Genomic DNA, 47,985 nt, shown 5'->3' with positions numbered 1-47,985 from the left:
CCCCTCGGGAGAAGGTGCCCCAAAGAGGCGGATGAGGGTACGGTGCGCCAGAATGCGAGCCATGCAAACCGACAACCCCTACGCCGCCCCGGTCGCCGCGCTGCCTGACACCGCGGCCGCTGCGGCACCCGCCGACCCGCTGTTCACGCTGTTCGCGCCCTCGACGGCCAAACTGGCGCTGCTGTGCGCGACCAGCTTCGGCTGGTATGCGCTGTACTGGTTCTACCGCAACTGGCGCGCCTTGCGCCTGCTGTCCGGGCGACGACGCATCTCGCCGGTGTGGCGCTCGGTGTTCTCGCTGCTTTGGGTATTCGCCTGCTTTCGCGGGCTGGAACGCATCATCGGCGCGCAGCGTGGCGCACTGGTCGGCTGGCTGGGGCCGGCGTTGGCCTATGTCTGCCTGAGCCTGCTGGGCGCGTGGCCCTCCGCGTTGTCGCTGTTGACGCTGCTGACGTGGACGCCGGTCGTGCTGGTCAACCAGCGCCTGGCGCGGTTCAAGCAGGCGCGCGGGCTGCCGCGCAGCGCGGCGGAGCGGTTCAACGCCTGGACGTGGACGTGGCTGGCCATCGCCGGGCCGGTGGTGCTGCTGGTGGTGATCTCGATGGTGAGGGCGGTGACCGTCGGCCTCCCCGTCCACATCGCTCTGCCGCAGCGATAGGTCACGAACGCCAGGCGGAATCGGGGAGGCCACAGGGGCGGCATCCGGCATCGACACGCGGCAGGGGCGATCCGCTGCGAGTCTTCAAAGTTTCATATGCAACCACCCCTCGCCTGGTGTCTAATACCGCCCCCCACGCTGTGCCCCCTCCCGTGAGCCTTCCCGATTCCGATCTGCGTCCGGACCTGGACCCATTGCCCGACGACGGCACCGTCGTCACCGCCGGACCGCTGACCCCGCCGCCGGATTCGGCCGGCACCGTGCAGGATGCGCGCGCGCTGCGCCACAGCGTGGCCGAGGACGTGCAGGGCATGCTGCTGGCGACCCTGGTGGCCTCGCTGGGGCTGGCGGTGTTCGCCCATGGCGGGCTGATGATCGGCGGCATGGCCGGCGTGGCCTTCCTGTTGCACTACGCGCTGGGCTGGAACTTCGGCCTGATGTTCGTGCTGGTCAACCTGCCGTTCTACTGGCTGGCGGTGCGGCGCATGGGCTGGGAATTCACGCTCAAGACGTTCGTCGCGGTCGCCGCCTGCGGCCTGCTGACCGATCTGCTGCCGCGCTGGGCGCAGTGGGCGACGATGACGCCGCTGTTCTCGGCGCTGGTCGGCGGCGCGCTGGTCGGCCTGGGCATCCTGTTCTTCATCCGCCACCGCGCCAGCCTCGGTGGCGTCGGCATCCTCGCGGTCTACCTGCAGCGCAGCCGCGGCTGGAGCGCGGGCAAGGTGCAGATGAGCTTCGACGCGGCGCTGATGGCGGTGGCGTTCTGGCTGCTGGCGCCGCAGCAGGTGCTGTACTCGGCGATCGGCGCGGTGGTGCTGAGTCTGGTGCTGATGTTCAACCATCGCGCCGGGCGCTACATGGGCGTGTGAGTCCACGGCCGGTCGCCGTCGCGCGATCGGCAACCCGCGCATCGCAGCACGCGGGGTTCCTTGCGGGGGCGCGAACGTCGCGCGATCTGCCCGTGTTGCGCTTGGTCATGCAGGACATGCACGCAATGCCCGCCGTCCATCGGCGTGCCGCTGCACTGTGCTGGGCACGGCATCGCCCGTGCATGACGGCAACTGTCTACGGAATCTCCGCGGTGTCTACGAAACAGCCTTGCTGTCCAAGTGTGACGCAGCGCATGCTGCTGTCGAAGAAAGGATGAGTGCGCACGGACGGCGCAACGCGATCGCGGGGAGCGCGATCCCACCTGCATGACGTTCACCACGATGTTCGACGCCGCGCCTGCGCGGCGGCGCGGCGCTGCCTGTCCGGCGCGCCGCGACGGCTGCCGGCGCTTACAGCTTTTCCACGGAACGAGGGGCAGTGCGATGAAACGTGCGATGGGATTCGCAGCATTGGTCTGTGTGGTGGTCGCGGCGTGCTCTGCCGTGAATCCTGGGTCGGGATCGAAGCCCGGCAGCAGTGGCGGGACGGTCACGCCGACACCCACGCCCGTGGCGGGATCCGGATCGGGGCCCGCGCCAGGCGCAGCGGCCTGCACGCCGCCGGGGCCACCGGCGCCGTCGTGGTTCCCGCATGCGCAAACGCCGGCGCCGGATTCGGCGGGCTTCGCGTCCAGCAGCAATTGCGAGTTCCATCAGTGGTCGTGGAATACGTTCCTGTGGCTGACCCAGGACGTGGGCGGGCAGCCGCGCTTCCTGAGCATGTCCAGCGATGGCATCGGCGGCGTGGCCGACGGCGTCCTCGATCCGTTGATCGGCCGCTCGCAGCAGGCGCGCACCGTCGAACTGATCGATCAGGCGGGCCCGGACGGCGTGCTGGTGGATCGGCATGGGCGCGCGGTCTATTACTCGATCCATTCCAACGACGTGTTCGGCCAATTCATCGCCAGCAATCACCTGCAGGATCCGAAGGCGTTGCGTGCCTTCGATCCGAAGGCGGCATTTCCGGTCGGCAGCATGACCCTGAAGGCGGCGTGGAAAGTGGTGCAGCTGGGCGAGGACGTATCCACGTTCTATACCCGCCAGGCGCAGATCGCCAAGCTGGGCATGCGCAAGGGCAAGATCATCGCCACCGGCGACACCGAAACCCAGACCGTGGCGCTGGTCGGCTTCCACATCGGCGGCACGGTCGCCGGCCATCCGGAGATGATCTGGGCCACGTTCGAGCACCGCGACAATGCACCGGATGTGGACACGTCGCTCAATCCGGGCCAGCCCGTCTCCGACAAGGACTGGACCTTCTACAAGGCCGGTACCCCGATCGAACAGTGCAACGTCAACGCCGCCGGTGCCGGTGCGCTGACCTTGAACGCGCAGACCCAGACCCTGAGCCCGGTGACCCAGGTCTGCCGCATGGTGCCGTACGGCGGGCAGAAGCCGTGCCCGAGCGGCCAGGACTGCAACATCGCCAACATCCAGTCGATGAACACCTCGGTGCAGAGCCAGTTGAACGACGTGTGGAAGAACTACTTCGAGGTCGGCGCGATCTGGTTCGTGGCCAAGGATGCGTTGGCGCCCAACTGCACGTTCCAGCCGGGTTCGGCCCTGGAATGCATTCCCTCGCCGACACCCGAAGGTGCGCCGCCGCTGCTCACCGGCTCGATCAAGCTGTCCAATTCCACCATCGAGACCTTCACCCAGGTGCAGAGCACGCAGAACAACTGCTTCGCCTGCCACAACACCACCCAGGTGATTTCGCCCGATCCGCGCGCGCAGTCGTTGCCGGGGCTGAACGTCAACATCAGCCATGTGGTGATCAACGACTACTTCCAGGCGCAGTTGCCGCAGAAGGCCCCGCCGGCGGCGCGGCCGTCCACGCCGCGCTGAGGCGCGCCCCTCTCATCCGGATCAGGAGCAAGTCACCATGACCAGCAACGTGTTTCGCGTGCATCCGGCAATCGGCATCGGCCGCGTTGGCGACAGCCAGGAGTTCTATCTCGCTCCGGTGACCGCGGCCGGCACCCGCGGTGCCGACGGGCTGATGGGCGGGCTGCCGGTGCAGCCCGGCACCGAGTCCACGCCGATCACCGCCGAGCAGTTCCGCGACGCCGCCGGCAACGTCAAGCGCCAGGCCGCGCGCTTCCACATCTACGCCTATCCCAGCGGCAGTTCCGGCAGCTATCCCAATGGCGGCGGCGTGCGCGTGGACGTCGGCAGCACGATCGACGGCAAGACGGTCAAGGACATCGTGTGGACCGTGCATCTGGCCAACAAGAAGCTCAACAACTATTCGACGGTGAGCCAGGGCGGCCAGTTTCGCGGCATCGGCGCCTACGAGGAGCCCGGGCTGCTGGAACTGCGCAACCCGAACTATCCCGATGCCGCAAATCCCAGCGATCCCAACGATCCGACACGGTTGCGGCAGTTGGTGATCGATGCAGGCCCGCGCGCGCTCAGCGCCGCCGCGGCGGGCAGCGCCGTGGTTGGCTTCGACATGACCAGCACCGCCAGCTACGCCGATGCCAGCGGCACGATCCACCCGCAGCCGGCCTATCCGGTCAGCTTTCCCTCGATGTTCCATACGCTGCACGAACCGCTCGGCAAGCTCGATTCGTTGGGCGACATGCGCGTGGAGGCCAACGGCGCGCTGATCGTGGCCGGCGGCTTCGCCCGCACCTCGGCGGTGATCGGGGCCGATGGCAGCTATCCGCCGCTGGAGGACGCGACCGAGAACGGCCTGTGGTACGACGACGCGGCCGATGGCCCGGTCAATGCCGTGCTGATCTTCAACGACGGATCCACCGCCAGCGTGCAGGGTGCCTGGTACGTCACCGGCGATCCGGGCTATGCGCCGCAGACCCGCAACGTGGTGTCCACCTGGGACGACGTCTACGACGTGTGGGTGCGCGCACTGGGTCTTGTGCCGTCGCTGTACGCCAACAACGCATTCGTCGCCACCTACCAGCCGTCCTTCAGCGACGACATCCAGCCGATCTTCCACGCGGCGATGCTGCAGCGCTGGAACACCAATCTGCCGTCGGGAGCGGTCAAGGGCCACGACATGATCGGGCAGATCCAGCCCACCGACGATCCGAGCGCGAAGATTCCCAACCTGAAGACGCTGATCCGCGACCCGGCCTCCGCCGCCGACACCGAGACCGGGTCGCCGATGATGCCGCTGTCGCTGGGCGATGCGCAGAAGAGCTTTCTCAGCGTCAGTTCCACGCAGTACTTCCTGTTGAGCCAGTGGCACGGCAAGAACTACGTGCAGGGCGGCGCACCTGTGTTGGGCCCTGGCGAAGCGCTGGACCGCGTCACCCTGCAGAACTGCCTGGGCGGGCGCTACAGCCCGGGCATCGAGGTGTCGTTCCCGATCCGCGACGTCAATCTCTACGTGCAGGACTGGAAGGCCCAGGATTGCGGCCCGTTCCGCATCAACCAGGCCGCGCTGGACTACAGCAAGGCGAGCAAGGGCAGCGCGTTCCTGAGCTTCGGCTATGTGCCGCTGCAAACGCATCCGGTGGAGCCGGGCGACCTGTCCAAGTTCATGTCGGTGCCCTGGCATACCGACTACAACTCCTGCGCCACCCATCTGCCCGATCCCAATCCCGGGCAGCAGACGGTCAATCCGAACAACACCCTGTTCTGGTCGTGGCCGGCCGAGCGGCCGTTCGCGGTCTACCCGGCGGCGCTGTGCCAGGTCGATCCGGACGACAACACCTGGTACCTGGGGCCGCAGGTGTACTCGGTCCGCGGCGTCGGCACCGACAGCCCGTATCCGACCAGAGCCGGACGCTTCCAGGCGTACGCGGACTTCGTCGCCAACTGGGCCAAGGTCGGCTTCGTCGTCAGCGGCTCGCAGATCGCGCCGCCCACCGGGAAGCCCGACTATCCCGCCGACATGCTGCTGGAAGTGGCCAGCCAGTTCGATCCCGGCAAAGAGTTCGTGGCGCCCTGGCCGATGGCGAACATGCCGGTGGATCCGAATCCGTGACCAACGGACGGGGCGGGCTCGCCGGGTCTTGCCCGACGCGGCGGTGGCGATGAACGCAGACATCCGCTGCGCCGTCGCCATCGTCGGCGGCGGCGCGGCCGGCTGCGCCACGGCGCTGGCGCTGGCCGCGCGCGGGGTCGGGGACGTGGTCGTGGTCGACATGGGCCGCGCCGCAGGCTGGCGGCTGGGCGAGGCGCTGGCGCCGACCGCCAGTGCGGCGCTGCAGCGGCTGGGCGTGTGGGAGGCGTTCCTGGCGCAGCGGCCGCTGGCCTCGGCCGGCAGTTGCGCCAGCTGGGGCCGGCCGGAGCTGGGCTACAACGATTTCATCGTCGCCGGCCACGGCAAGGGCTGGCACGTGGACCGCGCCGCCTTCGACGCGATGCTGGCCGCGGCGGTGCCGGCGCAGGGCGGTACGCTGCTGCGCGGCCTGCGCCTGGGCGCGGTCGGCCGCGCCGCCGATGGCGATCACGTGCTGGAACTGCACGAAGAGCAGGGCGGCGTGCGCCGGCTGCGCGCCGGGTTCCTGGTGGACGCCAGCGGCATCGCCGCCGCGGCGGTGCGGCGGCTGGGCGTTGCCCGCAACGAGGTGGATTGCCTGGCCTTCGTCGCCGGTGTGTTCGCGCTGGAGCAGGCCGAGGCGATTCCGTCGCAGGCCTTGCTGGAGGCCTGCGCCGACGGCTGGTGGTATGCGGCGAAGTTGCCGCATGAGCGCTTGATGCTGGCCCTGGCGCTGGAGCCGCGCCGGCAACGGCAGTACCTGGACCGCGACGTGTGGCTGGCGGCGGCGCACCAGACCCGGCACGTCGCGCAATGGTTGGCGCAGGGCGCGGCCCGCGCGCCGGAGGCCGATGGCCTGATCGCCGCACTGGGGCCGTCGGCGATTCTCAGCCGCGTGGTGGGCGCCGACTGGTTGGCAGTGGGCGACGCGGCCAGCGCCTACGATCCGCTGACCGCGCACGGCATCGTCAAGGCCCTGCAGGACGGCGAGGCCGCCGCGCACGCACTGGCAGCGCATCTGCAGGGTGCCGGCCCGGCACCGCTGGCGGCGTACCAGGAGGACGTGTTCGCGCGCTTCCGCGCCTACCTGCGCGAACGCGGGGCGCTGTACGCGCGCGAGCGGCGTTGGGCGCAGGCGCCGTTCTGGCAGGCGCGGCTGGCGGGGTGATGCCGACCGCCACGCCGTGCGCGAGCGGTAGAGGACGCCGGCGCTCAGATTCCTTCAACGCCAACCACTTGCCGGCGGTATGGGGCTGCCCCCGCACTATCCGTGCTCGCGTGCCAACGCCGCCGTTTCCGGCGTGACCCAGCGGGGGCGCATTTCCGCTGCATCGCGCGCGAGCCGGTGGCGACCGATCCGCGGTGATCCGCCCACGTTCACTGCGCGGGCGGTGCCGCTGCGGTCAGCCTGACGCTGCTGCGCTCGCGCTTGGACAGCAGCGGCAAGGTCACCGCCTGCTCGCCGGGCGCGGCGTACAGCCACAGCGCACAGCAGGCAGCGTAGGAGGTCAGGTTGCTGCTGCGGAAGGCGACGATGCTGGCGCTGTAGCAATCCGATCCGTGCCGCAGGCGTATGTCGGCGACGTAGTCGAACGTATAGTGACCGGGCCCGTGCCACGGCCATTGCGCGCGTTCTTCGGGGTCGCTGGTCGCTGCTGGAACCGGGCAGCGCGCGTCCGGGTTCGGCCGGCGTTGCCGGCCCTGTGCGTCGAAGCCGAGGCGCTGCAACTCCCGGTCCGCGACCGCGCGCAGTTGCGGGTGCTGCGTCAGCCAGCGTGCGGCGTCCTGCTCCTCGGTCGTGGCGTTCGCAGTATCTGGCGCAGGCGCCAGCGTATGCCGGTAGCGGTAGCGCACCTGCAGCACGCGGGAGCTGCTGTGCTCTTGTGGCAGCGGCGATAGCGGGCGCGACAGCGTCAGCGTGTCCTGGAAGTAGTCGCCGTCGCGATAGGCGGCATAGCTGCGGCCGTCGATGCGCAGCCAGTACAGGGTCTGATCGCTGCCGCGGCCGTTGATGCTGAAGGTGCCTGTCGCCGGCGCTGTGTCGGGTGCGGTGTTGGGCAGGGCAAGGAAGCCGTGTACGGGGTCGCGGCGCAGCACCGTGATCTCGGTGAACAGGCCAGTGCCGCCGACATAGGATGTGATCACCAGATCGCGTTGCCCGTCTTCGTCCAGATCGAGCAGGGTGTAGTGGTCGTCGCCGTTTTCGGAAACGTCGTCCTGCGCGGTGCCGGCGTCACCCAGGTATGTGCGCACCGCTTGCCATTCGTCTGCGGTGACGCCGGCCGGTTGCACGAGTGGCGCGGCTGCGGCGCCCGCTGCGGCGAGGTCGAAGCTCACGCCAGTGGTGTCCTCATGGTGCTGTAGCACCGTGTCGATCGGCGTGGGGTTGCTGGCCGGTTCGGCCTCGATCTCGCGGCGCAGTTGCTCGAGTACCTGCGGCAGCGTCGCCGTCCCGGGGGCGCCCGCATGCGCGGGCGCCGGGCATGCGGCCAGTGCGAGCAGCGCCGCCGTCGCCCACGATGTCGGCCGTATCCGTGGCATCCACCGTGGTGCGGCGGCGAAGCGCGCAGGCGCAGCAGGCGCTGCTGCGCCGTTCATGCGCTGCGCATCCACGGCGGATCCAGCTGCGCGATGCGCGCGAACGCCGGGCAGTCTTCGCGGTGCGCGCCGGGCAGGTAGCCCAGGCTCATCAGGAACTCGCCGGTGATCTCGCCGCCGGTGAAGCGGAAGGTGCGCTTGAACAGCTTGATCCACTCGGCCTTGCTGCGCGGATGCTGCGCGTCCAGCCAGGTGGCGAAGCTGCCGTGGCTGGCGCGCAGGCGCTGGATCACCTGCGCGTTGTGGATCGCCGCCTGCACCTTGAGCCGGTTGCGGATGATCCCGGCATCGCCGAGCAGGCGCAGCACGTCGGCCTCGCCGAAGGCCGCCACCGTGTCCACGTCGAAGCCGGCGTAGGCGGCGCGGAAGCCGGCGCGCTTCTTCAGCATCAGCTCCCAGCTCAGACCGGCCTGGTTGATCTCCAGCACCAGCCGCTCGAACAGGTCGGCTTCGGCGCGTTGCGGCACGCCGTATTCGTGGTCGTGGTAGTGGCCGTGCACCGGGTGCCCGGGGGCGATATCGCAGTAGCTGCTCATGCGGCGGGTATCCGTCAGTCGATCTGGTCGTTGGGGTCGGCGGGGTACAGCTCGGTCCGCTGGGTGCCGGGCAGTTGCAGGTCGGGCCAGCGCCGCGGCAGCACCTGCAGCTTGCCGTCGCGCAGTGCCTGGTACAGCGCCTCGGCGTTGTCGCCGTGGCGCGGGAAGAAATGCGTCCGCGCCACGTCGCGCCAGCCGCTGCCCGGGTCGGTGTGGATCCGGCATTCGACGCCGTAGCCGGCGCTGGCATTGCACAGCAGCACGTCGTCGTGGCCATCGCCATCCAGGTCGCGGCGCAGCGCCACGCACTGCGCGCCCTCGCGCCGGCAATTGCCGTCCTCGATCTTGCCGGCCAGCAGCGCTTGCCACCAGGCGGCGTCGGGCTCGGCGCTGCCGGCGGCCGGCACGATGCGTTGGCGCACCTGCAGCGGATCGGTGCTGCGCGGCGCATCCTCGTTGTCGCCGCCCCAGCGCTGCTGGCGCTGCAGCACCTGCTGCAGGCGCTCGCGCTGCACCGGATCGTCGGCGAACGCGGGCACCTCGCGCAGCGCCTGTACCGCCCGATAGCCACGGCGGCCGCTGTCGAAGCGCAGGTAGGCCAGGTCCAGTTGCGCGGCGCTGGTGCGGCCATCGGCCAGGCGCTGCAGTTGGTCGCCGACGACCAGGCGGTAGGGGTCCAGCAGCGGCGAGCTGGCCGCCAGCGCCAGGCCGATCACCACCCACGACAACACCCGGTTCACCGGCGCTAGCGGCTGCAGCCAGCGCGCGCCCGGGCGCAGCACCGCCCAGGCATAACCGCATGCGTAGCCGCAGGCGACCACCGCGACCAGCACGCCGGCAAAGCGCTCGGTACTCCAGCCGTACTGCCCGATGCGCAGCCACAGCGCGTACAGCGCCAGCCCTGCGTACAGCGGCAGGCTCAGCAGTCCGGCGTCGATCACCCGTTGCAGCCAGGCCGGGTAGGGCGCGTCGGCGGTGCCGTCCTGGTACACCGCATTGACGAAGACCACCAGCGTGGCCACCACCGCGATCAGGATGCTGGCCGCGGCCCGGGTCTCCCACAGCGGCTGCAGGCCGGTGAACGGCAGGCTCAGCGCGAACAGCACCGCCACGAACGCCAGCAGCGGCAGCAGCCCGGTGCAGATCGCGAACAGGATCTGCCGCATCACCTGCACCGCGCGCTGCTGGGTGCGGCCGATCAGGATGCCCAGGCCGAACATGGTGCCGGTGGCCAAGTAGACGAAGGCGGTCTGCCGGAACAGGTCGCGGAACAGGGTCAGCTTGACCAGCGCGAACAGCGCACCCCACAGCCACAGCACCAGCCAGCAGATCCCCACGAACAGCAGCGCCAGCGCCAGGGTCAGCGCGTTCTGCCAGGCATGCTCGAACAGGTCGCGGTACGGCGCCTGCCAGCGCCCGTGCTGCAGCCGGCACTGCAGCCACGGCAGCAGCACGAACATCGCCAGCGCCACGGTCGCAGCGAACGGGCCCAGCACCTGGCCGGCGCGCAGGCCGGGCGCGCCGGTGGCGTTCCACACCGCCCAGGCGGACAGGGCCGCCACCAGCACCGCCACCGCGACGGTGTGCTGCCACAGGCGCAGCGCGCCCAGGTGCCGCACCGACAGCAGGGTCATGGTCGGCACGGTCAGCACCAGGGTGTACCAGCACACCTGGCCGCCCAGGGAGCCGAACGGCCACAGGCCGCGCTCGGCGCCGCGCTGCGCCAGGTACAGCAGCGCGCCCTGCAGCAGGGCCACCAGCACAATGAAGGCGCGGGTCTGGCGTGGCAGATCGGGGGGCGTGTCCATGCGTGCGTGCTCCTGGGCGACCGGTCGCGGCCGCGGTCGGGCGGATTATGGCAGCCCGCCGCAGCCCGGGCAGCGCGCACGCGGGAGGGACGATAGAATGGGGCCATGTCCGCTTTGCCCACGCCTCTGGCCAACCAACTGCTGATCGCGCTGCCGGCGCTGTCCGATCCCAACTTCGCCCGCAGCGTGGCGCTGATCTGCCAGCACGACGAGAACGGCGCGATGGGCGTGGTGGTCAACCGCGCCTCCGAATACACCCTGGGCGAAGTGCTGGAGCAGATGGGCATCGAGACCATCGACGCCACGCTGCGCGAGCAGGTGGTGCTCAGCGGCGGGCCGGTGCATCCGGAGCGCGGCTTCGTCATCCACGACGGCGCGCATGGCTGGGATTCCAGCCTGGCGTTCGCCGACGGCCTGTACCTGACCACCTCGCGCGACGTGCTCGAGGCGATGGCGCGCGGCGAGGGGCCGCGCAACGCGGTGGTCGCGCTGGGCTGCGCCGGCTGGGGCGCCGGCCAACTGGAATACGAACTGGGCGAGAACAGCTGGCTGACCGCACCGGCCGATGCCGAACTGCTGTTCGAGCTGCCGCTGGAGCGGCGCTGGCAGACCGCGGCCGGGCGCATCGGCGTGGACCTGTTCCGCCTCACCGACTACAGCGGGCATGCCTGAGTCCGGCCTGCCTGCGCCTGGCGCACCCGCGCCCACCAGCGCCGCGCCCGCGACGATCCGCCGCGACGGCACCGTGCTCGGTTTCGACGTCGGTCACCGCCGCATCGGCGTGGCCGTCGGCAGTTGTTTCGGCAACGGCGCGCGCGCGCTGGCGGTGATCGACGTGCATGCGCAGGGGCCGGACTGGCCGGCGCTGGACCGCCTGCACGCCGAATGGCGGCCGCACGGCCTGGTGGTCGGCGATCCGCTCACCCTCGACGGCGCCGACCAGCCCAATCGCAAGCGCGCGCACGCCTTCGCCCGCGAACTCGGCGCGCGCTACCGCCTGCCGGTGGTGCTGGTCGACGAACGCTCCAGTTCGGTCGAGGCCGCGCAACGCTTCGCGGTGGACCGTGCCGCCGGCCGCAAGCGCCGCCGCGACGCCGCCGCGCTGGACGCGGTGGCCGCCGCGGTGATCGTGGAGCGCTGGCTGGCCGCGCCCGACGACGCCATTCCCCCTCCCTGATCCACTGCCCGGACCCGCCATGACTGATCCGCAACTCGATTCGAACGGGCGCCTGCGCCACCTGCTGACCCTGGAAGGGCTGCCGCGCGCGACCCTGCTGCAACTGCTGGACCGCGCCGGGCAGATCCGCGACGCGGCGGTGGGTCGGGTCGGCAAGCGCAACGTGCTGGCCGGCACCGCGGTGTGCACGCTGTTCTTCGAACCGTCCACGCGCACCCGCAGTTCGTTCCAGCTGGCCGCGCAGCGGCTCGGCGCCGACGTGCTGAACTTCGACGCCTCCACCTCGTCCACGCGCAAGGGCGAGACCGCGCGCGACACGCTGAAGAACCTGGAAGCGATGGGCGTGCGCGGCTTCGTCGTGCGCCACCCCGAGGATGGCGCAGTGGAGCGTCTGGCCGAGGCGGCGGGCGAGGGCACCGCGCTGATCAACGCCGGCGACGGCCGCAGCGCGCATCCCACCCAGGGCCTGCTCGACATGCTGACCCTGCGCCACGCCAAGGGTGGCGATTTCTCCAAGCTCAAGCTGGTCATCGTCGGCGACGTCAAGCATTCGCGGGTGGCGCGCTCGGACCTGCACGCGCTGCGCACCCTCGGCGCCGGCGAAGTGCGCGTCTGCGGTCCGCGCGCGCTGCTGCCCGACGACGACACCCTGGACGGCTGCGTGGTCGGCGAGGATTTCGACGCCATGCTCGACGGCGTGGACGCGGTGATGATGTTGCGCCTGCAGCGCGAGCGCATGGAGGAAGGCCTGGTGACCTCGCTGGAGGACTACCACGGCCAGTACGGCCTCACCGCCGAGCGGCTGCGCCGCGCGTCCAAGGACGCGGTGGTGCTGCATCCGGGCCCGATCAACCGCGGCGTGGAGATCACCGACGAGGTCGCCGACGGCGCGCAGTCGTGCATCCTGCGCCAGGTCGCCAACGGCGTGGCGGTGCGCATGGCGGTGCTGGAGACCTTGCTGGGCTGAGCCCGGCGCGCGTCACCCTGCCGTCGTAGGAGCGGCGCTTGTCCCCTTCGGGGATCAGCCGCGACGGGCCTTCCCGGTAGCGCCCATCGCGGCTGAAGCCGCTGCTACTCCGTCTTGCCGAGCATCCGCTGCCGAAGGTGGCGAACGGCACATTCGCGCCACCCCCAATCGGCCTACCATCGGCGGCGATCCTCCCCACGGACGCCACCATGATCCTTGTCCTGCGCCGCGCTGCGTTCGCCGCGGCTTGTGTTTCCCTTGTCGCCGCCGCCCAGGCCGATGCCGCCACTGCCGCCGCCGCGGATGGCGCCGGTACCTACGATCCGCAGGCGCTGTTCGCACCGCTGCAGTTGCCGCAGCCGGCCAACGCCTACCGCAGCGGCGGCGGCGTGCCCGGCCCGCAGTACTGGCAGAACCGCGCCGACTACGACCTGCACGCCACCCTGGAACCGGCCACGCACACGCTGCGCGGCCAGGAGACCATCACCTACAGCAACCGCAGCCCGGACACGCTGGACGTGCTGTGGCTGCAGCTGGACCAGAACCTGTACCGCGTCGATGCCCGCGCCCGCACCCTGCGCGCCGCGCGTGCCGACCGGCCCGCGCCGCAGAGCACCGAGGGCTACCGCATCGCCAAGGTGGAACTGGAGCAGGGCGGCAAGCGCGTGGCGGCCACCTTCCTGATCGACGACACGCGCATGCGCGTGGATCTGCCGCAGCCGCTGGCCAGCGGCAAGGCGCTCAAGCTGCACATCGACTACGCCTACACCGTGCCCGGCACCTGGGGCGGCCGCACCGCGGTCACGCCCACCGCCGACGGCGACATCTACGAGATTGCGCAGTGGTATCCGCGCATGGCGGTGTACGACGACCTGCGCGGCTGGGACACCCAGCCCTACCTGGGCGCGGAGTTCTACCTGGAGTACGGCGATTTCGACTACGCGGTGACGGTGCCGTGGGACTACCTGGTGGCCGGGTCCGGCGAGCTGGTGAACCCCGCGCAGGTGCTGACCGCCACCCAGCGCCAGCGCCTCGCGCAAGCCGCCGCCAGCGACAGCACGGTGACCATCCGCGGCGCCGATGAGGTGGGCACGCCGGCCAGCCGGCCCAGCGCCAGCGGCACCCAGACCTGGCGCTTCCACATGGACCACACCCGCGACGTCGCCTTCGCCGCCTCGCCAGCGTTCGTGTGGGATGCGGCGCGGATCAACCTGCCCGAAGGCAAGCATGCGCTGGCAATGTCGGTGTATCCGCGCAGCGCGGTCGGCAGCGACAAGTGGGGCCGCTCCACCGAGTTCGTCAAAGCCTCGATCGAACACTTCTCGCAGTGGTATCCGTACCCGTGGCCGGCGGCGGTGAACCTGGGCGGCCACGGCGCCGGCATGGAGTACCCCGGCATCGTCTTCGACGACATGGAGGACGGCGGCAAGCAACTGTTCTGGATCACCGCGCACGAACTCGGCCACGGCTGGTTCCCGATGATCGTCGGCTCCAACGAGCGCCGCCACGCCTTCATGGACGAGGGCTTCAATACCTTCATCGACGTCTACGCCTCCGACGCGATCAACCATGGCGAATTCGCGCCCAAGCGCGATGGCGAGTACGCGCCCGGCGGCGGCAACCCGGTGGACGAGATCCTGCCACTGCTGGCCGACGCGCAGGCGCCGACCCTGCTCGATCGCGCCGACGCCACCAGCGAGAAATACCGGCATCCGCTGACCTACTTCAAGGGCGCGCTGGGCCTGGTGCTGCTGCGCGAGCAGATCCTCGGCCCGGCGCGCTTCGATCCGGCGTTCCGCAAGTACATCGCCAGTTGGGCCTACAAGCACCCGACGCCGTCGGATTTCTTCCGGCTGATGGAGAGCGAGGCCGGCGAGGACCTGAGCTGGTGGTGGCGCGGCTGGTATTTCAACAACTGGCAGCTGGACATGGGCGTGCGCGCGGCCGCTTACGTCGATCATGATCCGGCCAAGGGCCTGCTGGTGACCTTGGGCAGCCGGCAGAAGCTGGTGATGCCGGCGACCCTGCGCATCGACTTCGCCGACGGCAGCCATCTCGATCAGCGCGTGCCGGTGGAGACCTGGATGCAGCAGACCCAGCCGCAGATCCGGGTGCCGAGTACGCAGAAGGTGCTGCACGTGACCCTGGATCCGGACCATGTGCTGCCCGACGCCGACCGCAGCGACAACCGCCTGGACACGGTGAGCTGAGCGTGTCGCGGCCATCCGGCGCCTGTTCGGCGTCGGATGGTCCGCGCAAACGTGCTGCGGCCGCAACATTCGCGGCCGCGCAGCGCCGGCGTGCGCTTGTCCCCCGCGCGGTGCGCCGACGGCGATGGCGATGCGTGCGATGCACGGCCGTTCGCCGTCGTTGCCGGCGAGGTGCGTCCAACGCAGCGTGCGTGCGGGAAGCCTGTCCCCGGCTGTCGCTGTCTGTCTCCTGCGGACCGTGCGTGTCCGCTTGTCCTGTCCCGCGCGGCGAACGGAGCGCAGGGTTCCAGTTCTGCGTCGCGGCGATTGCACCGGCCGCCGCGCGCATTCCAAGAATGCCGCCGGCCCCCACGCCCCGTGCCGGCGCATGCATGCACTGTCATGCGTCCTGCACTCATCGCGACAGATGGGAGAGACATCATGCAGCAGCAGTTCCGCAGGGGCGCACTGGCGCTCGCTCTGGCCGTCGGCGCCGCCCCGGCCTTCGCCGGCCCGGTCGGCTACGGCGCCAACACCACCGGTGGCGGCAACGCCATTCCGGTCAACGTCGCCACGATGGAGGCGATGCAGGCGGCGATCGACAACTACGCCGGCTCCGGCGGCCTGGTGCTCAACTACACCGGCAGCTTCAACTACGCCAGCATCACCGACGTATGCACGCAATGGAAGCTGCCGGCCAAGACCGTGCAGATCAAGAACAAGCGCGACATCACCATCAAGGGGGCGAACGGCTCCTCGGCCAACTTCGGCGTGCGCGTGGTCGGCAATGCGCACAACGTCATCATCCGCAACATGACCATCGGCCTGCTGCCCGGCGGCGAGGACGCCGATTCGATCTCGCTGGAAGGCAATTCCAGCGGCCAGCCGTCCAACATCTGGGTGGACCACAACACCATCTTCGCCTCGCTGACCAAATGCCCCGGCGCCGGCGACGCGTCCTTCGACGGCGGCATCGACATGAAGAAGGGCGTCAACCACGTCACCGTGTCGTACAACTACATCCACGACTACCAGAAGGTCGCGCTCAACGGCTACAGCGACAGCGATACCCAGAACGCCGCGGCGCGCACCACCTACCATCACAACCGCTTCGAGAACGTGGAATCGCGCCTGCCACTGCAGCGGCGCGGGTTGAGCCACATCTACAACAACTACTTCAACAACGTCTTCACCTCCGGCATCAACGTGCGCATGGGCGGGGTGGCGCTGATCGAAGCCAACTACTTCGAGAACATCAAGAACCCGGTGACCTCGCGCGACAGCAGCGAGATCGGCTACTGGGACCTGATCAACAACTACGTCGGCAGCGGCATCACCTGGACGGTGCCGGAGAGCACCAGCAAGCCCTACGCCAACGCCACCACCTGGATCTCGTCCAAGACCTATCCCGAGTCGCTGGGTTACATGTACACGGCGATCCCTGCCGCGCAGGTCAAGGCCAAGGTCATCGCCACCGCCGGTGCCGGCACCAACCTGGCCGAGTAAGGCACGCCGCCTCCGCGCCCGACGGCGCGGAGGCCGGTCGCCCGGGCGGTCGCGGATATATGCCGTTTACGACATTCTTGGTGTGCGCGTGGCGACGCCTGCGGCGGTAAGTGTGACGTGCGCCGGCGCCGATAGGGCGCCTTCTAATCCTTGTTTCACATGGAATTTACGAGTGCGCAACGGTGGCGTGAGGGAGACGCGCAACGTGTACATCGTAGTCACGATGCTGAGGGAATTTAGAAAACTGTGCGCAGTTGCGCATCAAGATTCTTTGCGGGTCGCCGTTACCTAGTACGAGTACCCGCATGGGACACCCCGATGCGGCCGGTGCTGGAAGTGTCTTTTCCTTCTTCTCCGTCGCATCGCGCCCAGGCCGTTGGCCCGAGGGTGTCCTGCGCGATCCAGGTCGTGGCGCGGGCTGCTCTCCTTTTCTTACTTGGTGGCCCCTCATGATCGGAATCCTGCAACGCTACAACGTCGGGACGCGGCTCGCGTCCGCCTTCGGCGTCCTCATCCTGCTCTCCTGTGCGCTCGTCGTCGCCGGGCTGCTGACGCTGAAACAGGCGCGCGAGATGATGGACACCATCGTCAACCGGCGCATGCAGATCCTCGATTACACCGGCGAAATGCGCAATGCCAGCGCACAGGTGGCGGTCAATCTGCGCAACATCGTGCTGCCGACCACGCAGGAAGAGAACGAGCGATTCGCCAAGGCCGTCGACCAGCAGCGCCGCTACTACGGTGAGGTCCACGACAAGCTCTATGCGATCCCGGTCAGCGATGCCACCGGCGCGCAGATGCGCAAGGCCATCGACGACGCCTACGATCGGACCCGTCTCGCCAACCAGAAGGTCCTGGACCTGGGCATGGCCAACAAGGCCGATGAGGCATTGAAAGTCCTGATGGCGGAGGCCGGACCGGCGACGCAGCAATGGCAGGAGGCGATCAATACCTATGCCAACCGGCAGCGCACGCGCGGTGCCGAGGCCTACGCCGGCGCCAACGTCGCGATGGACCGCGGCCGCAGCCTGCTGGTGGCCGGTGGCGTGCTCGTGGTGCTGGTCAGCGGCCTGCTGGCCTGGCTGATCACCCGCAGCCTGACCGTGCCGCTGACCCGCGCCACGCGTGTCGCCGAGGCCATCGCCAGCGGCAAGCTCGACAACGACGTACGCACCGACGCCCGCGACGAAACCGGACGTCTGCTGGTTGCGATGCAGGGCATGCAGCAGCAGGTCAGCAACCTGATCGGCGCGCAGTTGGAAATGGCCAAGCGCCATGACGCGGGCGAAGTCAGCCATCGCATCGAAGCGCAGGCCTTCCCGGGCGACTACGGGCGCATGGCGGCCGAGACCAATGCGCTGGTGGCCTCGCACCTGGCGGTGAAGACGCGCCTGGCGCAGATCATGGGCCGCTACGCGATCGGCGACCTGTCGCAGGACATGGACCGCCTGCCTGGCGAGGAGGCGGTGCTGAGCCAGACCATGGACGAGGTCAAGGCCAACCTGTCGGCGATGAACGGGCAGATCAAGCAACTGGCGACGTCCGCCGCCGACGGCGACTTCAGCGCGCGCGGCGACGCCGAGCGCTTCCAGTACGACTTCCGGGTGATGGTGGACAGCCTCAACCAGTTGATGGCCACCGCCGATGGCAACCTGCAGGCGCTGTCGACCCTGCTGCAGGCGATCGCCGCGGGCGATCTGACCGCGCGCATGCACGGCGACTTCCGCGGCGTGTTCGCGCAGATGCGCGACGACGCCAACGCCACCGCCGAACAACTAGCCGGCATCGTCGGCCGCATCAAGCATTCGGCGGTGTCGATCAATGCCGCGGCCAGCGAGATCGCCGCCGGCAACGACGATCTGTCGCGCCGCACCGAGCAGCAGGCCGCCAGCCTGGAAGAAACCGCAGCCTCGATGGAGGAACTGACCTCCACCGTTCGCCAGAACGCCGAGCACGCGCGCCAGGCCAATCAGCTCGCCGCCGGCGCGGCCTCGGTCGCCTCGCAGGGCGGCGACGTGGTCGGCCAGGTGGTGACCACCATGAGCGGCATCGAGGATGCGTCGCGGCGCATCGCCGACATCATCTCGGTGATCGACGGCATCGCCTTCCAGACCAACATCCTGGCACTCAATGCGGCGGTGGAAGCCGCGCGTGCCGGCGACCAGGGGCGCGGTTTCGCCGTGGTCGCCAGCGAGGTGCGCACGCTGGCGCAGCGCTCGGCCAGCGCGGCCAAGGAGATCAAGAGCCTGATCGACGATTCGGTGAGCCGCGTCGCCGAAGGTTCGGTCCTGGTCGACCGGGCCGGCAAGACCATGACCGAGATCGTGACCTCGGTGCAGCGTGTCACCGACATCATGGGGGAAATCTCCGCCGCCTCGCAGGAGCAGTCGGCCGGCATCGAGCAGGTCAACCAGACCGTGACGCAGATGGACGAGAGCACCCAGCAGAACGCGGCCTTGGTGGAAGAGGCCAGTGCGGCGGCGCGCTCGATGGAGCAGCAGGCGGTGGAACTGAGCCAGGCGGTGGCGCTGTTCAAGCTCGACGCATCCGCGGCCACGCCGGTAGCGCAGGCACCGCGGCACCAGGCCACCGCGACGCCCGCGGGCAAGCGCAACGTCCTTCCGGCAGCGGCCAAGGCCGCACCTGCGCGGCGTGCGGCGCAGCCGGCGGCGGCGATGGCGCTGGACAAGGATTGGCAGGAGTTCTGAGCCGCACGGCGCCTGTCATCGGCGAGCGGCGCAATGCGCGTCGCTCGCCTGTCGCGTGGCGGTTGCCTTGCGGCTGCGGGTGCCGCATCCCGCAGATCCGAGGATGTTCCACTGCGGTCGCGATGCCGTGCCTGCCTTGGCGCGGCACGCTGTTTCTGACCGACGCCCAGGCCGCGCGCGTGGGCGTCCTGCTGCGTCCTCACGCCTGCGTGGGGCTTACGCGCGTGTTGCCCGCGTGAGCATCCAGCACGTCGTCACGTGCGCCGCTGCCGTGCAGCAGACGCCGTGCGCGTGATGCGACGCGTCCCTTGTCCGACAGCATCGCTGCCGCCGTGGCTGCGGCCGCGGGTTCCCGGCCGACGCTGCGAAGTGACCGCGATCGCGTTCCTGGCCTTCGCATCGCGTGTCGAGGTCTCCGTTGTGCGGCCAATCGGAAAACTTTTTCCTCGCTGCGACCTCGCGCCGCAAGCAAGCGTCGTGCCGGCCGTTGCAACATCACGTGCACGCGGCATTCACGCGAAAACGCCGATCCGGACGCAGTGCGAATGGCCTCTCCACATCCCTGTGATGTGCCTGAGGACGTTCAATAAATTCCGTGCAATCGCCTCTCAAGTCCCCGCGCGGGGCGCCGTTACATCGCCCGCACATCGAGCGGGATGCGTCATCAAGCGTCTGATTCAAAACGCTTTTTCACGACTCATTCATCTCGTTCGATGCGGGCGCGCACAACGGCGGCTGGTCGGCGTGCGTGGTCCGGGGCGTTCCATCGCCCCTCTCATTCCCCCAAAGGCCATTCCATGATTGCATTCCTTCAGCGCTACAACGTCGGTGCCCGGCTCGCCACCGCGTTCGGCATCCTCATCCTGTTGTCCTCGGCGCTGGTCGTCGCCGGGCTGCTGACCCTGTTCCAGGCGCGCGAGCGACTGGACGGCATCGTCAACCGCAACATCGCCGCCATCCGCGCGTCCAGCGACATGCTCAACGCCAGTTCGGTCGTGGCCATCAATGTCCGCAACATCGTGTTGCCGACCTCCCAGGAAGACAACATCCGCTTCGCCAAGGTCGTCGTCGAGCAGCGCGCACGCTACCAGGAGGCGCGCAAGCGGGCGGGCGCCATCCCCAGCGGTGCGCAGAGCCAGGCCGTGCTGGAGGACGTCGATCGCGCCCGGCAGATGACCGTGGACGTCAACAACCGGGTGATGGATCTGGGCATGCACGACAAGCCGGACGAGGCCCTGGCCCTGCTGATGCGGGAGTCCGCGCCGCTGACGCAGAAATGGCAGGACGCCATCGCCCGCTATGCCGATCTGCAGGCCACCCGCAGCAACGAGGCCTATGCGGAAGCGACGGCGGCGATGGCGCGTGGGCGCGCCATGCTCATCGCCGGCGGACTGGCGGTGGTGCTGGTCAGCAGCCTGCTGGCGTGGCTGATCACCCGCAGCCTCACCGTGCCGCTGGCCCGCGCCACCCGCGCCGCCGAGGCCATCGCCGACGGCCGCCTGGACAACGACGTGGCCACCGACGCGCGCGACGAGCCCGGCCGCCTGCTGCTGGCGATGGGCCGCATGCAGAACCAGCTGCAACGCTTCTCCCGCGAGACCGTGCTGATGATCGAGCTGCACGCCGACAAGGACATCAGCCACCGCATGCCGCAGGACTTCCCCGGCGTGTACGGCGAACTGAGCAAGGGCATCAACACCATGATGTTCGAGCACCTGGACGCCATCGTCGAGGCGGTCGAGATCCTCAACGAATACGCCAACGGCGATCTGCGCCGCGACGCGCGCCGCCTGCCCGGCAGCCGTGCGGTGCTGCACGAGTCGATGGATGCGGCCAAGGCCAGCCTGCTGGCGATCAATACCGAGATCAAGCGCCTGGCCGCGGCGGCCGCCGCCGGCGACTTCAGTGCCCGCGGCGATGCGGCCAGTTTCCAGCACGACTTTCGGCTGATGGTGCAGGACCTCAACGCGATGATGGAGGTCAGCGACCGCAACCTGGGCAAGCTGTCCGCCCTGCTGCAGGCGATCGCCGCCGGCGACCTCACCGCACGCATGCACGGCGACTTCCACGGCGTGTTCGCGCGGATGCGCGACGATGCCAACGCCACCGCCGACCAGTTGACCGGCATCGTCGGCCGCATCCAGACCGCCGCGGTCAGCATCAATGCCGCCGCCAGCGAAATCGCCACCGGCAACGACGACCTGTCGCGCCGCACCGAGCAGCAGGCCGCCAGTCTGGAAGAAACCGCCGCGTCGATGGAGGAACTGACCTCCACGGTCAAGCAGAACGCCGAGCACGCGCGCCAGGCCAACCAACTCGCCAGCGGCGCGGCGTCGGTCGCGTCCCAGGGCGGTGCCGTGGTCGGTCAGGTGGTCGAGACCATGAGCGGCATCGAGGCCTCGTCGAAGAAGATCGCCGACATCATCGGCGTGATCGACGGCATCGCCTTCCAGACCAATATCCTGGCGCTCAACGCGGCGGTGGAAGCGGCGCGTGCCGGCGAGCAGGGCCGCGGGTTCGCGGTGGTCGCCAGCGAAGTGCGCACCCTGGCGCAGCGTTCGGCCAATGCCGCCAAGGAGATCAAGACGCTGATCGACGATTCGGTGACCCGCGTCGCCGAAGGCTCGGCGCTGGTCGACCGGGCCGGCAGCACCATGCAGGAGATCGTGGCGTCGGTGCAGCGGGTGACCGACATCATGGGCGAGATCTCGGCGGCGTCGCAGGAGCAGTCGGCGGGCATCGAGCAGGTCAACCAGACCGTCACCCAGATGGACGAAAGCACGCAGCAGAACGCGGCGCTGGTGGAAGAAGCCACGGCGGCGGCGCGCTCGATGGAGCAGCAGTCGGTGGAGCTGACCCAGGCCGTGGCACTGTTCAAGCTGGACGGCGCGCCGGCTGCGGCGCCGATGCCGGCTCCGTTGCCGCGCGGCAGGCACGCGACGCAGACGATGACGCGCAGTCCGCGCCCGCAGGCCGCGGTCGCACCGGCACGCCGCGCGCCGTCGTTCGCGGCGGCGGTGGCGCTGGACAAGGACTGGCAGGAGTTCTGAGTCGTTGCGGTCCGGTCGCCGGACTGTCGTTGGTGCGGCCGCCTTCCTCGGAAGGCGGCCGCACGCGTTTGCCGATCGCTCGCCGGGCGACGGGGCCGATCAGGGCACCCGCGTCCGCCGATCGACGGCGCTGGGTCACGCTGCGGCCGCCGAGCGCGGCCGCAGCGCGGTCGGCACTTACTGCGGCGGCTTGGTCTGCGGGCTCTTGATCACGTACGAGGTGATGTACTCGCCGTTGGAGCCGTAGACCACCACGATGGTGGTGTTGGCGTCGCGGTAGACCACGGTGGCGTTGCACGGGCAACTCGCTGCGGCGGTGACCATGCCCAGCGGCTGGTTCTTCGCGTCGTTGACCGCGATCATCTGCTCCTCGGCGGCACTGCCGATCGGCAGCCGTGCCTCGGTGCCCGGCGTGGCGGTGAGCACGGTGATGACCTCGTCCCGCAACGAGTTGATCTGCACGAAGCGCAGGCCGGCCTTCTCGAACGTGTAGACCTTGAACAGCGGCGACAGGCTGACGTTCTTCTTGCCGATGGGCAGGCGTTCGCCCATGCCCTGGATGGCATCGGCGGCGTTGAGCGGTGCGCGCTCGGCGGCCTGCAGGCAGGGCGCGGCCAGCGCGGCCGCCAGCACCGTCAGGGTCAGCAACGGTTTGATCATGGTGTCTCTCCTTGTCTGGATGGTACGGACCTGTACGCCATGGGACGAGCGGCAGCCGTGGTCCTTTCCGGCCTGAGCGCCCGCAACGGGCCGTCTCCCGGTCCGTCGTCGCCTGCCGTCCTCCTGGCTCCGCGTGCCCTCATCGGCTGGTACGGAGACAGGAGATTCGGCGGGCGTCGAGTTCAGTATTTCTGACGTTAGTATCGCTGTCAATATGCAAAATCAACGAGATGGAGCGAAAGCTCGTGATGGCTGCAGGTAAGGCAATTCCGTACCTGTCGGGCATCGAACGGTGCCGTCGTCTTGCCGGACGTGGGAGGGCCGCCAGCAAGGTGCTCGCCGTCCGCCGCGGCGGTGTGCATCGTGGCCGCGTGCGCGGATCCGCGCTGCGTTGCAGCAGCCATGCCGCCGCTGTGCGCCGATCCGCGCTCGCAGGCGGCCAAACGCGCGCGTAGCCGCACGGCATCGTCGCCAGCCTGTATCGTGTCGCGTTTTCCGCACCCGACCGAGCCGATGCCGCATCCGTCCGCGCCTGTCCCGCCTGCCGCCGCACCCGCCTTGCGCCATGCGCTGAAACCGCGGCAACTGATCATGATGGGATTGGGCAGCGCGATCGGCGCCGGCTTGTTCCTGGGCTCCGGCGTCGGCGTGCACGCGGCAGGGCCCGCGGTGCTGATTTCCTACCTGGTCGCCGGCGCGCTGGTGATCATCGTGATGAACGCGCTGGGCGAGATGGCGGCGGCCAAGCCGGCCAGCGGCGCGTTCTCGGTGTACGCCGCCGACGCGATGGGTCCGACTGCCGGCGCCACCGTGGGCTGGCTGTGGTGGCTGCAGTTGGTGATCGTGATCGCCGCCGAGGCCGTGGGCGCCGCCGGCCTGCTGGCGACGGTGTGGCCGGGCTTGCCGGTGCCGGCGGCCGCGATCGCGTTCATGGCCGCGTTCACCGCGATCAACCTGCTGGGCGTGCGCAATTTCGGCGAGTTCGAATTCTGGTTCGCCATCCTCAAGGTCGCGGCGATCGTCGGCTTCATCCTGGTCGGCATCGCCTTGCTGGCCGGCTGGCTGCCCGGGGTGGCCTCGCCGGGCCTGTCCAACGTCACCGGCAACGGCGGCTTCGCGCCGAAGGGCCTGGCTGGCATCGGTGCCGCGCTGCTGGTGGTGGTGTTCGCGTTCGGCGGCACCGAGATCGTGGCGGTCGCCGCGGCCGAGACCGCCGATCCGGAGCGCAGCATCGCCCGCGCCATCCGCACCGTCGCCTGGCGCATCCTGGTGTTCTACATCGGCTCGCTGAGCGTGATCATCGCGGTGGTGCCGTGGCAGAGCGAGGCGCTGAGTTCGCCGTTCGCCGCGGTGCTGCAGGTGGCCCGGATTCCCGGCGCCGCCACCGGCATCACCCTGATCGCGGTGATCGCGCTGCTGTCGGCGCTCAACGCCAATCTCTACGGTGCCTCGCGGATGATCTTCTCGCTGGCCCAGCGCGGCGAAGCGCCGCGCGCGCTGGCCGCGTCCAGCCGCCAGCAGGTGCCGTGGCTGGCGGTGCTGGCCAGCGTGCTGTTCGGCTTCGTCGCCGCGGTGCTGGAACTGCTGTATCCGAACCGTGTGCTGCCGGTGCTGCTGAACATCGTCGGCGCCACCTGCCTGCTGGTGTGGACGATCTCGCTGCTGTCGCAGCTGATCCTGCGTGCGCGCGCCGACCGTGCCGGCACCCGCCTGCCGTTCCGCATGCGCGGCTATCCGGTGCTCACCGTGCTGGCGCTGGCGATCCTGGCGCTGATCTTCGGCCTGCTGGTGGCCTCGCCGGATACCCGCACGCAGTTCCTGTCGATGGCGGCGCTGACCGCGGTCATTGCCGTGGTCAGCGGCGTGGCGCGGCGGCTGCGCGCGGGGTAGGGCGCGCGCTCCAGCGGTGGCGGCATGCCGTGGTGGGAGGGACTTCCGTCCCGACGCGCGAGGGTGTCGGACGGCGTCGGGCTTCGCTCGTCGCGACTGAGGTCGCTCCCACAGGCGGGGGCTCCGCACGCGTCATGTCTGCTGCCGTAACAGCGGCGCTCGTTGCTTTTCATGGATCAACCGCGGCAGTTGCCGTGGTAAGCCTGTCGCGGCTGAAGCCGCTCCTATGACGGCACCGACAGCTCGCAGACTTCCTCGTAGCAGCGGCTTCGGCCGCGACGCGGTGGGGTAGAAGCCGCCGCGGCCGACCCGCGGTCGCTGCAGGCCGGGCCTGGGTGCCCATCCCGCGGGCTTGGCCGCCATGGGCAATCCGCGAAGTGGGCGCGCGCGACTCAGCCCAGCAGCAGGCGCGCACCCAGCGCGCACAGCAGCGCCGGCGGCATCACCAGCGCGCCGACCTTGAGGAAGCGCCAGAAGCCTACGTCCTCGCCTTCGCGGCGGATCGCGGTGAGCCACAGGATGGTCGCCAGCGAGCCGGTGATCGACAGGTTCGGGCCCAGGTCCACGCCGATCAGCAGCGCGTCCACCACCAGTTGCGGCGGCTGCGCCTGGGCCACGGTGGTGCTGGCGATCAGGCCGGCGGGCAGGTTGTTCATCAGGTTGGAGCCGAACGCCAGCAGGGTGCCGGCGATGCCGGCGGTGGCCTGCGGCGAGTGCGCAGCGGCGTCGGCCAGGGTACGCGCGAGCAGGCCGATCACGCCGGTGCGCGACAGCGCCTCCACCAGCACGAACAGGCCGGCGACCAGCGGCAGCACCGACCACGACACCGCCTTGGCCATCGGCAGCGGCGACTGGCGGCCACCCAGGCACACCACGCCCAGCGTCGCCAGGCCGGCCAGACAGGTCGGCAGGCCCAGGTCCAGGCCGAGCGCGGAGACGCCGACCAGCAGCGCGGCGGTGGCGAGGATGCCGACCAGGGCGAAGGTGCCGCCGCGGGTCAGCGGCACCGTGTCCACGCGCGTGGCGCAATGGCCGGTCAGGTCCTTGCGCTCGGCCCAGCGCAGCATCACGAAGGTCACCCCGATCGCCAGCAGCGACGGCAGCGCGAACGCGGCCATCCACGCGCCCAGGGTCGGCATCTTGCCGCCGTACAGCACCAGATTGGCGGGGTTGGAGATCGGCAGCACGAAGCTGGCAGCGTTGGCGATCAGCGCGCAGGCGAACAGCAGCGGCAGCGGCTTGGCGCCGGCCTTGCGCGCGGCCGCGTACACCGCCGGGGTCAGCACCACCGCGGTGGCGTCGTTGGACAGGAACGCGGTGACCACGATGCCGACGCCGAACACCAGCGCGAACAGGCGCTGGGTCGAGCCCTTGGCCAGGTTCACCGCATGCATCGCCACCCAGTCGAACAGCCCTTCGGCGCGCGCGGTCTCCGACAGCAGCATCATGCCGATCAGGAACAGGTACACGTCCAGGCCCTTGAGTACCGCCTGCCACGCCTCGCCGCCGGGCATCAGCCCCAGCACCATCAGCAGCAGCGCGCCGCCCATCGCCCAGCACGCCTCGGGCAGCTTGAACGGCCGCGCGATCACGCCGGCCGTGGCCAGCGCGCAGATGCCCCAGGTGGCGAAATTGGCCGTGTGCGCGCCGGGCATGCTCATGCCGCCGCAGCCGTGGCACGGGCGCCAAGGCGCGTGCGCGAGCAGGCCGCCGGGGCAGGGCAGGGGAGGGCAACGAGAGCGGGCACGGGCATGGGGCGTCGGGCAGCGGAGTGCGAGGGGCGTGCAGGATAGCAGCGGGGCAGGTGCAGGCCGGGCTGGCATGGGCGCTCTGGCCCCCGCGGTTTAGCTTGCGTAGACACGCGCGGCGTGGTGGGCCGCATATCGATGCACGCCCGGGCCGCGCGGCACCGCGGTGCCGCTACCCCAGATGGCGTGCGAGCCATCCTTGCACGAACGCCACCGGCCCGGTCCGCGGTGGTGGCGTCAGCCCGGCGCTGCGCACGAAGCCGGCGGCGGCCTGCGCCAGCGTCTGGTTGGCACGACGCACGGCCTGCTGCGCGGCCGCCTGCTGCTGGCGCAACTGCACCAGGTGCAGCGACGGCCGTCCGGGCGGTGCGAACTTCTGATCGCGGCGCAGCGCATCGGCGGACAGGCGGGTGGCCTGGCTTGCCTGGTGCAGCGCGTCCAGCGCATCCAGCACCTGCAACAGCCAGCGTCCGCTGTCGCTGAGTTGCAACGCAGCGGCGTCGTCGTGTGCCGGCACCAGCAGTGGCGGAATCGCCGCGCCGGCGACCACCGCTGCGCTCGGCTCCAGGGCGCGCAGGCGGGCATGGAACGCGGTTTGCGATGAAGAGATGGCGGTCGCCATGCCGGGCCTATGCACGAAAGCGCGGACTGTACGCGGTTTGGCGCGTCGCCGCACAGCCGATGGCGTCGCGCAGCTGGAACTGTCGTCGTCGACCGGGCGCGTCACGCGGGGCCGCTGCCGCTGCGCACTGCCTGCAGCGCAGCGGCCATGTTCGCCGCGTTGGGCCCGATCGCACCGTCGGTGTTGCCGGCCGTCGACGTACGCTGCGCGTGTCGGCGACGCACCTGCCAGGCCCGCGCCGATCGGCGTGGCAGTGGACCCATGCACACAGGCCTGCGGCGGTGTCGCTGCCGGAGGCGTGCATCACCTCGGCGCGGCATGCGCGGAAGCGCGGGCAGGACCTAATGCGCTTGCGACGCTGCCCCTTCCATCTGGTCGAGATACTGCAGTTCGTGCAGGGCGACAGCATTGCCGGGTTCAAGCTCCAGCGACTGCTGCAGGGCCGCGCGGGCGCCGGCCTTGTCCGGGGTGTCGATCAACAGCGAGCCGATGCCGCGTAGCGCGATCGCGCGGCCTGCCCGCGTCCGCGGCGAGACGTCGGCCAGGGCCAGCGCCTGCCGATAGGTGGCGAGCGCTTCGTCCGTGCGCCCGAGGTTGCGCAACGCATAGCCGCGTTCGGTGTAGGCGGAGAACAGATACGGCCCGAGCGCGATGGCCTGATCAAGCCATGCCAGCGCCTCCGACCACTGCCGTTGTGCGGCGGCGGCAAAGCCACGCATCTGCAGTGCGTTGGCGCAACTGAGGTCGATCCATTCGGTCGGCTGGCCGTCGTCATGGGCGGCCATGTAGGCCTCGTACTCGTGCACGTCGGCGACGCTGATCACGCGCAGGCCGGGCCGTTGCCAACTGCTGCAATGGGCGATGATCCGGTCCAGCAGGGCGATGTCCGCCGCATCCATGCTGTCCAAGCGTGTCTGCAGCGCGGCGATGTCCTTGCGGTATTCCACGCCGGGGCGGGCGGTCGCCGCCTTGCTCTGCAGGTAGGTGGTGACCGGTTCGGTCAGCGCCTGTGCCGTCGCGCCGTGGCTGGCGCAGGCCAACAGCGCGCACACGATGGCGCACAGCATCCCCTTGTGTCGCATGCATCCCCCTGCATCGAACGGTGATCGAAGATCGGCAGTGCGCGGACAGGCCGGTTACGCCGTCGCGCACGTGCGCGCGGCGCAGGGCGGGCCGCGCTCAGTTGTCCGCGGTCGTCTGCGTGGCGGCGTCGCTGCGCTTCTGCGCGAACAGCCACTGCCACATCTTCGGATCGCGGTAGGTGGCATCCCAGGCGTTGTGGTTGCCCTGCGGGTATTCGGTGTAGCGCACGTCGGCGTCGAGGTTCTTGAATGCACGGACGATCTTGCGGTCGTCGTGCGGCAGCACCACGTCGTCCTGGGCGCCGTGGAAGATCCACACCGGCACGTGCCGCAGGCGCTGCGCCAGGGCGCTGTAGGGGTCGGCCAGATAGGCCACCGGCGTCACCACCAGGTATTCGCGGTCTTCGTGCGGGGAGAGGATCGCGCCGCAGATCGGTACCAGCGCAGCGAAGCGCTGCGGCTGCTTCAGGGCGATCTCCCAGGTGCCGTAGCCGCCCATCGACATGCCGGTCAGGTAGGTGCGCTGCGGGTCGCCGTTGAACTCGGCACTGCTGTCGTCCAGCGCCTGCAGCGCCATGGTCGCGTTGGCGCCGTTCCATTCCTCGCCGTCGGGTGCCTGCGGCATCACCACCAGGGCCGGGAAATCGGCCAGGTGGCGGCGCAGGTACGGGCCCAGTCCGGCCGTGGTCTGGTCGCGGCCATCGTCGCCGCGCTCGCCGGAGCCGTGCAGGAACAGCACCACCGGCACCGGGCCCTGGCGATGCGCCGGCGCCGGCACGAACACCTGGTAGCGGTAGATGCGTCCGTCGAGGCTGAGCTGGCGGCTGACGAAGTGGCCGGTGGCCGGGTCGCTGGGCAGAGTGCTGCAGCCGACCATCGACAGGCACAGCAGAAGCAGCAACGAACGCATCGACATGGCCGGCCCTCGGATGGGAAGGCCGCAGTATCGTGGGCGCGACGTCTCCACGACAACCCGGGCAGGGGCGGCGGACATGCGCCAGTCAGCCGGCGGCCAAGGCGCGTGCTGGCGTGGCGTGACCGTCGTGCACCGGTGGATGCGGCGACGCGCGCTGCTGCCGCTCCGTGCGGCGCGCCGGCGGGAACCGCGCCCGCCGTACGCATACGCCCTACAGTAGGACCAAGGTGGCCAGGCCGAGGAAGCTGAGGAAGCCCATCACGTCGGTCAGCGTGGTCAGGATCACCCCGCCGGCCAGCGCCGGATCGAAGCCCAGGCGCTTGAGCGTCAGCGGCACCAGCACGCCGCCCAGCGCGGCGGTGAGCAGGTTGATGGTCAGCGCCGAGCCGATCACCAGCGACAGCAGCGGCTGCTTGAACCACAGCAGCACGATCAGGCCCAGGCCGATGCCCAGCGCCAGGCCGTTGATCAGCGCCACCGACAGTTCCTTGCGCAGCAGCACGATCACGTTGGAGGCGCCGATCTGGCCCAGGGCCAGGCCGCGCACCATCAGCGCCAGCACCTGGGTGCCGGCGTTGCCGCCCATGCCGGCCACGATCGGCATCAGCGCGGCCAGCGCCACCAGCTTGGCGATGGTGCCCTCGAACTGGCCGACCACGCTGGAGGCGATGAAGGCGGTGCCGAGGTTGATCGTCAGCCACAGCAGGCGGCGCCGGAACGCGCGCCGCACCGGGCTGAACAGGTCCTCGTCCTCGTCCAGGCCGGCGGCGCTCATCGCCTGGTGCTCGGCCTGGTCGCGGATGATGTCGACCACGTCGTCGATGGTGATGCGGCCGAGCAGGATGTTGTTGTCGTCCACCACCGGCGCGGAGATCCAGTCGTGGTCGGAGAACTGCCGCGCGACCTCGTCGGCGCCTTCGCCGACGTCGATGGCCGGCTGCTCGTCGTCGATCAGCCGGTTGATCGGGGTGGAGTCCTCGTGGGTGACCAGCGCCGCCAGCGACACCCGCCCCAGGTACTGGTGGCGGCGGCTGACCACGAACAGGTGGTCGGTGTGGTCCGGCAGTTCGCCGCGCAGGCGCAGGTAGCGCAGCACCACGTCGACGTTGACGTCGGCGCGCACGGTGACCACGTCCGGGTTCATCAGGCGGCCGGCGCTGTCCTCGGGATACGACAGCACCTGCTCGAGCCGCTCGCGGTTCTCGCGGTCCATCGACTTGAGCACTTCGTCGATGACCGTGTCCGGCAGATCCTCGACCAGGTTGGCGAGGTCGTCGATGTCCAGGTCTTCGACCGCGGCGACGATTTCGTCCGGATCCATGTCCGCGAGCAGGCTCTCGCGCACTTCCTCGCCGACGTGGACCAGCACCTCGCCGTCGTCCTCCGGATCGACCAGCCCCCACACCACCTCGCGCTTGCCCGGCGGCAACGACTCCAGCAGGTTGCCGATCTCGGCCGGCGCCAGCGTATTGACCAGCCGCCGCACCGGGCCCAGGCGCCCGCTGTCCAGCGCATCGGACAGCATGCGCAGCTGCCGCGCGGTCTTGTCGTGGCGGACGGCGTCGGCCATGCGCTGCTCCCTTGGGGTGAGGCCGCGCTCCGGAGAAACGCGGTGGGTCAGATGTTCATCCCAACATTATCGCCTGCATGTTGCGGGAAGCACAGTGGATGGCGGGGATTGGGGAGTCGGGATTGGGGATTCGATGCTTCTGCGCGAGCGTGAGGCGCTTCGCTCCTCTGTGGGAGGGGCTTCAGCCCCGACGCTTTATCGGTAAGGCGTCGGGGCTGAAGCCCCTCCCACAAAAAGGCGGCGGGGCAGGCGCTGTCGGAACCGTGCGGTTGCTGCCCAGAGCGTTGGCGATTTTTTCATCGAAGCGCGCAGCGCAGGATGCCGCAACCGGCATCCTTCAATCGAATCCCTGCGTTCCGCAGCCGACCGGCTTCATCCCAATCCCCAATCCCGAATCCCCAATCCCGGCTCTCAAGCCAGCCAACGCTCGATGCCCTTGCGGTCGCGGGCCTGCAGCAGTTTGGCGCCGCGCTGGCGCAGGGTCTGCAGGTCGGTGTCGCGGATCACCTGGCGTACTTCCAGCATCGTCGCCGGGTGCAGGCTGAACTCGCGCAGCCCCAGCGCCAGCAGCATCGGCGTCAGTGCCGGGTCGCCGGCGATCTCGCCGCACACCGCCACCGGCTTGCCATGGGCCTGGCCGGTGGCGATCACCTGCGCGATCAGCCGCAGCACCGCTGGATGCAGTGGTGAATACAGCGCGGCCACTGCTTCGTTGTTGCGGTCGGCGGCGAGCAGGTACTGCACCAGGTCGTTGGTGCCGATCGACAGGAAGTCGATCGTGTCGATGAAGGTATCCAGGGCCAGCGCTGCGGCCGGCACCTCGATCATCGCGCCGAGTTGCACCTGCTCGGCGATGGCATGACCGTCGCGGCGCAACTGCGCGGCGATGCGCTTGAGATGCCGGCGCATCGCCAGCAGTTCCTCGCGCGTGCTGACCATCGGCACCAGCACCCGCACCGGGCCGTAGGCGGAGGCGCGCAGCAGCGCGCGCAACTGGGTGTCGGAGACCTTGGGTCGGGCCAGCGACAGGCGCACGCCGCGCAGCCCCAGCGCCGGGTTTTCTTCGTTGCTCATGGTCAGGCCGGTGCGATCGGCCTTGTCCGCGCCCAGGTCCAGGGTACGGATGGTCACCGGCCGCCCGCTCATGCCCAGCACCGCGTCGCGGTAGGTGTGGAACTGCTCTTCCTCGTCGGGCAGCGCGTCGCGCTGCAGGAACAGGAATTCGGTGCGGTACAGGCCCAGGCCGTCGGCGCCGAGCGCATGCGCGCGGGTGACGTCGTCGCGCGACTCGGCATTGGCCAGCAGGGTGATGTCCACGCCGTCGCGGGTGCGGCTGGGCTTGGAGCGCAGCTTGCCCAGGCTGCGCTGCAGCCTGGCCTGCTCGCGCACGCGGCTGCGGTAGTCGCGCAGGTCGTCCGGGGTCGGGTCGACCAGCACCGCGCCCTGGGTGCCGTCGATGATCAGCACGTCGCCGTCGTTGATCTTCTGCAGCGCGTCGGCGACGCCGACCACCAGCGGCAGGTGCAGGCTGCGCGCCAGGATCGCACTGTGCGACAGCGTGCTGCCGGCGCTGGTGACGATGCCGACCACGCCCTGCGCCTGCAGTTGCGCCAGTTCCGACGGCGCCACGTTCTCGCACACCAGGATTTCGCCAGCCAGGCCTTCGCTGTCCGGCTGGCGCTTCTGCAGGAACGCATGGATCCGCCCGATCACGTGGTCCAGATCGTCCATGCGGCTCTTCAGGTAGGCGTCTTCCATGTCGTCGAACACGGTCGCCAGGCGGTCGCGCTGCAGGCGCAGCGCGTAGTCGGCGCTGTAGCGGCCGGTGCGGATCAGTTCATCCAGGCCGTGCAGCAGTTCCGGGTCGTCGAGCAGCAGCGCGTGCAGGTCGAGGAACTCGCCGACCTCCTTGGCCAGGGCGCCGTGCAGGCGCTGGCGCAGACCGTGCATCTCCTCGCGCGCGGCGTCCACCGCGCGGTGCAGGCGGTCGAGTTCTTCGGGGATCTGTGCGGCGCCGATGCGTTGCTCGGCCACCTCCAGCGCATGCGGCAGGCGCACCCGCGCCCGGCCCAGGGCATTGCCGCGCGAGGCACCATGGCCGGCGATACGCACGCTCACCGCGCGTGCCCCGTGCGGCGGCACCGCGTCCCTGCCTGCGGCCGCCGGCGGCGCATGCTCAGCTGTCCTCGTCGAAGCGCCGCTCGAACAGGTCGACCACGGCCTTGAGTGCCTCGGCTTCGTCGGCGCCGTCCACCCGCACCGTCACCGGCGTGCCCTGTGCGGCGGCCAGCAGCATCACGCCCATGATGCTCTTGGCATTGACCTCGCGGCCCTTGGCCGCCAGCGTGGCGTTGCAGCGGAACGAGGACAGCGTCTGCACCAGCTTGGCAGTGGCGCGGGCGTGCAGGCCGAGGCGGTTGGAGACCAGCAGTTCGCGTTCAAGCATCGTCGATCACCACGCCGTTGCGCGAGCCGGCGGCGGCGGTCGCGGGCAACTGCTCCAGTCCTTGTTCGGGGTAGTTCATGATCCGCAGCAGCATCGGCAGGCTCAACGCCGACACGCGCCGCACCGGCGTGCCCAGGCGCGCCAGCCGTGCGGCGAGGTTGCTCGGGCTGGCGCCGTACAGATCCGTCACCACCAGCACGCCATCGCCGTCGTCCACCCGCCGCAACGCGGCAGATGCGTTCGGTAGCAGCGCGTCGAGGTCGGCGTCGAACGGCACTTCGAACGCTTCGGTTTTCAGCGGCAATTGCCGCAACAGCCGGGTCGCCACGCTCAGCAGCGCGGCGCCGATCCCAGGGTGGGTGATGAGGAGAATGCCACAGGCCATGGGAGAACGTTAACAGGTCAGGCAGGGCGCAGGGAATGCCTGTGGGGAGCGGAGATTGGGGATTCGGGATTGGGGATTCGCAAGAGCCAGAGCAATGCCGCTTTTGCCAATCCCGAATGCCCGATCCCGAATCCCGGCTTTTCGATCAATCCTGCTCGCGATGGAAGGTCGCCACTTCCGGCCAGCCCTGTTCGCGGGCGTGGCGGGCCAGGCGTTCGGCCAGGTACACCGAGCGGTGCTTGCCGCCGGTGCAGCCGAAGGCGATGGTCACGTAGCTGCGGGTGTCGTTGCGCAGCCGCGGCAGCCAGGTGTCGAGGAAGTCGATCAGTTGCGCGGTGTAGCGCTGCACGTCCGGTTGCGCGTCCAGGTACTCGCGCACGCCGCTGTCGCGGCCGGTCATCGGCCGCAGTTCCGGGTCCCAGTGCGGATTCGGCAGCACCCGCGCGTCGAACACGAAATCCGCCTCGGCCGGGACGCCGCGCTTGTAGGCGAAGGACTCGAACAGCAGCGACAAGGTGTTCTCGCTGGACAGCGCGAACTCGGTGGTGACCCGCCGGCGCAGCTGGTGCACGTTGAGCGTGCTGGTGTCGATCACCGCATCAGCCGCCTCGCGCAGCGGCTCGGTCAGGGCGCGCTCGCGCTCGATCGCTTCCGGCAGCGACAGGCCCTGGCGCGACAGCGGATGGCGCCGGCGCGTGTCGGCGTAGCGCTTGATCAGCGCCTCGTCGTTGGCGTCGAAGAACAGCAGTCGCGCATCCAGGCCGAACTGCGCCACCGCCTCGCGCCAGCGCGAGAGCTGACTCAGGTCGCTGTGGCGGCTGCGCACGTCGATGCCCACCGCCAGCTTGCTGGGGCCGGCATCCTCGCGCACCAGGCTCTTGACGAAGGCCGGCAGCAGTTCCACCGGCAGGTTGTCGACGCAGTAGTAGTCCAGGTCCTCGAAGGTCTTCAGTGCCACCGACTTGCCGGAGCCGGACAGGCCGCTGACGATGACCAGGGTGGAGGTGGGGGCGCCGTCGGTCATGGGCTGCGCCGCTCCAGCAGGTTGCTGTGGCGGGCGATGAACATCGCCGCCGGGTCGATGCCCTTGGTGCGCAGGATGTGCAGGCGCGTGGCGGCCTCGGTCAGCACCGCCAGGTTGCGGCCGGGCATCACCGGCAGGGTGATCAGCGGCACGTCCAGGTCCAGCACGTGGCGGGTCCCGGAATCGCCGGTGAGACGTTCGTAGCCATGGGGCGTGGGCTCGGTCATGGGCCGGGTCAGGTGCACGATGAGCCGAAGGTACTTGTTCTTCTTTACAGCCGTGTCGCCGAACATCTCGCGCACGTTGAGCACGCCGAGCCCGCGCACTTCCAGCAGGTCCTGCAGCAGTTCCGGGCAGGTGCCGTCGAGCACGTCGGGGGCGATCTGGGTGAATTCGGGGGCGTCGTCGGCGACCAGGCGGTGGCCGCGGCTGAGCAGTTCCAGCGCCAGTTCGCTCTTGCCCGAACCCGCCTCGCCGGTGATCAGCACGCCGATCGAGTAGATCTCCATGAACACGCCATGCAGGATCACCCGCGGCGCCAGCGTGCGTGCCAGGTGGTAGGACAGGTGATTGAGCAGTTCGTGGCCGCGCTTGGGCGAGACCCACAGCGGCGTGTCGGATTCGTCGGCGGCCGCGCGCAGGTCTTCCGGGCACGACTGGTTCTTGGTGACCACCAGCGCCAGCGGCCGCACCTGCACGATCTTCTCGATGGTCTCCCAGCGCTGGCGCGCGTCCAGCGAGTCCAGCCAGGCCAGTTCCTCGGTGCCGAGGATCTGCACCTTGTTGGGGTAGATGGTGTTGAGATAGCCGGCCAGCGACGGGCGCCGCGAGACCGCATTGCCGGCCTCCAGCACCCGGTGTTCGCCCTTGTGCCCGGCGATCCAGCGCAGGCCCAGGCGGTCGCGCTGCTGGTCGAACAGCTCGCGTGCGTCGATGCTGGTGTTCATGCGGCGGCCCGTGGCGCGCCGCCGAGCAGCGCATACAGTGCGGCGGCGTCCGGCGCATTGCGCAGGGCGTCGCGGAACTCTTCGATCGAGAACTGCTCGGCCAATTCGGACAGCAGCATCAGGTGTTGGTGGGTGTAGTGCGCCGGGACCGCCATGGCGAAGATCAGGTCGACCAGGGTGCCCTGGCCGTCGAAATCGATCGGCTGTTGCAGGCGCAGCAGCGCGCCGCGTGGGGCGTCCAGGTCCGGCGCACGGCCGTGCGGGATGGCGATCCCATGGCCGATGGCGGTGCTGCCGAGCTGCTCGCGCTCGCGCAGGCTGGCGAAGAGTTCATCGGCGCCGGCCTGCTGGCAGGCCAGCAGACCGGCAGCGGTGTGCAGCAGGGTGTCGCGATCGGCGGCCGGAAGCACCTGAGTGCTGACGGCCGCCATCAGATCGGTCAAGGGCATGGCGGCGCAACGTGGGGAGGATCACGCGAGATTGTCGCGCACCTCGGCCGCATGGTGGTCGTGCTTCTTTTCCTTGTGCTTGATGATCAGCCGGTCCAGCTTGTCGGCGAGCAGGTCGATCGCCGCGTACATGGTCTGCGCGGTGGCGTCGGCGTGCAGGGTGCGGCCGGGGACATTGACCGTGGCCTCGACGTGATGGTCGGGCTTGCGCAGCGCCAGCTGGGCGCGGACCTCGATGGTTTCCTCGTAGTGTCGCTTCAGCCGTTGCAGCTTGGTCTCCACATACTCGCGCAGGGCGGGGGTGACTTCGATCTGCTGGCCGTAGGTCTCGATACGCATCGGATACTCCTTGGTTCGGGTTTCACACCTATGAACCATCGCCGCCGCCGCTAGCCGATTCGAACGCGTTCGTGGGAGGCGGAAATGTTCATGGCCTCACGATACTTCGCCACGGTGCGGCGCGCTACAGGCACGCCGGCACTTTTCAGCAGGTCGGCCAGCTTGGCGTCAGAAAGCGGCTTGCGCGGATTTTCCGCCTCGATCAGCCGGCGGATCATCGCCTGGATCGCCGTGCTGGACGCCTCGCCGCCGCTGTCGGTGTCGATGCCCGAGGCGAAGAAGGCGCGCAGCGGGATGGTGCCGCGCGGGGTGCGCACGTACTTGCGGGCGATGGCGCGCGAGATGGTGCTTTCGTGCAGGCCCAGTTCGCCAGCGATCTCGCGCAGGGTCAGCGGCCGCAGCGCCTGTTCGCCGAACTCCAGGAAGCCGGCCTGCTGCTTGAGCAGGCACCGGGTCACCTTGAGCAAGGTCTCGCCGCGCGCCTCCAGGCTCTTCAGCAGCCAGCGCGCTTCCTGCAGTTGCCCGCGCAGGTAGCCGGCGTCGCTTTCGCCGCACTGGCGGATCAGCCGCTCGTAGCCGCGGTGGATGGTGACCTTGGGTTGCGCATGCGCCGACAGCGCTGCATGCCAGACGCCGCGCTGACGCCAGACCACGCAGTCCGGCACCACGTAGGTGTCGCTGCCCAGTTCGCCGATCTGCTTGCCCGGGCGCGGGTCCAGCGAGCGCAGCAGCGTGACCGCGGTGTCGACCTCCGCCGCCGGGCGCTTGAGTTCGTGGGCCAGTCCGGCCACGCCGCTGCGCGGCAACCGCTCCAGCGGACCGTTGGCGATGATGCGGGCCAGCGCCAGCCCCGGCGTGTCCTCGGACAGGGTGTCCAACTGCAGGGTCAGGCACTCGCCCAGGCTGCGCGCGGCGATGCCGGCCGGGTCGAAGCGCTGGATCTGGTGCAGCACGGTGAGGATCTCGTCCTCCTCGGCGGCGATGTCCGGGCGCAGCGTCTCGGCGATCGCGGCCAGCGGCTCGCGCAGGTAGCCGTCGTCGTCGAGCGCGTCGATCAGCGCCGCGCCGATGCTGCGGTCGCGCGCGGACAGCGGCGACAGGTGCAGCTGCCACAGCAGGTGATCGATCAGGGTGTCGGGTTCGGCGACGCGCTCGGCCGCGTTGCCCAGGTCGTCGTCGTCGAACGAACCGCCGCTGCCGCCGGCCCAGGCCGGCTCGGCGTCGGCCCAGTCGGCGCCGTCGGCGGCCTGCGTGGCTTCGCCGCGGTCGCCATCGCCGTCGCTACGTGTCTCGCCTGCCGCGTGGTCGCGGTCAAGTCCGTGGTCGGCGCCTTCGCTGCGTTCGAACGCCGGTGCAGCGTCCTCGGACCACTCCAGCAGCGGATTGCTCTCCACCGCCTCGGCGATCTCCACCTCCAGCTCGGCGCTGGACATCTGCAACAGCTTGATCGCCTGCCGCAACTGCGGCGTCATGACCAGGTGCTGTCCCAGCGATGTCTGCAGCCGTGCTTTCATGCCTGTACCGAGCGCGGAAGGAGCGTAGCCGGCGCGTGCGCGGTCAGAGCCTGAAGGTTTCCCCGAGGTAGACGCGGCGCACGTCGCTGTTGGCCAGCAGCGCTTCCGGCGCCCCCTGCGCCAACACGCTGCCCTCGTTGAGGATATACGCCCGGTCGCAGATTCCCAAGGTTTCGCGCACGTTGTGGTCGGTGATGAGCACGCCGATGCCGCGCTGCTTGAGGTGGGTGACGATGCGCTGGATTTCGCCGACCGAGATCGGGTCGACGCCGGCAAAGGGCTCGTCGAGCAGCATCAGCCGCGGTTTGGCGGCCAGCGCGCGGGCGATCTCGCAGCGGCGGCGTTCGCCGCCGGAGAGGCTGGCGCCGAGCTGGTCGGCGACGTGGCTGATCTGCAGTTCGTCCAGCAGCGCCACCAGTTCGCGTTCCTGGCCGGCGGCGTCCAGATCCTCGCGCAGTTCCAGCACCAGGCGGATGTTGTCGGCGACGCTGAGCTTGCGGAATACCGACGGTTCCTGCGGCAGGTAGCCGACGCCGAGCTTGGCGCGCTTGTACATCGGCAGCGCGGTGATGTCGTTGCCGTCGAGCACGATGCGCCCGGCATCGGCGTCGACCAGGCCGACGATCATGTAGAAGCAGGTGGTCTTGCCGGCACCGTTGGGGCCGAGCAGGCCGACCACTTCGCCGGCCTCCAGGGTCAGCGCAAAATCGCGCACCACTTCGCGCTGCTTGTAGCGCTTGCGCAGGCCTTCGGCGAGCAGCATCACTGGCCTCCTTGTTTCGCAGGCTTGGCCGGCTTGGCGGGCGTCGCGGCCGGTTTGGCGGCAGGCTTCGCGCCGTTCGCAGGCGTGCCGGCCGGAGCAGCGCCAGCGTTCTTCGGCTGGATCACCGTGTGCACGCGCGTGCCGTCGCCGCCGCCCTGCATGTCGCCGGTCTTGGTGTTGTAGACCATGCGCTGGCCGGCATTCGTGCCCTTGGGCGAGGTCATGCGGTAGTTGCCGGTGAGGATCACCGTGTCGTTCGACATGGTGTAGTCGATGTTGTCGGCGACGCCGTCCATCGGCGAGCCGTCGTCCATCAGTTGCTTCAATGTCGCCTGCTTGCCCTTGAGCAGTACGCGATCGATGTCGCCGTTCTTGCGGAAGATGTCGGCCGTGTCGGCATGCACTTCCAGGGTGCCCTGGATGATCACGACGTTGCCCGACAAGTGGCATTTGCCGTTGTCGTCGATCATGTTGCAATCGCTTGCATCGGACTTGATGTCCATCGGCTGGTTGCGATCGGACGACTTGGCCAGCGCCAGGGTCGGCAGCAGCAGGGCGAGCAGGGCGAGCTTAGCGGGCAGCATTCGGTTCATAACGGGACTTGACCTGTGAAAGGAGCTTGTACTGCCGGGATTTCAAGTCGACCTGGAAGCCGACGCCGGTCTGCATCATACCGGGCCGGGTCATGGTGACCGGGTCGGCGGTGCGTGCGCTGTTGGTCTGCGGGAAGACGTCCAGGCTCTGGGTACGGAACGTGGTGGGCGGGATGCTGGGCACCTTGGGGCTGTCGCCGGCGACGTCGTCGCGCAGGCGCAGTTCGTCGCCGTTGGCGCTGACCCAGCCGGTCTTGCTGCGCATTTCCCAGTGCTGGCCGTTGGCGTCGGGCAGCAGGAACAGCGGAGTCACGATCGACATCGTCTGGTCGGCGCGGCTGCGTTCCATCTGCGGCGCGCGCAGGGTCATCGCTTCCTTGCCTTGCTTGTCCAGGCTGACGATCTCGAAGTCGCGGGCGATGTAGTCCACGCTGGCTTCGTCGGACGGATTGCGGCTGGGCTTGCTGCGCTGGTTCCAGGCAGACCAGCCGCTGATCAGGGCGCCGACCAGCAGCAGGCCGCCGAGAGTGGTACGCCAGTTCATGCGCCATGCTCCTGCAGCAGGGACGGGACGTGGCCTTGCGCCGCCAGCAGCACGTCGCACAGTTCGCGGGCGGCGCCTTCGCCGCCGCGGGCGCGGGTGGTCCAGTGCACGTGTTCGGCGGTCCAGGGATGGGCGTTGGCCGGTGCCACCGCCAGGCCGACCACGCGCAGCGGCGCCAGGTCGGGCAGGTCGTCGCCCATGAAGCAGACCTGCTCCAGGCCGATGCCGCGCTCGTCGCACAGCGCCTGCACGCCGGCGCGCTTGTCTTTGACCCCGATCTGTACCAGCAGGCCCAGTTCCTGGCCGCGCTTCTCCGCGGCCAGGCTGGGCCGCGCGGTGATCAGCGCCACGTCGATGCCGTGCCGGCGCAACTGCACCAGGCCCTGGCCGTCGAGCACATTGAAGGCCTTGCTCTCGTTGCCGTCGCGGTCGTAGTACAGGCGGCCGTCGGTCAGCGTGCCGTCGACGTCGAAGCACGCCAGGCGGATCCGGGCGGCGCGGTCGATCAGGTCGGCGGGAAGGTCGGCCAGCGGGGAATAGGGCATGTTCGGGATATCGGGGTGGGGAGGCCGGCTTTCCAGCGGCCAGGGCCAGCGGCGTGGGACACCGCGGGCAGTGAACGGGTTCAGCCTGTTAAACCACTCTGGCGCGCAACAGGTCGTGAATGTTGAGCGCGCCGACCGCGCGGCCGGCCGTGTCGACCACGATCAGGCCATTGATCTGGTGGGTTTCCATCAACCGTGCGGCCTCGGCGGCGAGCTGGTCGGCGCCGATGGTGCGGGGCTGCCGGGTCATCACCTCGGCGATACGGGTCTGGCGCACGTCCAGCGCGCTGTCCAGGGCGCGGCGCAGGTCCCCGTCGGTGAACAGCCCGAGCAGGCGGTCGTCGGCGTCCACCACCGCGGTCATGCCCAGGCGCTTGCGGCTCATCTCCACCAGCGCCTCGCTGAGGCTGGCGTCCTCGCGCACCTTGGGCAGTTCGTCGCCGCGGTGCATGACGTCGGTGATGTGCAGCAGCAGGCGGCGGCCGAGGCTGCCGGCCGGGTGCGAGCGGGCGAAGTCGTCGGCGGTGAAGCCGCGCGCGTCCAGCAGCGCCACCGCCAGCGCATCGCCCAGCGCCAGCGAGGCGGTGGTGCTGGAGGTCGGCGCCAGGTCCAGCGGGCAGGCCTCGGCCGGCACGCTGACGTCCAGGTGCAGGTCGGCCTCGCGCGCCAGCGTGGACTGCGCGCGCCCGGTCATCGCGATCACCGCGTTGCCCTGGCGCTTGAGCACCGGCAGCAGCATCAGGATCTCGTCGGACTCGCCGGAATAGGACAGCGCCAGGACCACATCGGCATCGGTGATCATGCCCAGGTCGCCATGCCCGGCCTCGCCCGGGTGCACGAAGAACGCCGGGGTGCCGGTGGAGGCGAGGGTGGCGGCGATCTTGCGCGCCACATGGCCGGACTTGCCCATGCCGGTGGCGACCACGCGCCCGCGCGAACCCAGGATCAGCCGGCAGGCGGCCGCGAACTCGGCGCCGATGCGCGCGCCGACCGCCGCCAGCGCGGCTTGCTCGATCTCGACCACGCGACGGCCGCTGGCGACCAGGCCGGCGTCGTCGGGCGTCGTGGGAGACAGGGGCGATACATCCATGCGGGTGCCGGTCGGAGGGTAGAATGGCCGATCATTTTATTAGGAAAGCCCGGTGGACGCCGAAACCATCCGTAAACTCATCGAGGCCGGCTTGCCGGACGCGCAGGTGCAGGTGCAGGGCGACGACGGCGTGCACTTCGAGGCCACCGTGGTCAGCGCCGCCTTCGCCGGCAAGCTGCCGCTGGCCCGCCACCGCATGGTCTACGCCACCCTGGGCGAGCTTATGGGCGGGGCGATCCACGCGCTGGCCCTGACCACCCTGACCCCCGAGCAGGCCGGGCGCGCCGCCGGCTGAGCCGCCGCGCGCCCGTTTCTCCCCTTTTCAATTCCCCCACGAGACCCATGGCCAAAATCGTAGTGACCGGCGGCAACGCGCTGCACGGTGAAGTCAATATTTCCGGCGCCAAGAACGCCGTGCTGCCGATCCTCTGCGCGACCCTGCTGGCCGATGCGCCGGTGGAGATCACCAACGTGCCGCAGCTGCACGACGTGATCACCACGGTGAAGCTGCTCGGCGAGCTGGGCGCGGAAGTCACCATCGACGAAGGCACGCTGTCGCGCGGCAGCGCGATCACCGTCGACCCGCGCAAGGTCCACCAGCACGTCGCACCGTACGAACTGGTGCGCACCATGCGCGCCTCGATCCTGGTGCTGGGCCCGTTGCTGGCGAAGTTCGGCGCGGCCGAAGTGTCGCTGCCGGGCGGTTGCGCGATCGGCTCGCGGCCGGTCGACCAGCACATCAAGGGCCTGCAGGCGCTGGGCGCGGAGATCAGCGTCGAGAACGGCTACATCAAGGCCAGCAGCAACGGCCGGCTCAAGGGCGGCCGCTACGTGTTCGACATGGTCAGCGTCACCGGCACCGAGAACGTGCTGATGGCCGCGGCCCTGGCCGACGGCACCACCGTGCTGGAGAACGCGGCGATGGAGCCGGAGGTCAGCGACCTGGCCGACTGCCTGATCGCGCTGGGCGCGAAGATCGAAGGCGCCGGCACCTCGCGCATCGTCGTGCACGGCGTGGAGCGCCTGTCCGGCGGCCGCCACGCGGTGCTGCCGGACCGCATCGAGACCGGCACCTTCCTGGTCGCCGCGGCGATGACCGGCGGCAGCGTGACCGTGCGCCGCGCGCGCGCCGACACCCTCGACGCGGTGCTGGACAAGCTCACCGAGGCCGGCGCCAGTATCGAGACCGGCGAGGACTGGATCCGCCTTGACATGCACGGCAAGCGCCCGCGCGCGGTCAGCCTGACCACCGCGCCGTATCCGGCGTTCCCCACCGACATGCAGGCGCAGTTCATGGCGCTCAACTGCGTGGCCGACGGCGTCGGCGTGATCAACGAAACGATCTTCGAGAACCGTTTCATGCACGTCAACGAACTGCTGCGCCTGGGCGCGGACATCCAGATCGAGGGCCACACCGCGATCGTGCGCGGCGCCGAGCGGCTCAGCGGCGCGCCGGTGATGGCCACCGACCTGCGCGCCTCGGCCTCGCTGATCCTGGCTGGCCTGGTCGCTGACGGCGACACCACCATCGACCGCATCTACCACCTGGACCGGGGGTACGAGAACATCGAGGAGAAGCTGGGGGCGCTGGGCGCGTCCATCCGGCGCGTCGCATGATCCTCAGCGGCCGCTTCAGCCGCCGGCGCAAGGTATTGCTGGCGATCGTGGTGGTGCTGCTGGCCTGGGTGGGCTATGCCTGGTACACCGGCATCGCCATCACCCAGGGCATCGAGGAGCGCGACATGGACTGGAACGGCGATGGCCAGGTCACCCGCGACGAGATCTGGCAGTCGTTCTACGCGGTCGGCGTCAGCCGCACCCAGAACGGCCCGCGCGAGTGCAGCACCTTCTACTGGCGCAGCACCGGCGCGCAGATCCGCGTGGATTGCCGCACCACCTTCAAGGCCGCGCCGGCGGAGAAGAAGTAACGGCGTGGGGCAGGGCGCTGACTGGGCGGCGCCCGCCCAGGCTGTGCACCAAGGGAGAGCGCTACCTGTCGCCTCGTTGCATGTTCGATGGATGGGCGTTGACTCGCGCCGTTCGGAGCTTCTGCAATCGCTCGCCGGTTTCCGCAGGGCGATTCGCGTACTCGCGTCGGGGCTGAATCCCCTCCCACATGGGACGCCACGCGCTGCGTTGGGAACTGCTGCTGCGCTTTCCCAAATCCCAAATCCCAATCCCGGCTCAGCGCGTCGGGGCTGAAGCCCCTCCCACATGGGAAGCACCACGGGCAGGGAATTGCTGTTGCGATTCCCCAATCCCAGCCCACACACGGGAACGATCAAGCGCGGGAAACCGCTTTCACGATTCTCCACTCCCGATTCCCAATTCCCGCGGCGAAGCCGCTGTCACGATTCCCGAATCCCCATTCCCCAATCCCGGCTTCTCAGCGCAACGCCTTGATCGTCAGGTCCAGCGCGTCCTGGCCGTTCTCGCGCTGCAGGATGCGCACCGGCACCGGCATGTCCGGCACGATCCAGGCAATGATTTCCTTGGAGCCGTCGGTGCGGCTGACCTTGGTCGCCTGCTCGGTCTTGCCGTTGACGGTGACCGCTTCCTTGCCGGCGACGCGGTAGGTCATCGGCTTGGCGCGGCCCTCGTCGACCATGCGGTAGCTCGGGGTCTTGCCGGCGTTGACGTCGCGCGCGATCGCCAGGTTGATCAGCAGCGCGTCCATGTCGCCCGGCTGCAGCTTCACCGGGCCGCGGCGGTCGGCCTTGAGATCGCCGCCCCAGGTCGCCTGGCCGGTGCTCCAGTCGTAGTTGGCGGTCACCGCCTTCTTCTTGATCAGGAACACCGAGCGGTCGTCGCTGCTGAGCGGACGCAGCTGCCCGCCCTTTTCCTCGAACACGGTGCTCTGGCTGAGGTCGGCGACCTGGTTCTTGATCGCCAGGCTGTAGCGCCAGCGGTCGGCGCCTTGCTTGGCCAGGGTCATCACGCCGTTGGCCTGCATGCCCATGTAGCTGGCCTGGTAGTCCGCGGTGAACGGCTCCAGGGCCAGGGCGGGCAGGCTCGCCGTGGCCAGCAGGGCGGCGGCGAGGGCGGTCAGCGGGCGGGCGATGCGGGTCATGGTCAGGCTCCTTGGTATTCGGTCAGGCGCAGGTCGATGCGGTCTTCGCCATCTTCGCGCTGCAGGATGCGCACCGGCGTCGGCACGCCGTTGGCGATCCACAGGATGGTCTCATTGCGGCCGCCATTGGTGCGCGACACCCGCAATGCGTCGTAGCTGATGTCGCCGACCTGCACGGTCTCGGTCTGGTCGGCGGCGCGGTAGACATGTTCGCGCACCCGGCCGACGTCGACGAAGCGGTAGGTCATGGTCTTGCCGGGCTGCGCGTCGCGCATCAGCGAGAGATTGAGCAGCAGCGCGCTCTGGTCGCCGGGCTGCAGCGGGATCGGCGCCTGCCGGTCCTTCTTCAGGTCGCCGTCCCAGCGCGCCACGCCCTGTTTCCAGTCGTACACGCCGGTGACCTTCTTGCCGAAGAACACCGCCTTCTTGACCGTGCTCTGGCTTTGCGGGACGTAGCGGCCGTCCTGCACGGTGAACACCGTGCTCTGCTCGATGTTCAGGCCGAGGATGCTGGCGAAGCCGCTGCGGCCATGCACGCCCAGGTCGACCCGCCACTGGTCGCCGCCGGTATGCACCACGTCCATGCGCGCGTCGCCGGCCGGCTTGCCCTTGTACAGGGCATCGTAGGTGGCGACGAAGGGCTGCAGCGGCGGCGGCGTCCAGGCCTCCGCCGGCAGCGCCGGCGCCGCGGCAGGTGCAGGTGCAGGTGCGCCGGTGGCGGGCGCGGTCGGGGCGGGGGCGGTCTGCGGCGCCGGCTGCGCGGCGGGCGCCGGCGCGACCTGCGCAGCGACGATGGGCGCCAGCAGGCCGAGGCCGGACGCGACGAGGAAGGCGAACGGACGCGGAGCGAGCTTCATGGGATCGGCTGGCGTGAGCGGGAGGGAAGAGGGGGAGGGAGGAGCCGCGGAAGGTGCGGCAGCGCATTCAGGGAAGCAGCACGTCGTCGCAATCTAGGCGCAGCGGACTAAACCGGCACTGACCGTCCAGCCAGACCTTGCCGTCCCGTTCAGACAGGCGGCCCGCCACGGCCAGCCGCAGCACCGCGCACAGCAGCCGGTGTTCGCGCGGCAGCAGGCGCTGCGCCAGGTCGTCGGGACCGTCGCCGGGCTGCACCGGCACCCGCACCTGCGCGATCACCGCGCCGGCGTCCAGTTCCGGCACCACGAAATGCACGCTGGCGCCGTGTTCGGCGTCGCCGGCCGCCAAGGCCTGGGCATGGGTGTGCAGGCCGCGGTACTTGGGCAGCAGCGAGGGGTGGATGTTGAGTAGGCGCCCGCCGAAGCGCTGCACGAAGCCGGCGCCGAGAATGCGCATGTAGCCGGCGCAGACCACCCAGTCCGGCCGTGCCGCGGCGACCGCGTCGCCCAGCGCCTGCTCGAAGGCGACGCGATCGGGGAAGTCCTTGGGCCGCGCCGACCAGCGCCGGTCCGGCGCCACCATCGCCAGCGCCGGCGCCTCCGGACGATCGCCGAACACGCCGACCACCTCGGCATCGAGGGTGCCGGCGGCGATCGCGGCGAGGATGGCCTGCAGGTTGGAGCCGCGCCCGGAGGCGAGGACAGCGAGGCGAAGCGTCATCGGACAGGATTCCGGAACAGGGCGTCCACCGCGGGGCGTTGCAGCGTCAGCAAGGTGGCGATGCCCAGCGCGGTGCCCAGCGGGAAGCCGAAGCAGGTGATCACGGCGCCGGCGTAGCACAGCCCCAACTGGCGGCGGTGGCGCAAGGCGCGCGCAACCAGCACCTTGAGCAGCAGCGCGAGCAGGCCGAAGCCGAGCAGGATCGACAGCATCACGATCGCAATGACGCCGCTCTGCGCCTGGTCCGGGCTCTGGCCGACGGCGTTGAGCTGCGCCTCCTCGTGCACGCCGTAGGCCAGCAAAGCGCCCACCAGCAGCACCACGACGACCTGCAGCCCCGCCATGACGGCATACAGCGTCGCCAGGGTGTTCAGGTCGGAGGTGGCACGCACCACATCGGCGGCATGGCCGCCGGGGGCGGGAAGAGGCGGTGGCAGCGACATCGTCGGTCTCAGCGCGGGGTGGAGGGAAGCGGGCGCGGGGTGCGCCGCCACGGCCAGGCGCTGGCGCAGCCCAGCGTGGCCAGCAGCATGTCCATGTGCGCATCCCAGGGATCGCCCTGCTGGCCGTTGTAGGACTCGGCCTGCTCCGGCGACAGCAGTAGCGCGATCAGCCATTCCAGCCATTCGTAGACCAGGCTGACGCACATGATCGCCATCGTCGCCAAAACGAAGGCCTGCCGCGCCGACAGCGCCGGCCAGCGCTGGCGCGCGTGATCGCGCAGTGCCGGCGCGAAGCACGCCCCGAACAGCAGGTGGATCAGCCGGTCGGTGTGATTGCGCTGCCAGCCGAACGCCGCGCTCGGCGACCAGCCACCGGTCAGCGCGCGCAGCCACTGGTCGTAGGGCACATTGGAGTAGAGCCAGTGCGCGGCGACGTTGTGCACGCTGATGAAGAGGCAGATGGCGGCGAAGTGGCCGGTGCGCAGCGGCCAGCGCCGGTCGTGCCAGACCAGCCAGACCAGGCCCAGCACTGCCAGGGAGCTGTGCATGGCCTGTTCCGCCGGCCACAGCGGCCGCAGCCAGCTGGTGGCGAACACCGCCAGCGCCAGCGTCAGCCAGGCGCGCTTGGCCGCCGCCATGCGGCTCAGCCGATGTGCACGCGTTCGCCGGCGTCCGCGGCGGCCACCACCGCGCCGATCTGCCAGTGCGCCAGGCCCAGGGTGTCCAGGCTGCGCTCCAGCGCGGCCACCTGCTCCGGCGCGGCGACCAGCACGAAGCCGATGCCGCAGTTGAAGGTGCGCCACATCTCGCTGTCGGCCACCGCGCCTTCGCGCTGCAGCCACTCGAACACCGGCGGCAGGGTCCAGGCACTGGCGCGGATGTCCAGGCCCAGGCCGTCCGGGATGACCCGGATGATGTTCTCGGTCAGGCCGCCGCCGGTGATGTGCGCCATGGCATGGATGGCTTCGCCCTGTTCGCGCAGCAGCGACAGGATCGGCTTGACGTACAGCGCGGTCGGCGCCATCAGCGCGTCGGCCAGGGCCGCGCCGCCGACCTGCAGGTCGGCCGGGCGCCCGGCGCGGTCGTAGATGCGGCGGATCAGCGAGTAGCCGTTGGAATGCGGGCCGGAGGAGGCGATGCCGATCAACACGTCGCCCTGGCGCACGCGGGCGCCGTCGAGCAGCTGCGACTTCTCCACCGCACCGACGGTGAAGCCGGCCAGGTCGTACTCGCCCGGCGGGTACATGTCGGGCATTTCCGCGGTCTCGCCGCCGATCAGCGCGCAGCCGGCCAGTTCGCAGCCGCGGGCGATGCCGCCGACCACCGCCACGGTGGTCTCCACGTCGAGCTTGCCGGTGGCGAAGTAGTCCAGAAAGAACAGCGGCTCGGCGCCCTGCACCAGCACGTCGTTGACGCACATGCCCACCAGGTCGATGCCGATGGTGTCGTGGCGGCCGAGCTGCTGCGCCAGCTTCAGCTTGGTGCCGACGCCGTCGGTGCCGGACACCAGGACCGGCTCGCGGTACTTGCCGGACAGGTCGAACAGCGCGCCGAAGCCGCCCAGCCCGCCCATCACTTCGGGGCGGAAACTGCGCTTGACCAGGGGCTTGATGCGTTCGACGACGGCGTTGCCGGCATCGATGTCGACGCCGGCGTCGCGGTAGGTCAACGGGGCGGCGGCGGGGGGCTGGG

At 69.7% G+C, this 47,985-nt stretch carries 44 protein-coding genes; 16 read left to right on the top strand and 28 right to left on the bottom strand.

The features are described from left to right. Window positions 1-61: 61 nt before the first annotated feature. The 5 genes from CEK66_RS08505 (at window position 62) to CEK66_RS08485 (ending at window position 6,704) form a co-directional block, all read left to right on the top strand. Complete coding sequence (locus CEK66_RS08505) at window positions 62-658, top strand: MFS transporter permease (RefSeq protein WP_152236607.1); 597 nt, start codon at window positions 62-64, stop codon at window positions 656-658. A 152-nt stretch (window positions 659-810) separates the two neighbouring features. Beyond that, window positions 811-1,527 (top strand): YitT family protein, encoded by a 717-nt coding sequence (locus CEK66_RS08500; protein WP_053069717.1) that lies wholly within the window; start codon window positions 811-813, stop codon window positions 1,525-1,527. Window positions 1,528-2,097: 570 nt separating this feature from the next. Next, on the top strand, window positions 2,098-3,432 hold the full coding sequence (locus CEK66_RS08495) for a hypothetical protein (protein ID WP_226978541.1): 1,335 nt from the start codon (window positions 2,098-2,100) through the stop codon (window positions 3,430-3,432). Between the two features lie 37 nt (window positions 3,433-3,469). Further along, a complete protein-coding gene (locus tag CEK66_RS08490) occupies window positions 3,470-5,539 on the top strand; it encodes a LodA/GoxA family CTQ-dependent oxidase (protein WP_152236605.1) in 2,070 nt (689 codons plus the stop codon). 49 nt (window positions 5,540-5,588) lie between these two features. Next, the gene (locus tag CEK66_RS08485) at window positions 5,589-6,704 is read left to right on the top strand and encodes an FAD-dependent monooxygenase (RefSeq protein ID WP_152236603.1); all 1,116 of its coding nucleotides are present in this window, start codon (window positions 5,589-5,591) and stop codon (window positions 6,702-6,704) included. Window positions 6,705-6,913: 209 nt separating this feature from the next. Here the strand turns inward: CEK66_RS08485 and CEK66_RS08480 are convergent, their stop codons facing one another. From CEK66_RS08480 to CEK66_RS08470, 3 genes are read right to left on the bottom strand one after another with little or no spacing between them, the layout of a single operon-like run. Continuing rightward, complete coding sequence (locus tag CEK66_RS08480; RefSeq protein WP_226978540.1) at window positions 6,914-8,077, bottom strand: hypothetical protein; 1,164 nt, start codon at window positions 8,075-8,077, stop codon at window positions 6,914-6,916. A gap of 53 nt (window positions 8,078-8,130) precedes the next feature. Continuing rightward, window positions 8,131-8,670: a DNA-3-methyladenine glycosylase I gene (locus CEK66_RS08475; protein WP_152236599.1), complete on the bottom strand. Its 540-nt coding sequence runs from the start codon at window positions 8,668-8,670 to the stop codon at window positions 8,131-8,133. Between the two features lie 14 nt (window positions 8,671-8,684). After that, complete coding sequence (locus CEK66_RS08470) at window positions 8,685-10,478, bottom strand: DUF4153 domain-containing protein (protein ID WP_152236597.1); 1,794 nt, start codon at window positions 10,476-10,478, stop codon at window positions 8,685-8,687. A gap of 105 nt (window positions 10,479-10,583) precedes the next feature. On the opposite strand from CEK66_RS08470, the gene CEK66_RS08465 reads away from it, so the two are divergent. The 7 genes from CEK66_RS08465 to CEK66_RS08435 all read left to right on the top strand — a co-directional run bounded on the left by CEK66_RS08465 (window position 10,584) and on the right by CEK66_RS08435 (window position 22,075). Then, window positions 10,584-11,150, top strand: coding sequence for a YqgE/AlgH family protein (locus tag CEK66_RS08465; protein WP_010344126.1), 567 nt, complete (start codon window positions 10,584-10,586; stop codon window positions 11,148-11,150). Between the two features lie 7 nt (window positions 11,151-11,157). Further along, window positions 11,158-11,655 carry a Holliday junction resolvase RuvX gene (ruvX, locus tag CEK66_RS08460; RefSeq protein WP_152236613.1) on the top strand — a complete coding sequence of 166 codons (498 nt, stop codon included), beginning with the start codon at window positions 11,158-11,160 and terminating at the stop codon, window positions 11,653-11,655. Window positions 11,656-11,674: 19 nt separating this feature from the next. Next, on the top strand, window positions 11,675-12,622 hold the full coding sequence (locus CEK66_RS08455; RefSeq protein ID WP_152236595.1) for an aspartate carbamoyltransferase catalytic subunit: 948 nt from the start codon (window positions 11,675-11,677) through the stop codon (window positions 12,620-12,622). Between the two features lie 209 nt (window positions 12,623-12,831). Then, complete coding sequence (locus CEK66_RS08450; RefSeq protein WP_152236593.1) at window positions 12,832-14,832, top strand: M1 family metallopeptidase; 2,001 nt, start codon at window positions 12,832-12,834, stop codon at window positions 14,830-14,832. A gap of 420 nt (window positions 14,833-15,252) precedes the next feature. After that, window positions 15,253-16,317: a polysaccharide lyase family 1 protein gene (locus CEK66_RS08445; RefSeq protein ID WP_017910646.1), complete on the top strand. Its 1,065-nt coding sequence runs from the start codon at window positions 15,253-15,255 to the stop codon at window positions 16,315-16,317. A gap of 449 nt (window positions 16,318-16,766) precedes the next feature. Further along, window positions 16,767-19,025, top strand: coding sequence for a methyl-accepting chemotaxis protein (locus CEK66_RS08440; RefSeq protein ID WP_152236591.1), 2,259 nt, complete (start codon window positions 16,767-16,769; stop codon window positions 19,023-19,025). A 797-nt stretch (window positions 19,026-19,822) separates the two neighbouring features. Continuing rightward, a complete protein-coding gene (locus tag CEK66_RS08435; RefSeq protein WP_152236589.1) occupies window positions 19,823-22,075 on the top strand; it encodes a methyl-accepting chemotaxis protein in 2,253 nt (750 codons plus the stop codon). 177 nt (window positions 22,076-22,252) lie between these two features. Here the strand turns inward: CEK66_RS08435 and CEK66_RS08430 are convergent, their stop codons facing one another. Beyond that, complete coding sequence (locus tag CEK66_RS08430) at window positions 22,253-22,735, bottom strand: hypothetical protein (RefSeq protein WP_017913824.1); 483 nt, start codon at window positions 22,733-22,735, stop codon at window positions 22,253-22,255. Window positions 22,736-23,248: 513 nt separating this feature from the next. On the opposite strand from CEK66_RS08430, the gene CEK66_RS08425 reads away from it, so the two are divergent. Then, window positions 23,249-24,625 (top strand): amino acid permease, encoded by a 1,377-nt coding sequence (locus CEK66_RS08425; RefSeq protein WP_152236587.1) that lies wholly within the window; start codon window positions 23,249-23,251, stop codon window positions 24,623-24,625. A 392-nt stretch (window positions 24,626-25,017) separates the two neighbouring features. Here CEK66_RS08425 and CEK66_RS08420 read toward each other — a convergent pair whose 3' ends face one another. The 18 genes from CEK66_RS08420 to CEK66_RS08335 form a co-directional block, all read right to left on the bottom strand. Next, entirely contained in the window at window positions 25,018-26,286 is a 1,269-nt protein-coding gene (locus tag CEK66_RS08420; RefSeq protein WP_152236585.1) for an arsenic transporter, read from the bottom strand. A 259-nt stretch (window positions 26,287-26,545) separates the two neighbouring features. Continuing rightward, complete coding sequence (locus CEK66_RS08415) at window positions 26,546-26,995, bottom strand: hypothetical protein (protein ID WP_152182012.1); 450 nt, start codon at window positions 26,993-26,995, stop codon at window positions 26,546-26,548. A gap of 341 nt (window positions 26,996-27,336) precedes the next feature. Beyond that, a complete protein-coding gene (locus CEK66_RS08410; protein WP_226978539.1) occupies window positions 27,337-28,077 on the bottom strand; it encodes a tetratricopeptide repeat protein in 741 nt (246 codons plus the stop codon). Window positions 28,078-28,174: 97 nt separating this feature from the next. After that, the gene (locus CEK66_RS08405; protein ID WP_017910657.1) at window positions 28,175-28,993 is read right to left on the bottom strand and encodes a prolyl oligopeptidase family serine peptidase; all 819 of its coding nucleotides are present in this window, start codon (window positions 28,991-28,993) and stop codon (window positions 28,175-28,177) included. A gap of 211 nt (window positions 28,994-29,204) precedes the next feature. Next, window positions 29,205-30,563 carry a magnesium transporter gene (gene mgtE / locus CEK66_RS08400; protein ID WP_010344112.1) on the bottom strand — a complete coding sequence of 453 codons (1,359 nt, stop codon included), beginning with the start codon at window positions 30,561-30,563 and terminating at the stop codon, window positions 29,205-29,207. 411 nt (window positions 30,564-30,974) lie between these two features. After that, entirely contained in the window at window positions 30,975-32,681 is a 1,707-nt protein-coding gene (gene ptsP, locus CEK66_RS08395) for a phosphoenolpyruvate--protein phosphotransferase (protein WP_152236583.1), read from the bottom strand. A gap of 58 nt (window positions 32,682-32,739) precedes the next feature. Then, window positions 32,740-33,009, bottom strand: a complete 270-nt coding sequence (locus CEK66_RS08390; protein WP_010344110.1) for an HPr family phosphocarrier protein — start codon at window positions 33,007-33,009, stop codon at window positions 32,740-32,742. Beyond that, window positions 33,002-33,394: a PTS sugar transporter subunit IIA gene (locus CEK66_RS08385; RefSeq protein WP_017910659.1), complete on the bottom strand. Its 393-nt coding sequence runs from the start codon at window positions 33,392-33,394 to the stop codon at window positions 33,002-33,004. The genes CEK66_RS08390 and CEK66_RS08385 overlap by 8 nt, the downstream gene beginning before the upstream one ends. Before the next feature lie 145 nt (window positions 33,395-33,539). After that, the gene (gene rapZ / locus CEK66_RS08380) at window positions 33,540-34,418 is read right to left on the bottom strand and encodes an RNase adapter RapZ (protein WP_017913816.1); all 879 of its coding nucleotides are present in this window, start codon (window positions 34,416-34,418) and stop codon (window positions 33,540-33,542) included. Beyond that, complete coding sequence (hprK, locus tag CEK66_RS08375; RefSeq protein ID WP_017910661.1) at window positions 34,415-35,365, bottom strand: HPr(Ser) kinase/phosphatase; 951 nt, start codon at window positions 35,363-35,365, stop codon at window positions 34,415-34,417. Before hprK ends, rapZ begins: the two co-directional genes overlap by 4 nt. Continuing rightward, window positions 35,362-35,814, bottom strand: a complete 453-nt coding sequence (locus tag CEK66_RS08370; RefSeq protein ID WP_017913815.1) for a PTS sugar transporter subunit IIA — start codon at window positions 35,812-35,814, stop codon at window positions 35,362-35,364. The genes hprK and CEK66_RS08370 overlap by 4 nt, the downstream gene beginning before the upstream one ends. Window positions 35,815-35,835: 21 nt before the next feature. Then, entirely contained in the window at window positions 35,836-36,153 is a 318-nt protein-coding gene (gene raiA / locus CEK66_RS08365) for a ribosome-associated translation inhibitor RaiA (RefSeq protein WP_152236581.1), read from the bottom strand. A gap of 50 nt (window positions 36,154-36,203) precedes the next feature. Next, on the bottom strand, window positions 36,204-37,667 hold the full coding sequence (locus tag CEK66_RS08360) for an RNA polymerase factor sigma-54 (RefSeq protein ID WP_152236579.1): 1,464 nt from the start codon (window positions 37,665-37,667) through the stop codon (window positions 36,204-36,206). Window positions 37,668-37,710: 43 nt separating this feature from the next. Then, window positions 37,711-38,430 carry an LPS export ABC transporter ATP-binding protein gene (gene lptB, locus CEK66_RS08355; RefSeq protein ID WP_019799410.1) on the bottom strand — a complete coding sequence of 240 codons (720 nt, stop codon included), beginning with the start codon at window positions 38,428-38,430 and terminating at the stop codon, window positions 37,711-37,713. Next, entirely contained in the window at window positions 38,430-39,023 is a 594-nt protein-coding gene (lptA, locus tag CEK66_RS08350) for a lipopolysaccharide transport periplasmic protein LptA (RefSeq protein ID WP_152236577.1), read from the bottom strand. Before lptA ends, lptB begins: the two co-directional genes overlap by 1 nt. Further along, entirely contained in the window at window positions 39,001-39,567 is a 567-nt protein-coding gene (gene lptC / locus CEK66_RS08345; protein ID WP_152182017.1) for an LPS export ABC transporter periplasmic protein LptC, read from the bottom strand. The genes lptA and lptC overlap by 23 nt, the downstream gene beginning before the upstream one ends. Continuing rightward, window positions 39,564-40,112 carry an HAD hydrolase family protein gene (locus tag CEK66_RS08340; RefSeq protein WP_017910666.1) on the bottom strand — a complete coding sequence of 183 codons (549 nt, stop codon included), beginning with the start codon at window positions 40,110-40,112 and terminating at the stop codon, window positions 39,564-39,566. The genes lptC and CEK66_RS08340 overlap by 4 nt, the downstream gene beginning before the upstream one ends. Before the next feature lie 88 nt (window positions 40,113-40,200). Further along, a complete protein-coding gene (locus tag CEK66_RS08335) occupies window positions 40,201-41,202 on the bottom strand; it encodes a KpsF/GutQ family sugar-phosphate isomerase (protein WP_017910667.1) in 1,002 nt (333 codons plus the stop codon). 52 nt (window positions 41,203-41,254) lie between these two features. Here CEK66_RS08335 and CEK66_RS08330 point away from each other — a divergent pair, with 52 nt between their 5' ends. Genes CEK66_RS08330 through CEK66_RS08320 form a run of 3 tightly spaced genes read left to right on the top strand, consistent with a single transcriptional unit; the run spans window position 41,255 to window position 43,130 of the window. Continuing rightward, window positions 41,255-41,497 carry a BolA/IbaG family iron-sulfur metabolism protein gene (locus CEK66_RS08330; protein ID WP_017910668.1) on the top strand — a complete coding sequence of 81 codons (243 nt, stop codon included), beginning with the start codon at window positions 41,255-41,257 and terminating at the stop codon, window positions 41,495-41,497. A gap of 47 nt (window positions 41,498-41,544) precedes the next feature. Continuing rightward, the gene (gene murA / locus CEK66_RS08325; RefSeq protein WP_010344097.1) at window positions 41,545-42,819 is read left to right on the top strand and encodes a UDP-N-acetylglucosamine 1-carboxyvinyltransferase; all 1,275 of its coding nucleotides are present in this window, start codon (window positions 41,545-41,547) and stop codon (window positions 42,817-42,819) included. Then, entirely contained in the window at window positions 42,816-43,130 is a 315-nt protein-coding gene (locus CEK66_RS08320; RefSeq protein ID WP_010344096.1) for a hypothetical protein, read from the top strand. The genes murA and CEK66_RS08320 overlap by 4 nt, the downstream gene beginning before the upstream one ends. Window positions 43,131-43,588: 458 nt before the next feature. Here CEK66_RS08320 and CEK66_RS08315 read toward each other — a convergent pair whose 3' ends face one another. The 6 genes from CEK66_RS08315 to purM all read right to left on the bottom strand — a co-directional run bounded on the left by CEK66_RS08315 (window position 43,589) and on the right by purM (window position 47,962). Further along, window positions 43,589-44,272 (bottom strand): DUF3108 domain-containing protein, encoded by a 684-nt coding sequence (locus tag CEK66_RS08315; RefSeq protein ID WP_017910671.1) that lies wholly within the window; start codon window positions 44,270-44,272, stop codon window positions 43,589-43,591. A 2-nt stretch (window positions 44,273-44,274) separates the two neighbouring features. Next, entirely contained in the window at window positions 44,275-45,129 is an 855-nt protein-coding gene (locus CEK66_RS08310; RefSeq protein WP_152236575.1) for a DUF3108 domain-containing protein, read from the bottom strand. A gap of 67 nt (window positions 45,130-45,196) precedes the next feature. Continuing rightward, a complete protein-coding gene (purN, locus tag CEK66_RS08305) occupies window positions 45,197-45,850 on the bottom strand; it encodes a phosphoribosylglycinamide formyltransferase (protein ID WP_152236573.1) in 654 nt (217 codons plus the stop codon). Continuing rightward, entirely contained in the window at window positions 45,847-46,293 is a 447-nt protein-coding gene (locus tag CEK66_RS08300; RefSeq protein ID WP_043095727.1) for a hypothetical protein, read from the bottom strand. Before CEK66_RS08300 ends, purN begins: the two co-directional genes overlap by 4 nt. An 8-nt stretch (window positions 46,294-46,301) precedes the next feature. Beyond that, the gene (locus CEK66_RS08295) at window positions 46,302-46,931 is read right to left on the bottom strand and encodes a DUF2238 domain-containing protein (protein WP_148829897.1); all 630 of its coding nucleotides are present in this window, start codon (window positions 46,929-46,931) and stop codon (window positions 46,302-46,304) included. Between the two features lie 5 nt (window positions 46,932-46,936). Continuing rightward, the gene (purM, locus tag CEK66_RS08290) at window positions 46,937-47,962 is read right to left on the bottom strand and encodes a phosphoribosylformylglycinamidine cyclo-ligase (RefSeq protein WP_152236609.1); all 1,026 of its coding nucleotides are present in this window, start codon (window positions 47,960-47,962) and stop codon (window positions 46,937-46,939) included. Window positions 47,963-47,985: the final 23 nt, after the last annotated feature.

Source organism: Xanthomonas sp. LMG 12460 (assembly GCF_009192895.1).
Classification (GTDB): Bacteria; Pseudomonadota; Gammaproteobacteria; order Xanthomonadales; family Xanthomonadaceae; genus Xanthomonas_A; species Xanthomonas_A sontii.
The sequence above is the reverse complement of the archived record's forward strand: the minus strand, read 5'-3'. Positions and strand labels throughout refer to the sequence as shown.

What these genes read in the sequence shown, in the direction of transcription:
- CEK66_RS08505 (WP_152236607.1), top strand. Translation starts at nt 62, where the DNA reads ATGCAAACCGACAACCCCTACGCCGCCCCGGTCGCCGCGCTGCCTGAC.
- CEK66_RS08490 (WP_152236605.1), top strand. Translation starts at nt 3,470, where the DNA reads ATGACCAGCAACGTGTTTCGCGTGCATCCGGCAATCGGCATCGGCCGC.
- CEK66_RS08485 (WP_152236603.1), top strand. Translation starts at nt 5,589, where the DNA reads ATGAACGCAGACATCCGCTGCGCCGTCGCCATCGTCGGCGGCGGCGCG.
- CEK66_RS08480 (WP_226978540.1), bottom strand. Translation starts at nt 8,077, where the DNA reads ATGCCACGGATACGGCCGACATCGTGGGCGACGGCGGCGCTGCTCGCA.
- CEK66_RS08475 (WP_152236599.1), bottom strand. Translation starts at nt 8,670, where the DNA reads ATGAGCAGCTACTGCGATATCGCCCCCGGGCACCCGGTGCACGGCCAC.
- CEK66_RS08470 (WP_152236597.1), bottom strand. Translation starts at nt 10,478, where the DNA reads ATGGACACGCCCCCCGATCTGCCACGCCAGACCCGCGCCTTCATTGTG.
- CEK66_RS08465 (WP_010344126.1), top strand. Translation starts at nt 10,584, where the DNA reads ATGTCCGCTTTGCCCACGCCTCTGGCCAACCAACTGCTGATCGCGCTG.
- CEK66_RS08455 (WP_152236595.1), top strand. Translation starts at nt 11,675, where the DNA reads ATGACTGATCCGCAACTCGATTCGAACGGGCGCCTGCGCCACCTGCTG.
- CEK66_RS08450 (WP_152236593.1), top strand. Translation starts at nt 12,832, where the DNA reads ATGATCCTTGTCCTGCGCCGCGCTGCGTTCGCCGCGGCTTGTGTTTCC.
- CEK66_RS08445 (WP_017910646.1), top strand. Translation starts at nt 15,253, where the DNA reads ATGCAGCAGCAGTTCCGCAGGGGCGCACTGGCGCTCGCTCTGGCCGTC.
- CEK66_RS08440 (WP_152236591.1), top strand. Translation starts at nt 16,767, where the DNA reads ATGATCGGAATCCTGCAACGCTACAACGTCGGGACGCGGCTCGCGTCC.
- CEK66_RS08435 (WP_152236589.1), top strand. Translation starts at nt 19,823, where the DNA reads ATGATTGCATTCCTTCAGCGCTACAACGTCGGTGCCCGGCTCGCCACC.
- CEK66_RS08430 (WP_017913824.1), bottom strand. Translation starts at nt 22,735, where the DNA reads ATGATCAAACCGTTGCTGACCCTGACGGTGCTGGCGGCCGCGCTGGCC.
- CEK66_RS08425 (WP_152236587.1), top strand. Translation starts at nt 23,249, where the DNA reads ATGCCGCATCCGTCCGCGCCTGTCCCGCCTGCCGCCGCACCCGCCTTG.
- CEK66_RS08420 (WP_152236585.1), bottom strand. Translation starts at nt 26,286, where the DNA reads ATGAGCATGCCCGGCGCGCACACGGCCAATTTCGCCACCTGGGGCATC.
- CEK66_RS08415 (WP_152182012.1), bottom strand. Translation starts at nt 26,995, where the DNA reads ATGGCGACCGCCATCTCTTCATCGCAAACCGCGTTCCATGCCCGCCTG.
- CEK66_RS08410 (WP_226978539.1), bottom strand. Translation starts at nt 28,077, where the DNA reads ATGCGACACAAGGGGATGCTGTGCGCCATCGTGTGCGCGCTGTTGGCC.
- CEK66_RS08405 (WP_017910657.1), bottom strand. Translation starts at nt 28,993, where the DNA reads ATGTCGATGCGTTCGTTGCTGCTTCTGCTGTGCCTGTCGATGGTCGGC.
- mgtE (WP_010344112.1), bottom strand. Translation starts at nt 30,563, where the DNA reads ATGGCCGACGCCGTCCGCCACGACAAGACCGCGCGGCAGCTGCGCATG.
- CEK66_RS08390 (WP_010344110.1), bottom strand. Translation starts at nt 33,009, where the DNA reads ATGCTTGAACGCGAACTGCTGGTCTCCAACCGCCTCGGCCTGCACGCC.
- CEK66_RS08385 (WP_017910659.1), bottom strand. Translation starts at nt 33,394, where the DNA reads ATGGCCTGTGGCATTCTCCTCATCACCCACCCTGGGATCGGCGCCGCG.
- rapZ (WP_017913816.1), bottom strand. Translation starts at nt 34,418, where the DNA reads ATGACCGACGGCGCCCCCACCTCCACCCTGGTCATCGTCAGCGGCCTG.
- hprK (WP_017910661.1), bottom strand. Translation starts at nt 35,365, where the DNA reads ATGAACACCAGCATCGACGCACGCGAGCTGTTCGACCAGCAGCGCGAC.
- CEK66_RS08370 (WP_017913815.1), bottom strand. Translation starts at nt 35,814, where the DNA reads ATGCCCTTGACCGATCTGATGGCGGCCGTCAGCACTCAGGTGCTTCCG.
- raiA (WP_152236581.1), bottom strand. Translation starts at nt 36,153, where the DNA reads ATGCGTATCGAGACCTACGGCCAGCAGATCGAAGTCACCCCCGCCCTG.
- CEK66_RS08360 (WP_152236579.1), bottom strand. Translation starts at nt 37,667, where the DNA reads ATGAAAGCACGGCTGCAGACATCGCTGGGACAGCACCTGGTCATGACG.
- lptB (WP_019799410.1), bottom strand. Translation starts at nt 38,430, where the DNA reads ATGCTGCTCGCCGAAGGCCTGCGCAAGCGCTACAAGCAGCGCGAAGTG.
- lptA (WP_152236577.1), bottom strand. Translation starts at nt 39,023, where the DNA reads ATGAACCGAATGCTGCCCGCTAAGCTCGCCCTGCTCGCCCTGCTGCTG.
- lptC (WP_152182017.1), bottom strand. Translation starts at nt 39,567, where the DNA reads ATGAACTGGCGTACCACTCTCGGCGGCCTGCTGCTGGTCGGCGCCCTG.
- CEK66_RS08340 (WP_017910666.1), bottom strand. Translation starts at nt 40,112, where the DNA reads ATGCCCTATTCCCCGCTGGCCGACCTTCCCGCCGACCTGATCGACCGC.
- CEK66_RS08335 (WP_017910667.1), bottom strand. Translation starts at nt 41,202, where the DNA reads ATGGATGTATCGCCCCTGTCTCCCACGACGCCCGACGACGCCGGCCTG.
- murA (WP_010344097.1), top strand. Translation starts at nt 41,545, where the DNA reads ATGGCCAAAATCGTAGTGACCGGCGGCAACGCGCTGCACGGTGAAGTC.
- CEK66_RS08320 (WP_010344096.1), top strand. Translation starts at nt 42,816, where the DNA reads ATGATCCTCAGCGGCCGCTTCAGCCGCCGGCGCAAGGTATTGCTGGCG.
- CEK66_RS08315 (WP_017910671.1), bottom strand. Translation starts at nt 44,272, where the DNA reads ATGACCCGCATCGCCCGCCCGCTGACCGCCCTCGCCGCCGCCCTGCTG.
- CEK66_RS08310 (WP_152236575.1), bottom strand. Translation starts at nt 45,129, where the DNA reads ATGAAGCTCGCTCCGCGTCCGTTCGCCTTCCTCGTCGCGTCCGGCCTC.
- purN (WP_152236573.1), bottom strand. Translation starts at nt 45,850, where the DNA reads ATGACGCTTCGCCTCGCTGTCCTCGCCTCCGGGCGCGGCTCCAACCTG.
- CEK66_RS08300 (WP_043095727.1), bottom strand. Translation starts at nt 46,293, where the DNA reads ATGTCGCTGCCACCGCCTCTTCCCGCCCCCGGCGGCCATGCCGCCGAT.
- CEK66_RS08295 (WP_148829897.1), bottom strand. Translation starts at nt 46,931, where the DNA reads ATGGCGGCGGCCAAGCGCGCCTGGCTGACGCTGGCGCTGGCGGTGTTC.